This is a genomic window from Candidatus Omnitrophota bacterium (assembly GCA_028716565.1).
Lineage (GTDB): Bacteria > Omnitrophota > Gorgyraeia > Pluralincolimonadales > Pluralincolimonadaceae > Pluralincolimonas.
On sequence record JAQUPL010000003.1, the window covers coordinates 1 to 57,671 of the forward strand.

Consider the following 57,671-nt stretch of genomic DNA (forward strand, 5'->3'; position numbering starts at 1 on the left):
TTCCCCACGGGAGCAACACCCCATTTTTTGACAAGAAGTGTTGCGACGGGCCCGTGGTGCAGTCTGGTCTAGCACGTCAGATTGTCGATCTGAAGACCGCGAGTTCAAATCTCGTCGGGCCCGCCATAACTTGCGCCCCGTAACTATGTTGCGGGGCTTTTTCTTTTTCCCACCTTTAGCGAATATTAGCCAATTTTAGTACCGGATAGGCACGGTTTGGGCACAAGGCGAGTAGGGTGCCGCGGGTCTTAATTACCCACAATTAGGCCACATTGACCTAATTTTCACTCCACATCAGCCAGAGGAATTACGCTTGAAAACTGACAGCGCGGGTGGTAGACTCAACCTAGGGCAGTACAAAAACCTACAAAAATCGAATTCGTATATTATATGTTAGCTGAATAACAACATGACAAATGAAATTATTTTTTTCACTCAAATAGCCTCAATCGCCTCTTTTATTATAGCGTTATTTATTCTATATCGCATCTTAGTTAGCCAAAAAGATGCCACAATCGAACTACTAAAAGAAAAAAACACTTTCCTTAAAGATAAGATTGCCTTAATTCAAGAAACTGCACCCGATGCATTAGCAGAAACCCTATCCAATCGTATTCACCTTTTGCAGGAAGAATTAGACCGTCTATCGAAGGATCAAGTAAACAATAAAGAGATTATTCAGAAGAAAGAAAAAGAGCTTCAAAATACTCAAGAAGATTTTAAGAAGTTAAAAGAACAACTCGAAGAAATTCAAAATATGGCAAGTGAATACTTTTGCCCTCATTGTAAAGCACCCATGGTATCTCGAGCATATCACGATGAAGTCACTGAATACGGAGATGTAGATCATGAATTTATTGATTTTGAGTGCGGTTATACAATTATAGATGGAAAAGAAGAGCGCCCTTGTAAATATAAGAAAAATAGCTAACATTTCACTCCAGCGAACTGCGCCAGCCATCCTTCATCAAGGGCTAGCCACTGAGTTCAAACGTTAGAGAAAAGAATTATGGGAAAAATTTCAGGAACAATAATCATTACTCTTGTAATCATACTATGCTTGGATCGGACAATATTTGACAAGCAAAGCTTATACATCGCTATAGGCGGAACACTCATAGGTTTTTTGGGTGCTTTTTTAATATACCAAATAGGCATTATGTTTGATAAAAAAGAAACGCAAAAATTACAAGGGAAGAATACAAAATATATATACCAACTTTATAAGATGGAACTAGAAATGAATAAAAAGCACATAAATGACTTAATCGAGAAAAGGTGGGTGCCTTTTTATAAATTAAAAACAATAACCAGGGACAAATTATGGGGTGAAATAGCTGATTATTCAAAAGATATAGAGTTAATGAAAAAATTAAACTATACCTATGGAGAATTCGAACTTATAAATAATAAAATAGACCTTATGATTACGGCGCGCATGGCGAATATTGAAAAATCAAAGGTAGATAAATCAAATGAATTAGAAAATGAAAAGTTAAAACAATTAGATGGAGTTATCGGCTTGGGGAAAAACGTACTTCCTGACATTGATAAGTGTTTAGGCATCTTGAATAGGGCCATAGAAAATCAAACCGAATAAAATTTAGCAGTATCATGTTGAAAAGTTTTTGAAAGGCAAAATCGGATATGGAAAACGATAGAAATTATAAAGGTGCGTTACGCCTTGATTGGATAAATAAGAGCCTTTCGCTCTATTACGAGATTGACGAAAAAGAAGGGAAAGGTGTTCGGCCAGTTTGGGTGGCAAGAAATGACATCCGCGTTGCCGAACCACGCATTTTAAAGTTTCAAAAACACTACGGTGATGTAAAGAGCGAGAATGTGCTTATAAAAGGCGATAACCTTTTAGTCCTTCGGAGTTTAGTTGAAATGTTTAAGGGCCGGCCGGACAAAGAAAAAGTGAAGTGTATTTATATTGATCCGCCATTTAATACCGGCAACGCTTTTAAGTATTATGATGATAACCTTCGACATTCTGAATGGTTAACAATGATGAGGGACCGTTTATATCTTTTGCGCAAGTTGATGAAAAAAGACGGGGTCATCTTCGTAAATATCGACAACGACGAATTGCATTATCTTAAAGTTATAATGGATGAAATTTTCGGTAGAGAAAATTACATCACGACGGTTGCAATGAAAGCAAAGGCCCCATCCGGCGTAGCGACTGGAAGCATGATTTTTGACGTCTCTCAATACCTACTTTGTTATCGTGGACCGCAGAAGCCAAAAGTTTATAAAAATAAAATCATTAAAGAAATTATTGATGAATCATCAAAAACAGCTGAACAGTATAGCTTACTTTTTGTAGATGAAGGGAAACAAGGAAAAGTCGTTAATGAATTGAAAACTAAAAGTGGGAATGTAATAAAAATAAAAAAACATACGAATTATAAAATTAAAAGAATTTCTAATGGAGAAAAGAACGTTGCCTGCTACTTAAAGAATTTTGATAAAATCTTCAGGACAGCAACTCTCTCCGGTGGGATCGAAAAACAGATAAAAAAACTCATACCTGACAGTGGCCTCTATTCATACATTCATGTGCCGAACAAAGGAAAGTATGCTGATATTCCAACAAAGTATTATGTTTATAATAAAGAAGGTGTTTTATTTTTGAAAGAGGTTGCCGAAATTGCTGAAATTGAAGACGAGAAAGGCGATTTAGCAAAAGTTCCAGCAAAACTAGAGTTAGTCAGTAATATATTTACAGATGATTTGTGGCAAGGTATTTCGGGAGAAGGCGATGTTGAGTTTCAGCAAAACAAAAAACCAGAGAAATTGATTCAGCGTTTATTAGAGTTAGTAACGTGTAAGGATGATTTAGTATTAGATATTTTTGCCGGCTCTGGAACAACCGCAGCGGTAGCGCATAAACTTGGCCGGCGCTGGATAACTGTAGAAATTGGCAGACAAGCAGAAGAGTTAATCATTCCTCGTCTTTTAAGAGTTGTTAATGGAAAAGATCAGACTGGGATTAGCAAAGATATAAATTGGAAAGGCCAAGGTGGTTTTAAGTACTATCAGCTCGGGGAAAGTGTAATACACGAACATGACATGAACTGGGCTCTGAAGTCAGGGGAAATGGCGGAAGCTATCTTTTTGCATTTTCAATATAGACCCGTGAAAGCAGATTGGCTGAAAAATGAAAATATGCATCTAGGCAAACATCAATCGGCCCGTTATAACTTTGCCCTTGCCTTTGCTTCAAGTAAAATTGAGACATTAACGGAAGATTTATACGAAACAATTGTTATTGAGTTGGCTAAGGAGAAATTCAAGCATTTAACAATTTTTACCAATGTTGCAGTTTCTGTGCCTCCGGCGTCGCTTGACGAGCGTATTTTGATAAAGAAAATACCGGCAGCAATTTTGAGAGAATACAATTTGCTATGAAAACTAAATCGCAAACATTTTATGACTTAGTAAGTCAGGATCAGCAATACAAAATCGCTATTGGTTCGCCGTCGCCAAAAACAATTGAAAATTACGATAAAATACAGCACTTGCTCAAGTTCGCCCTACGTCCTTATCAAATAGAAGCATTGAGCGCATTTCAGCTTTTTTGGAAAAATGGCTTTGACAGCCGGAGCTTAAAACAAAAGACTCTTCAACAAGAGAAAAATAATGAAGGCAAACTTGTAGAATGGCATAAAGTTGGCTTTGAAATGGCAACCGGATCCGGCAAAACGCTTCTTATGGGCGCAATAATTTTGGATTTGTATCACAAAGGATTTAAGGATTTTCTCATTTTGACCCCAAACACAATTTTATTTGATAAGACGATCGAAAACTTTACCCCTCGCGCGGTGAAAAGTATTTTTGGGGACGGCTGGAATTTAACCTACAACTTAGTAAGTGGCAATTCATATCGGGACAAAACCTGCAACTACGAGGAAGATCGCGACATTTCATTCTATGTGTTTAATATGCAGAAGTTTTATGACAAAACCGCTTCGTCAGGGCAAAAGGATGGCGAAGATACAATGAAAGGCACTCCGTATGTGCGCCGTCCGCTTGAGGATTCGTTGTGGCGTGATAAGAGTGGAAATCATACCATTTCGTTTGTAGAATTTTTGCGCGAACGCCGGCCGGTTATTATTTCCGACGAAGCACATCACTATCAACAAAAGCAAACTACAGAAGCCATTTTTGAGTTTTTGCCGGGGATAGTGCTTGAATTTACCGCAACATCGCTTGAAAAAGGTGGAAGCGAAAGTTTTGGGCAAGATAATCTCTACAAGTATCCAATGCAGAGATACATCAATGAGAGATACGGCAAGAGAATTTTTGCCGTCGGTTGCGGAACAGGCGACGATAAAACGCCGGATATAGTAACTGATAGTGATAAGCAAAAGTTGGTGTGGGGCATGTTAATACACTTGCTTAAATACGAGGCGCTTTCGGCTGTAAATGCTCCAGTGAAAAAAGCAATGTTGCTTACCAGGGCGAGATCAATCAAGCATGCGGATGCAATTGATATTTATCTCCGAAACTGGCCGGCTTCAACAGGAAACGAGATCGAAGATGTATTAGAGCAAGTTAACAGAGAAGGAACGGATATCGCTAAAATTGTTAGACAATATATGCCCAAGAAAAAAACGGAGCTAATTGAAAAATTAACGCGAATAGCAAAATCAGTTTTTACCATTCATAGCGAAAACAAAAGCCAAGAAGAGGTTTTGGCAGATTACCAGTCGCTTGATGACAACGAAACGGAGATTGTTAATCAAGTTCGCATATTTACTGAAGGTGTTGATTATGACAATTTTTATACGATTGTAGTTTTGGGCGATACTGTTCAAAAAGTTGGACTTGTAGCAGCTCAACTTATCGGTCGCGGGTTGCGGCTTTATAAAGAAAAGCGAGAATTTGATGTTTTAGGACATGATTTGAAAGAGCAGAGCGAAATTTTACATGTGATTTGTGAACGTGGTCATCGGTTCGACCAGATCGTTAATGAAATAAGGCAGAATCTTCAGTTGTCAACATTAACCATAGAAATACCAACTGAGGAGGAAGACCGAGAAAACAAAGTTAATCGAAAGATTATCGATGACTACGAAATCCCAATTTTACAAATCAAGCCAATCGCTACTGGAAAAAGTTTTGAGGACGCATTAAAAGATAAATCACTCAGCATTGCGGCGTTTATAGACGAAGTGTGTGTAGTTTTAAAGGGCGAAAAAGTTTTGAAGCCAGAAGTTTTGGCGATGGTAGATTATGCCGAGATTACAGCAGATGAAATTACATTGCAAGGAGACAAACCGAAGACAACTCGACGAACAATAGCTTTAGCAAAAACTGATATTGCGCATTGGGCATTAGATTTTATTGAGCAAACGGGATCATTTATAGGAAATAATTCTTTTAACACGGCAAAGAAACTGATCGAAGCAATAACCAACTCTGGAATACAGGTTGATACCGCTTACGGTATTGATTATAAGCGTGCACTCAAGGCATTAAAGAAAAGCATTATTTGGTTTTATGGAAAAAAATCATTCGAAATTATGTTCAAAGGTCAATTCAATTTCCAGAAGAAGAACGTGAAGAATATTTTTATGGACGAGATAATTACAGTGCGTAAACGAGATGGATTAACGATGAATTTAATTCCATCTCATCAGCCGATGTCTTCACACCTGCAACAAAAAGGAATTATCGTTGAAGGGTATAAATATTCTGTTAGGCCATATGTAAAGTTTGATTCTCCACCAGAAAAATGGGTTGCTGATGCACTCGAACATCTTTGTGAGTTGGATAAAAAGAAAAAAAGCTTTTGGGTCAGAAATGAACCAAAGACTGAATACTCCGTTGAAGTAAAGCCAGCTCCATTTTATCCCGATTTTCTTGCGTTTATTGGCGGAAAATGGATTATCGTTGACGTAAAAGGTAAACATCTTGCAGAAGGAAAACAGATTGACGATCGTAAGAAGGCCCTAAAGCTTTTGGACAAAAAAGGCGGTATTAAAACTTTTTTCCTTGTTGATAACGTTATGGAAAATAAAGGCTTCAAAGCAGTCGAAATTGCGACTGTTAATGATTTTGAAGGATTTGATGAATTGCGGCATGAAGAACTTAGCATTGAGGAATTTATCAAAAAGATGTGAGGAAGAGAGGAAAAACAAAGAAATGACTTTAAACAAAAGGAATGATTATGGTGATTATCAGTTCGGCCAAGCTGATAAAGGCAATTCTCTGACAAAAGCAACGGATTTCGTCAAAGAAATCGTAAAGGATGCATCTCCTTTTTTGGATGCCTGCGAATATTATAATTCTGAAAAAAAACTAGGTAAAGCTCCTGCGGTTGAATTGCCAGGCGGCAAACTTGTTATCGCCCCAGATGTTATTTGCCGAACAAAAAAGGGAAATATTTTTTGGATTGAAGCAAAAGATAAATCTCAAAGATTCTACAAACCCGACACAGGAGCTGATCTTTTTCAAGTGTATGGTTGGTATAAGGTTTGGTCTAAGTTAAATCAGCCAGTATTTATAGTTTTTAAAGACCCTGATTTTGATTCATGTTTGCCAAGAAAAACTGTAGATCGAAAATTGGTCGAGACCTTTAAAAAGCGCTGGGAATTGTTTAAAGGGAGACCTTATGGTGGCTGGTTAAACACATTACTTGTACTCCAAGAACAATATCCTCAGATTTTCGCTGAAAGATCAAGAGATATTCCCATGTTTATTTTCTATTTCCTCGTTTATTTAATGCAAGGCAATATTACTTGGGAGAAAATAATTAACGATTTAGACAGCGACACTATTGGTGACATCCAAAAGGAAATTAGCGCTTATTTTGAGGGAAGATTGATAAATGAAAATGAAATTGAAGCGAAAATAAAAGAACTTTTTTCTTAAAATGTACGTTCAAAACAAAGCGAATAACACCCCTTATCAAAGTCTTTTCATAAGAGCTTTTTTCTCTCATTTAAAATATAGGGTAAATGCCGGCACGCATGGCACTGAGAAAAACAAGAAACGTGTCTATGGATAAGTATGTTACCAGCAAGACGGGCGTTAAGGTTTATAGGGATTATCGCGATCAGGTAACGATAGATAAAGACAACCCACTTCTTAAGACTAAAGCAAGCCTACCGAGAGAAACCTATAACAGAGGAATCATAAAAGGACTATCCAGATTCGGTAGTGAGAATAGTGAAGACATCAAGACTTGGAATGTATTTAGATCGCTACAATTGAATAAAAACATGAAAAAGTATTATGGATTGATAGGCTTGCAGGATGATTGTGAGAGAATGCTATTCTGGGGGATGGATGCTGATACCTGCAAATTCGACAAAGACTTAAAATCGGTTCTTGATAAAATAGAACCGCCTACATTATGGACCGTGCAACAGACAGAGCCAGATGTTGTGATTATAGGAAAGAATTCAGTTGTATTTAATGAGTCAAAGCTAGGCAAGCCCGAGGCTAATATCGATGCGTGGAACCGCAAAGATGAGTTTTCAGATAAGCATAAGCTTTATAGAAAGAATGCCGAAAAATACTTTAAGAAAAGTTTTATAAATGACTTCGATTTACAGGGTAGGAGGTTTTATCAATTGGTCCGTAATTACATAATAGGCTCAAGTTTTGCTGAAAAATTAAATAAAAAGTTTTATTTAACGACTTTGGTTAGCAAAGACAATAAGGCGATAAGTGGCCTATCCCACAAGGCAGAATTTGATCTGTTTTGCTCAAACTTGCAAGGTAGCTCTACTTGCTATTTATTGACTTGGGACCAATTGGATAGTTAGTTCGGGAAAACTTAGAGCGATCCAAGAGATGCCAGCGCGTAATAAATATTCTGCGTGGACGTGAGGAAGAAGTGAGGAAATCTCCAAACAATAGCAGATACTTGAGGATAGATACTCGACCATTTTGGCGTACTGTCATTGTCTATACAGAAAAGGAAAAGAAAGAGATTCAGGCATATTTCCCAAAGGAAAAGCAAAAGGTTGCTCTGAAGGAAACTGCAGAGCATGTTTCTACATTGGTTAGATGGTTGAGCCCGGATATAACCCTAAAAAATATTAAACGTAAGGAAAGCGTCCAGCAGTTGCAGGCATTACATGATCATCTGCAGTCTTTAGAAAATACATTGCAAGCTTATTTACAGCAAGGCTCACATCAAAATACAATTAAGCTTAAGCAGCAATTTTATAGTTTTATTCATCCGGAATACCCCCAGATAACATTGCAGACATTAAACGATTTAATTTTGTATCTTAAATTAGCATGTAAAGAAGTTATGAAAAATCCCGGAAAACCTGGATGGAAAGATCAGAGCTATCATGAAGCCGTTGAGAACTTAGCTGCCGTTTGGAAGAACCATACCAATAAGGAGCCCAAGCTCCAAAATAAGTGCTATAAAGTTGACGAATATCAAAATAGTCAAAAGACGTGCGGGCCGTTTCTGGACTATCTCAATATCTCCATTAAATCCGCTATTTGTCATGCCAATAAACAGCGTAGAAAAAAAATCTCCCTAAATGTAAGTCTTGCCAATGTCGCCAGAGATGTCATTCGTTGCCGGAAAAAATCTATGGCGGAAATCTCTTCAAAATAGCCCAAAAATCTCCATAAGCGTTATTAACGTCTTCACGCTATACTCTGCCTTATAAAGAAGAGGTAACGAAAATGAAGACGTTAATATCAATCTCCGAAATCCAAATCATTCCAGTTAAACCAAATAACGGTCTCATAGCATTTGCCTCCTGCGTAGTAAATAATCAATTCTACATAGGCAATATTGCAATCTACACTTCTTTATCAAGTCAAGCCGGTTATAGGCTAGTCTATCCCACCAAAGTTTTACCTAACGGAAAGGCCTTAAGCTGTATTTATCCTATTAACAAGATTGTAGGTAGCGCCGTACAGGAGGCTATTATAAATAAATATGAAGACTTGATGAAAAAGGTGGTGGGAAAGAATGAAGCGATTAACGCCGGCTTGTAGATCGTTTTTGTACTATTTAATGAATCAATATACTTACTTCAGTAAAAATGGGAAGTTGGCGGGAGATGGGTCATTTTTTAAAGCAGACTCTGAAGCGGCAGGGTATTTGGGTGTATGCCCAAGAACAATCAAAAGGTGCAGAGGTCACTTAAAGGAGATAGGTAAAATAAAAGCCGCAGAGGGTAAATGGAGTGGTAATGCCACACGATATTGGCTATTAGAAAAGGATGACAAAATGTCACCCTTTCAGTCAGGCATAAAGGACGACAAATTGTCCGCAAAGGTTGACAAATTGTCCAATAAAGGGTGTCAAAATGTTACCCCAAATAAAGAAAAGAAAGAGATAAATCAAGAGACATTAAATGATCTTCAAATACAAGAAATGCACAATGCATTTCAAGAAACTATCAAAAAATCTTTCTCCAAATAAAGGAGGTTCGTCAAAATGAAATCATTAACGCCGATAAAGGCGATTAGAGCCAAATGCCTTATCTGCTCAGCGCAGCAACCATCAGAGGTCCGTAACTGCGTGATATTAGACTGCCCTTTATTTCACTACAGGTTTGGCAAGAACCCAAATAGGGGTGGCATAGGGGGCCAAACTTCAATTCCTGTACAGGAAAACAGTAGCTGAGTAGGGGTTATTGGCCGGAAGCCAGCAGAAGCATATCTGGCTAACCCTAAAAGTATCAATTTGAATATACGTGCGTGAGTGCGTAAAAAATGAGGGAAATAGGCAATATAAAAAAGGTAACAAGGTAATGAAGGTAATGTATATAAAAAGGTAAGAAAGTAATGTGAAATAAGGTAAAAAGGTTCGAAAGGTTCGGTAAATGCACCTAAAAAGCAGGAAACCCAAGCTTAAATGGCAGGGAATGGAAGCATAGGTTATATGGAAAAACGATTTTTAGGCATGGAAGAAGCTTCTGAATACTTAGGCTTAACCAAGGGGACTCTCTATGGCTGGGTTTGCCACAAGAAGATCCCTTACTTAAAAATAGGCCGACTGGTAAAGTTTGATCTGCGCGAGATAGAGGCCTGGCTTAAAGACAGGAGGGTAAAAAGTGTCGAATTATAGCTTGACTTCCCCCTCACTTCAGGGTAGTCTTGTGACTGACGGCTATACTATAACACATTGAAATACAATAGGTTATATCAAAAATATGGCGATAAGAGAACGCGACGGTAAATACTTTATAGACTATTACGCCAATGGACACAGGGTTCGCGAGGCCATAAGCGGCAGCAGGGCTCTTGCCGAAAAAGTCTTACGCAAGAGACAGAGCGCGATTGATGAGAACAGATACTTGGATATCAAGCGCAGCGAAAAGATCAGATTTGAGGATTTCCTCGAAGACTACCTTGAGCACCATTCGAAGCTAAATAACCGCTCCTGGAAACGCGCCGAGATACCAAACATGAAGCGCCTTAAGGCGTACTTTTCAGGGCGCCTTTTGCAGGAAATCACCCCTCTCGATGTCGAGAAGTTTAAGGCCAAAACTTTAACCGAGGTCAGCCCCGCCACAACCAATCGTTGCCTCGCGCTTCTTAAGTCCATGTTTAATAAGGCGACCATCTGGGGAAAGCTTAACGGCCCGAACCCGGTTAAGGGGATAAAGCTATTCAGAGAAGAGAGCCGGCTTCGTTTTCTTGAGAAAGAAGAGATCGCCACGCTCCTTAAGTATTGCAACGGATACTTATATCCAGTCGTTACCGTTGCTTTGCATACCGGAATGCGAAAGTCAGAGATCCTAAACCTTAAATGGCATGATGTCGATTTTAGCCGCGATAACATATATTTAAGCCAGACTAAGAACGGGGAGAAAAGAGAGGTTTCCATGAACTCCCTGGTGAGGTCAACGCTTATCAAAGTAAGGAAGCATCCGAGCAGCCCTTATATTTTTGTAAACGCAAAGGGAAAACCCTATACTGATATACGAAAATCATTCCACGCAGCCCTGCATAAGGCCGGCATAAGAGACTTTAGGTTCCACGACCTAAGGCATACCTTTGCCTCGCAATTGGCGATGGCAGGGGTGGACCTGAACTCCATCAGGGAGCTTATGGGGCATAAGTCAATCAAGATGACGCTACGCTACAGCCACCTATCGTCCGGCCATAAAAAACGAGCCGTTGAGGCATTAAACAACCAGATAGGCACGATTTGGGCACAAGAGCCGGTTAACAAGACAGAGGAAACGGCCACACCGTCACAATTGTTGACAAATTCGGGGGTTATGGTAATATGAAAATGGCGGACGACGAAAGCACGTCAGATTGTCGATCTGAAGACCGCGAGTTCAAATCTCGTCGGGCCCGCCATGTTTTACCAGAAGGTCTTGAAAATGGATAAAATACACAAATAGGAATCAAACCAAGGCGTTAGGAAACTAACGCCTTTTTTGTTTGAAAGGAAACCAAGGTGAAAACATTTCCGGGGCTAGAATAAGGAGGGGAAATGGAATATGTAATAATTTTAATTACGTTAATACTAGCAATTGTCGGAATTTGGTTTAAAAATGAATCTTCTGGGAATGTAAACTTTATAATTATTTTATTACTCGTCACGTCTACTCTGTTGAGTATTTATCTTAAGTATTCAGATACCAAAAAGTATATTTATCAAAAAGATAGCGGCAGATTAACGTTTCGGATAAGGAATAATATATCTTATCCAACGTTTTCCATAGGTTCGGCAAAACTTGTTAAAACTGGTAATGATTTCGTGCTTTTTAATATATTAGGGGACGATTTGGATGTAAAAATAGAAAAATCATACCTTTTCTGGAAATTATTTCCTCGTAGTCAGTATAAACTCAATCTTACGTTAAGAAACGAGAAAAACGAAATATTGGCAAAGGTTAAAGATAATGTTTGGCAAAGGAATCCGATTTTAACGTTAGATAAAAATTTTACTAAAGATGCATTAGAGATTTTAGATAAAGAAGGGAATGTTATATTGCGCGTTAGAATTTTGGGTGATGTTTTAGATTTTTCAGGTAGGTTTTATAGCGATACAGGTGACGGTATCGCGTTATGTGAAAGCGTAGAGCCGAAGGGAGGGCTTATGGAAATAAAGCATAATGGCGAAAAGCTAGAAGCGAGAATTAAACCTATTTTCAAATACCCCTCTGCGGAGTATCCGGGAGTCTTAGAAAAGCATTAAAATAGCATATATCGAAAATAGAAATTAGAGTGAAATATACGCAATTAGTGACGGACCAAAAGAGAAAATATAATATAAAATATGGATCACGTAACTCTTCTCGGCCTCCTCGCCGCCGCATGCACGACGATCGCGTTCTTCCCGCAGGCGTATAAGGTCTACAAGACACAGCATACGCGAGACCTGTCGATGCCGATGTATGTCCTCTTTTCTATAGGCATACTGTTGTGGCTTATTTATGGTATTATGATAAATAATCTGCCGATAATATTTGCCAATGCAGTGACTATAGTTTCGTGCGTATATATCCTGGCGATGATGGCCAAAAACAGGGGGGGCAAGGCGTGAAACGCTTCGCGATAGCGGTAGTCCTGCTTTACGGCGTTATCTTATTCGTCCTGACCGTGCCGGTCTTCCTCGCGGCTTTTTATCCCGAGCTTACCTATGATAATGCGATAGAGGTAATTGCATCCTTGAGGTATTGGGTGTTGTTCGCGGTAATGCTCATCTGCCAGGCGGCGTTATTGGGCATACCCATCGAGACGGGGAGCAATCGCCCTATAAGGAAACGCTCAATAATCTATTCCGTCATCGCGATAAGTTTTGTAATGACCGGGCTGGCCGTCGGCATTTTTGCCGCCATCACCGAAACCGTGATAAAAGGCCCGGAGGGGTACTCCTGGCTTATCCTCGGCTTAAACTTTTCCGAGGCCAAAGAGTGGCTGGCCAAACCGCCGGTCCAGATATATATAATCTCGTTTATCGCCGTATGGTTTCTCTGGGGCGCGGTCTTTTACAGGTGGAGCAAGAAATACGATCCCAGGAATTTCGTGGAACGGAAATGCAGGCTTATGTTCAAGGGGAGCGTCCTCGAACTGCTCGTCGCGGTCCCGACGCACATCATCGCCAGGAGCAGGGATTATTGCTGCGCCGGATTTTCGACTTTCATAGGGATAGCGCTGGGGATCTCGGTAATGCTCCTTTCCTTCGGCCCGGGCGTCTACTTCCTGTTCCTCGACAGGTGGAAGAAACTGCACCCTCAGGTGCATCCCCAAGGGGAGAAATAAATAAGCGATATGGACGCTAGATCCTTCGAGGCCCTTGTCGTCGCGGCCGTCGAGAGCCTGCCCGAAGAAATAAAACAGAAACTCGAGAATGTCGGCGTCGTCATCGAGGATGAGCCAACTGCGGAGCACAAAAAGGCCGGTGGTTCAAACGAAGACGGTTACCTGATGGGGCTCTACCAGGGAGTGCCGCTCTCCAAACGGATGCATTATTACGGCAATGTCCTTCCCGACAAGATAACGATATTCAAAAATAACATCGAGCGCGTCTGCCGCACGGATGACGACATAAAAGAGGCGGTCAGGCGCACGGTGATCCACGAGTTCGCGCATCATTTCGGCATCTCGGACGAGCATATGAAGAATTCCGGCACTTATTGATGGTAGCGCAGAAGCGCTGCCATTGACTATCTATTTCTATGGTGGTAAACTTCTTTTTATCCCGGAAGGAGAATAATGAAAAAGAAGATATCGATATATGGTTTTATCCTTGCTTTTATTCTCACGTCCGCCGCCCAAGCCGCCGAGAGCGACAACTCCCTGGATATCATCCTGAAACTCCAGGACAAAATAGACAGCGCCTTTATTAAAATGGATTCCGGCGCGGCTTTTGCCGCAAGGGAGATCCAGAAGACCGGCGCCTCGGGTAATGAGGGGCGGAAGATCATCGCCGACCTCGCCAGGTCGAGCCCTTACGCGGTTGATTGCTCGTACATCGACGCCAAGGGGATAATGGCCATAGTCGAGCCGGAAGAATATAAAAGCTGCGAAGGTTCGGATGTCAGCGGCCAGGAACAGGTAATTCGTATTCAAAGGACCCGCCGGCCGGTCATGAGCGACGCCTTTAAATGCGTCGAGGGTTTTTACGCGTCGGACATAGAGCAGCCGGTATTTTCGGCGAGGGGGGATTTCGCCGGGTCTGTCAGCCTGCTTTTCAAGCCGGAAGACCTGCTTTCGGCTGTGATAAAGTCGGTGACGAATGACCCGTCCCTGTATATATGGGTGATGCAGAAGGACGGGCGCATTCTTTATGATCCGGACCCGGATCAGATAGGGAGGATGTTATTCAGCGATCCTCTTTATGAGCCGTTCCCGGATACGGTAGCGTTCGGCAGGAAGATCGCCGCGGACAGGACAGGTTCGGGCTCGTACAATTTTTACGACCTGGGGACCACTAAACCCGTAAAAAAGAATGCAGTCTGGACTACCATTGCCCTGCACGGCACCGAGTGGCGGCTGGTCGTGGCGACGAAAGAGTTCTCGGCGAACGATAAACAGGATGCGGTCATAAAGAACGCCACGCAGCAGGCGGTCAGCATGCTCCAGGCCGTATATGACAGGGCGCAGAAGGATAACATGACGCTTGACCAGGCGAAAGAGGCGGGCGCCAACCTGTTGAGGTCCCTGCGCTACGGCGACGACGGCAAGGGATATTTCTGGGCGGATACTGTCGCGGGCGTAAACGTCGTCCTCTACGGTGACAAGAAAGTGGAGGGCAAGAACCGCCTTGACGCGAACATAAACGGCGTTAATTATATCCGGGAGATAATTACCCGCGGCAAACAGCCGGGCGGCGGTTATACCGATTACTGGTTCCCGAAGCCGGGCTCGTCCGAACCTTCGAAGAAGAGGGGATACAGCCTTCTCTTCAGGCCTTTCGGGTGGGTCGTCGGCACGGGCTATTATCCGGACTGAGACCATGAAAAAATACATTTATCTTTTGGCTTTGGCGATAGTTTTAGCGCCGTTCACGGCCGCCGCCGGCGGCATAGGGACACTCATGCAGGTCGGGAAGAGCATGGACGATATACAGCGCGATTATGACAAAGAGACCGCTGTTTACGGCCGGGTAAAAGAAGCTGTCGCCAAAGGCGCGATAAAGAAGGGCGTGAAGCAGGCCGCGGTCTTGAAATACGGAGAGCCGGTGGCTATCGTGACCGAGACGGCGAGCAAGAGGCAGATATGGGTCTACAGGCCCGGCACGACAGACCTCTTGAATAAGCCGAAAATACGCCTCTTCTTCGACGATAGCGGCGCGCTCGACCAGATAACCGTCATAGAATAGGGGAAGAGGGAATGACAAAGATAATCATTACGCTTTTGATAGCGGTCCTGGGGACCGTCGCAGCCGCGCCCTGCTATTGCCAGCAGGAGCAGGGAGAGCTTCGCAAAGTCAAGGCCGTCGACGGGACGATCTTCGACCTGGACTGGGCCGGGTCAAAGATGGTCGTAAAATGGCTGGACGGTCAGGATAACAGCTACCGCGAGCTGGTCCTTGCCGTGCCCGATAATGCGGTCATAAGGAAGGGCGCGGAAGAGATAGATTTTTCAGAGCTGCAGATAGATGACGCCGTCACCGTCAGGTATTACGAGAATCCCGACGGGACAGGCACGCTCATAAGCCTCGAAGACACCACACCGTCACCGTAAAAGTGGAGGCCAAATGTTAAACGTTAAAAGGGGTTCCGCCCTCATATTGATCGCCGCGTTCCTCCTCTCCGGGTGCGCAGTAGACCGTTCCATGGAATCGAAGAAATTAATCGAGAAGGACAACGGCAAGCTGGTCGAGCTCACGACAGGGAACACCCTCATAATCGAGCTTCCCGGGAACCCGACAACGGGTTATATGTGGGAGATCGTGTCGGTAAATACTTCCGTGCTTAAACAGGTCGAGAGCGCCACGAAATTCAAGGCCGATACGAAACTGACAGGCTCTCCGGGAAAGGTCACGCTGCGCTTTAAGGCGGCAGGACCGGGGAAGACAATGCTCAAGCTTGTCTGTCACCGGTCGTGGGAGAAGAAGATCGCGCCGTTAAAGACCTTTCAGGTTGACGTCGTGGTCAACTGACGTTTGCGATAAAATAGATTTTGACGCATGGCCGATTATAACGTAAATTTATCGAAGGAACACGCCCTTAAAGAGAAGATGGGGCGGCTCGGGGTGCGCGAGAGCGACATCGTCGAGTCGTTCATCCGTTCGAGCGGTCCGGGCGGGCAGAATGTCAATAAGGTCTCGACCGCCGTCTATCTCAAGCATATACCCACGGGCATAGAGGTCAAATGCGGGCAGGAGCGTTCCCAGGCGCTGAACCGTTTCCTCGCGCGCAGGATATTGGTAAATAAGATAGAAACCATGGCGCTTGGCAGGGCCTCCGAGGAGAGGAGGAAGATAGAAAAGATAAGGAGGCAGAAGCGCAAGAGGTCGAGGCGGGCGAAGGAGAAGATGCTCGCCGCGAAGAAGATACATTCGGAGAAGAAGGGTTTCCGCAGAAAACCGGAGGGAGACTATGAATAAAAAAGTTTTTTTCGTGTTGGCCTTTATCGCGGCATTCGCGCTCATATTGCCGCGGGCCGACGCGATAGCGTGGAAATATAACCTGCAGGACGCGCTGAAGGCCGCCAAGAGCCAGGGCAAGCCGGTCATGATAGATTTTTATACGGACTGGTGCGGCTGGTGCAAGAAGCTCGACAGCGACACGTATTCCGACCCGAAGGTCAACGCAGCGTCCGCTAAATTCATCTGTGTCAAGATAAACGCCGATAAGGAAAAGGACCTGACGAACAAATACGGCGTCTCGGGATTCCCGACGATAATCTTCCTGGACAGCAACGGCAAAGTCCTCCAGAAGATACCCGGGTTCCTCCCCCCTGCCGGGTTCCTGCAGAACATGAAGAAGATACTTTCGACGACGCCGAAACCTATGGCAAAAATTGACGAGAAACCTCCCGTTGAAGCGGGAGGTTTCGCCGTCATAGACGACCGGGCCGGAAAGAGGGACAAGGGCGGAAAACTCCTGCCGCCTAAGACGGTGGGCCAGGAATTCGTCTATAACGGCTATATAGAATCGGGCAAAGGCGGCATTATAGGCCAGATAAACTACAAGGGAGGCACCTATTTCGTAAAAAAAGGCGACATTTTCGCGCGATTCCAGGTGATCTCGATAGACAAAGGGAGCGTGGTCCTCGCGTCGGATAACGGCGAAATAACCCTTGAATCCAAAAAACCATACGGCAAGACAGGATTTATAAGCGATATCTCCAACGCGATAACCCAGCCCGTCGAGACGAGGTCGATGATAGACAGGGTCGAGATCGAGGAGTCTTTTCCGGCGCTAGCCTCAGGCAAAGCCAGGGCGATGATCTTATCCTTAACATTTGCCATCATACTTATTTTTTATATTTATTATGCCCTGTGCCTGCAGTTTATCGCCGCGAAGACAAAGACCCTGAACGGATGGATGGCGTGGGTGCCGGTCCTGAATATCTTCCTTGTCCTCAATATAGCATGGATAAAATACAGGTTCCTGGTCATCCCGGTCATTACGTTCTTCGCGTTTATCCTCATTTCGGCTTTCGTAGCGATGTTCAATCCTCTCGTCGGACTGGCATTTACCGCCGCCATAGTCCTTAACTCGCTCTATTTTGTCATCTTGATGGCGTATGTGTGGTATAAAGTCGCGATAGCGCGCGGGAAATCGCCGGGCCTGGCTGCGGTCCTGACGATCCTGATGTTCATCTCGCCGCTGAACCTGATCGCGCTGGGATACCTGGCTTTTTCAAAATAAGCATTTTCGGAAAGAGATAAGCGATGTTCTGGAAAAGGTTCTTTATAGTAATAGGCCTGCTGGTCATCCTGGCGTTCGTCGCCCAGTTGTTGGCCGCGCCGTATGTCAAAGGCCTGATAATCAAGGGCCTGAAGGAGTCGCTGGGAGTTGACGCGACCATAGGCGATTGCGCGGTGAGCGTCCTTCAAAGGAAGGTGATCCTTGACGATGTAACGGTCCTTAACCCGGAGAAGAAGGACGATTACATCCTGAAGGCGAAAGAGATAAGCGTGGATTTTTATCTCCTGCCGAGCCTGTTCAATAAATATATCCTGAATAACATAGTGCTAACGAACCCGGAGGCGATACTTTACCTCGATGAGTCCGGCAAGCTGAAAGTCCCGCAGTTCAAAAAGAAAGACGGCGCGAAGAAGGGCGGCGAGCTGCTGTTCAAGAGATTCGCAGTCGAGAACGGGAATTTCAAGTTCATAGACCAGAAAGTCTCTAAGCCGGCCACGATAACCGGGTTCTCTTCGATAAACTGCGAGATCGTGAATTCCGTATCCTTGTCCGGCAGGACGATAATAACGGGCGTGAACGCGAAAGGCAATATAGAAGGCCAGGGGAAGTTCTCGGTCGACGGAAAAGGTAAATTTATCGAAAAGCCGATGAGTTTCGACGGCAATATAAAGATAGAGAACCTCCCGATAACGAAGTTCTCGGTCTATTGGGGCGGCCTCCTGCCGGTCAAGGTCAACAAGGGGAACCTCTTCCTTGATACCAAGGCGGCATGCGACAAGGGGAACCTCGATGTCAAAAACCGGGTCAGTATCAAGGACCTCGTACTCGAGCCTATAGGCGATCCGAACCAGACGGTCCTCTTCGAGCTCAAGACCGAGGACGTGATAACTTTCCTGAAGGACGAAAACAATACCGTAAACTTCAGCTTCGATATAAGCGGCGACCTGGCCAAGCCCGACTTTAAATGGGGCGCGGAGATGGGCAAGGCCCTGCGTAATGCCATGCTCAAGGCCTTTACCGACGGCGTCGGGCGTTTATTTATATCCACGATCAAGGATGCGGTCGAGAACCCTGCGAAGGCCGGGGAGAAGATCGGGAACATGATAGGCGGCGATACGGGCGAGACGGTCAAGAAAATAGGCGACAAGATCAACAAACAGCTCGACAAGATAATGGGAAAATAGGGTTGACTTGCCCTTTTTAAAATTATATAATATCGAAACCTTCTCGTTAAATCCGTAACCTATGCCGAGGTAGCTCAGATGGTAGAGCGCGGGACTGAAAATCCCGGCGTGAGCGGTTCAATTCCGCTCCTCGGCACCATTTCACGATATAAATAAAAGGAGGAAGCAGTCATGGCAGTAAAAAAGGCCGGGACAAAGAAAGTCACGTTTAAGCTCATCGCCCCTTATGCCAGCAGTGTCAGCGTTGCGGGAGATTTCAATAATTGGGATGTCAACGCCATCCCGATGAAGAAGGATTGGAAGGACGACTGGACAGCCGGAACGACCCTGAAGCCGGGACGTTACGAATACAAATTCTACGTCGACGGTTCATGGCAGAACGACCCGAGCTGCGACACCTGCGTCCCCAACCAGTACGGCAGCACGAATTGCGTGATCGAGGTAAAGTAATACACAAGGTTTTAGTTTTTGTAGTTTCTCTTCCTCCTGGGAAGGGGGCTCTGTAAAGGGGGAAACGATGCTTCCCCCTTTACGACAAATTTGCCCGGTTTTTAGGGCGAGACAAATTTGTTGCTGGCGTAGCTCAGTTGGTAGAGCAGCGGTTTCGTAAATCGCGGGTCGGAGGTTCAATTCCTCTCGCCAGCTCCATTCTTAAACCCCGGAACATTATTTGGCGAGATTCAGGGAAGTCCTAAGCGAGCGTAATTTTTTCCTCCTCTGGGTGGGCCAGATAATCTCGCAATTCGGAGACAGGCTCAACCAGATGGCCCTGATAGCGATAGTCTACAGCAGGGCTCCCGGTTCCCCGTTCGAGCTCGCCAAATTCTTCTCATTCACTATAATACCCTCCTTTTTCGTGAGTCCGATAGCCGGCGCGTTCATAGACAGGTGGGACAGGAAGAGGACGATGATCGGCTGCGATATCCTGCGCGGCCTGATAGTGCTTGTGATACCGGTCGCGTTCCTGGGCCTCACGCCCACATTCCCGATATACACCGCAGTGTTCCTTATCTTCGCGGTGAGCTGTTTCTTCCTTCCGGCAAGGCTCGCCATTATCCCGGATCTTGTCTCGAAAGAAAAACTGCTCGTAGCGAATTCTCTTTTTACGGTCACTTCGATGATAGGCGCGATATTCTGGTTTGTCATCGGTGGGCTCCTGGTGGAATTTTTGAAGGTAAAAGGCGGGTTATACCTTAACTCGTTCGTCTACCTGATGTCGGCGGCGGCGATCGTTTTTATTACCGGCCACAGGCGGCAACAGAAGAAGGCGGAGGGATCGGTCGATATAGAAAAGATAATAGAGACGTCGATCGTCCGGGAGATAAAGGACGGGGCAAAATACCTGGCCGCACACAGCGAGGCGAGGTTCGCGTTCCGCATGCTCTTCGTCCTCATGGCCGGCGCGGGCGCGGCGTATGCCGTGGTGATAGTCTTCATCCAGGACGCGATGGGGTCGATGACCCGCGACTTAAGCCTCCTGGGATTCTTCCTCGGCGCGGGATTTTTTATCGGATCGGTCGCCTATGGGAAGCTTGGTCACCGTTTCTCAAAGGCTAAATCGATATTCGCCTGCCTCATATTGTGCGGCATATCGATATGCGCTTTTACGGCCGTCCTTAAGGGGACAAGGTCGTTTTTGGGGGCGTCTGTCGTGGCAATGATATTAGGCATTGCCATGGCGCCTATCGGGATATCGACGAACACCCTCATACACGAGATGGTTGACGAGAAGATGCGCGGAAGGATATTCAGCTCACTAGGCATCGCGATGAACCTGGCGTTCCTCATATTCATGCTTGGTGCCGCGAAACTCGCCGAACGCGTCGACAGCGGCTGGATACTTTACGGGGTAAGCGTTTTTTATGTAATATCGGGAATACTCGGGTTCATAGACCTGCGTCTCTTTAAGGAGAAAGGCACCGATGCCTGATCACGACCTGATAATCATAGGCGGAGGGCCTGCCGGCCTGACCGCCGGGATATATGCCTCGCGCGCGCGGCTCAAGACGCTTCTCCTGGAAAAGGCGATGCCCGGCGGGCAGATATTGACCTCGCCGCTGCTTGAGAATTATCCCGGATTCCCGGAAGGCGTCTCAGGAATGCAGATAATAGAGGAGATCGTAAAGCAGGGCGAGCGCTTCGGGCTCACGGTAAAGATAGAGCCGGTCGTTTCCATGGAGGATAAAGGCAAAGGCGCGAAGACAGCCAGGACCGATAAGGATACGCATAAGGCGCCGGCCGTAATATTCGCGATGGGCGCGAGTTACGCCAAACTTGCGTTGCCTGGGGAGGACAGGCTGGGAGGCCGCGGCGTCTCTTATTGCGCGACGTGCGACGGGCCGTTGTTCAAAAATAAAGAAGTGGTCGTCGTCGGCGGAGGGGATACCGCGATAGAAGAGGCGCTCTTCCTGACGAATTTCTGCGCGAAGGTCAGCGTAGTCCACAGGAGGAATGAGCTGCGCGCGGCGAAGATACTCCAGGAGCGCGCGTTCGCGAACAAGAAGATAAATTTCGTATGGGATTCGGTCGTCGCTGAAATATCAGGCGACCAGAGGGTAGAAGGAGTGAAGGTCAAGAACGTAAAGACCGGAGGGGAGAAGGCGATAGCGGCCCACGGCGTATTCATCGCGGTCGGCTTTAAGCCCCACACGGAATTAGCGAAAGGGCTTGTCGAGACGGACGAGAAAGGGTATATTATTACAGGGGACGACATGTCGGCTTCGCGCGAAGGGTTCTTCGCTGCCGGTGACTGCCGTAAAAAACTCCTTTATCAATTCGTAACGGCCTGCGGTGACGGCGCCACCGCCGCCTTCGCCGCGCAGAAATATATTGAACAATTACGGTGAGAGTACTTAATTCGGAAAAGGAGGGCAAGATGAAGAGATCGATCGCGGTAATGTTGATGGTGCTGTTCGTTTCCGGCGTGTGCTTCGGCGCGAGCCCGGAGAAGAAAGCGAAGATCGCCGCCAAAAACTGGCTCGAATCCGTTGACCAGAAAAATTACGCAAAGAGTTATGACGATGCCGCCGAGTTCTTCAAGGTGATGGTAAAGAAAGACGAGTGGATAAACACGCTTACCAACCTGAGGAGCATGCTCGGGCCCGTGGAATCGAGGGAGCTCATAAGTGAGAAATATCAGGAGAAGATGCCGGGCGCGCCGGACGGAGAATATGTCATCATCGTCTATAAGACAGATTTCAGGAAGAAATCCGACGCCCGGGAAGTGGTAGTGCCCATGCTGGACAAAGACGGCAAATGGCGCGTCTCGGGGTACCACATCCAATAAAGGCAGGTTAAAAACAGGAGGGACAACATGGCTGAGGGCATACTGCAGTTGAAAGACGACAATTTTGACAAGGAGATAACACAGGCGAAGGGAGTGGCGCTCGTGGATTTCTGGGCGTCGTGGTGCATGCCTTGCAAGATGGTAGCGCCGGTGGTCGAGGCGATAGCCAAAGATTACGCGGGAAAAGTAAAGGTCGCCAAGGTCGAGGTGGACGAGGCCGGTGAGACGGCATCCCGCTTTAACGTGATGAATATTCCCACCCTTATAATATTCAAGGACGGCAAAGAGGCGGGTCGCGTCATAGGTGTCACGCCAAAGGAAGAGCTGGCTAGAAAACTGGACGCGCTGCTTAAATGAACCCAAAGACCAGGGGGAAACCGGGATGAACTTCGCTGTCTTTTGCTCCGGACACGGAACGAACCTGCAGGCGGTAATTGACGCCTCGAAGAAGAGGCGCATCAGCGCGAAACTCGCGCTTGTCGTCTGCGATAATCCCGGGGCTTATGCGGTAAAGCGCGCCGGGAGAGCCGGCATACCGGTCGCCGTATTTGACCCGAAAGGTTTCGCCTCGGAAAAAGAGCTAGAGGCCGCGGTCGTCCGGGAACTCAACAGCAAAAAGATAAAACTTATCGCGCTCGCCGGGTATATGCGGATATTGAGCGATAGTTTCGTGAAGAGATACAGGAACAGGATATTGAACATCCACCCGGCGCTACTTCCGGCATTTAAAGGTGGACAAGCGATAAAAGATGCGATAAAATATGGCGTCAAAGTTACGGGAGCGACCGTCCATTTCGTGACCGAAGAGGTCGACGCGGGACCGATAGTCCTGCAGGCGGCATGCCCCGTAAAAAATAACGATAGCGAAAAAACGCTTCTAGCTCGTGTCCACAAACTGGAACACAAGATCTACCCCGAAGCGATCGAGTTGTTCGCGAGGGGGAAGCTGAAGGCGGCAGGCAGGAGAGTAATAGTAAAGTAGATGTCGATAAAGTTTGGCACATCCGGTTGGCGTGCCGTAATAGCCGACGGATTCACGTTCTCGAACGTAAGAAAAGCAGCGCAGGCGATAGCAGGCTACGTAAAGGCGCACCACCCTTCCAGGAAGGCCCCGCCCGTCGTAATAATCGGCCACGATACCCGCTTCGATTCAAGGGAATTCGCGTCTGCCGCGGCCAAGGTCCTTTGCGCGAACGGCGTGAAGGTCCTCCTTACCGAACGCGACACCCCCACGCCGGTGATCTCTTTCCAGGTTGTCCATAAGGAAGCCGACGGCGCCATAAACATAACAGCGAGCCATAACCCGCCCGAATATAACGGCCTCAAATTTTCGCCCTCGCACGGCGGCCCGGCCGAGCCGGAAGTCACGAAAGAGATAGAGAAGCGCGCCGCCAAAATCAAAGGCGAGGTAGAAGAGCCGTTGCCCTCGGAACTTAAATGCCGCATAGAAGAATTTGACCCCCGCCGGGCGTATTTCGCGCGGATAAAAGACCTTGTCGACCTCTCCGCGATAAAGAAAGCCCGCCTTAAAGCGGTCGTTGACGTGATGCACGGGACCGGCCGCGGATACCTGGACCGCATATTAACGGAGAACGGGTGCAAAGTCATATTATTGAACGACAATCTCGACCCGCTCTTCGGCGGACACCCGCCGGAGCCGGCGAAGGATAATATAGGGAAGATGCTCCGCGAAGTGAAGAGGCACAAGGCCGACCTCGGCCTCGGCCTCGACGGCGACGCGGACAGGTTCGGGATAGTGGACGAGAACGGCAGGTTCTATACGCCGGACGAAGTAATATCGTTGTTATTCAAGCATTTGATCGATACGCGGCCGCGCCTCCCGAAGGTCGCGCGCACGCATTCGACGACGCGGCTCGTCGACAGGATAGCGGCCCGGTACGGCATCGAGGTCGTAGAGACGCCTATCGGTTTCAAATATATAGGCGAGGTATTAATGACCGGAGAATGCATAATAGGCGGCGAGGAGTCCGGCGGATTGTCGATAGCCAACCACGTCCCGGAGAAAGACGGGATACTCGCGTGCCTGCTGGTCGCCGAGATGGTGGCGGTCAGGGGCAAGAAGCTGAGCGCCATATTAAATGAGATATACCGCGAGTTCGGCAGGTCGTATCCGGGGAAATTGAACGTCAGGCTTACCGACGACCAGAAGGCGAGGCTCCTCCATATGCTCAAGAGCCGCCCGCCGAAAGAGATAGCCGGAACGAAAGTCGCGAAACTGGACACGATGGACGGTTACAAATTTACCCTGGCCGACTCGAGCTGGGTCCTGGTCCGTCCGTCGGGCACCGAGCCGCTCATCAGGTTCCATTTCGAGGCGATGACCGCCGCGAAAGAGAAGAAATTAATAAAATATTGCGAAGACCTGATACACGCGATAAAGACACAGGTAAACGGGGTCCATCCTCCGGAAGAGGATTGAGCGAAGCGAAACCCCGCACGGAGTGCGGGGCTAACCGCGGGATTGAGCGCGGGGTTGACATCCGTCGACGGATGTCTTAAACTATAGGACATGGTAAAGATGAAAAAACCGGTGATTTCTAAAGTAAAAGCCCGCGAGATACTCGATTCGCGCGGCAACCCCACAGTCGAAGTAGACGTATTATTGAGCGACGGCACATTGGGCCGCGCCGCGGTCCCGTCAGGCGCGTCCACGGGCGAACATGAGGCCCTGGAACTGCGCGACGGTGACAAGGCGCGCTACGGCGGAAAAGGCACGCTCAAAGCGGTTGCCAACGTAGACGGTATCATTGCCCCGAAGGTCAAGGGCATGGACCCGTTCAAGCAGAAAGAGCTCGATAAGTTCATGATAGCCCTCGACGGCACCCCGACGAAATCAAAATTAGGCGCGAACGCGATACTTGGCGTCTCTTTGGCGGCGGCAAGGGCGGCGGCGAACTCAAAAGGCCTTCCTTTATACAGGTATTTAGGCGGCACTAAAGCCGTGACACTGCCCGTACCATTAATGAATATAATCAACGGCGGCCTCCACGCGGACAACAGCCTCGACCTGCAGGAGTTCATGATCGCGCCCATCGGCGCGGCAAATTTCCACGAAGCCCTGCGCATGGGCGCCGAGACGTTCCATGCTTTAAAATCGATACTCAAGAAACGCGGCGACAGCACGGCCGTCGGCGATGAAGGCGGATTTGCGCCGAACCTCAAGTCCAACGAGGAAGCGCTCGAATTAATAGTCCAGGCGATAACCGCGGCCGGATACAAACCCGGTAAAGATATCTCTATAGCCCTCGACCCGGCGTCATCCTCGTTCTATAAGAACGGGGAATACGTATTTAAGGCCGAAGGCGCGAAAACCGCGGAAGATATGATCGATATGTACGCCGGCTGGATAGAAAAATATCCCATCGTTTCGATCGAAGACGGCCTCGCCGAGAACGACTGGGCCGGTTGGAAGAAGATGACGAAAGAGCTCGGCGGCAAGATCCAGCTCATCGGCGACGACCTCTTCGTCACGAACGTAAAATTCCTCAAAAAAGGCATCGAAGAAGGCTGCGCCAACTCGATACTTATCAAGGTCAACCAGATCGGCTCGCTTTCCGAGACGCTGGACACGATATCCCTTGCTTTAAAGAACGGCTATACCGCAGTGATCTCGCACCGTTCGGGTGAGACCGAGGACACGACGATAGCCGATCTGGCTGTTGCGACTAACGTCGGACAGATAAAGACCGGGTCGCTTTGCAGGAGCGAAAGGATCGCCAAATACAACCAGCTCCTTCGCATCGAGGAAGAGCTCGGCAAGAAGGCGGTCTACGGGGGACGCACTTGGAGAAAAAGAGGCTAGGCTGGAAGATAGGCATAGCGGCGGCGGTATTGTTCGCGATATTCCTGCCGGGCATATCGAGATACACACAGCTTAAGGCGCGCCAGGCGAGGTTGGACAGCGGCATAGAGAAACTGAGGGTAGGAGAGGTGGACCTGCGAAAGGAGCAGGACAAGCTTCAGAACGACCCCACTTACATAGAGAAGGTAGCACGGGACAAGCTGCAGGTCGCCAATAAGGGCGAAACAATAGTAAGGACAAAGAAGAAGGATGGAAAGTAGCGCCACCCAGGAAGTAAAGATCGACGATGTAGTTGATGCCGAGGTCATGAAGATAGCCGAGTTCGGCGCCTTCGTGAAATTCGGGAACAAGAAGGGCCTGATCCATATTTCGCAGGTCTCCGATTCCTATGTGAAGAAAGTCGAGGACCATCTTAAGGTGGGCGACAAGGTCAAGGCGAAGATAATAAAAGTTTCGCCTGACGGCAAGATAGACCTCACCTTAAAGAGCGGCAAGGAACAGGCGTCGCGCCAGCCAAGGGGCCAGTTCCCCTCAGGCGGGCGCCCGCAGAGGGAACACGGAGGAAGGCGCGGCGGCCGCCCGGATTCGGGCTTCCGCGAGAACATGTCCTCCTCTCCCGAAGGGAAGTCCTTCAAGGCCTCGCCTTTTGAGGATAAGCTGAAGAATTTCCTTGTGGATAGCGGCGAGCTCCAGACCGACATCAAAAAACACGTCGAAGAGAAACAAGGCCGGTAATTCCCGTCTGATTTACCCCTTGCTATTAAGCAAAGGGTCTGCTATACTCTTTTACACAAGATTGGTGAATAGAAATTCGCTATTTTGATAACACTTCCGATTAGGAAAAGGGATCAGTAAAGGGAAAAACTACGTTTTTCCCTTTACAGGAGACTCGTATAAAGTTTGACATATCTGACGAGTCGACTATCGCGGGGTGGAGCAGCCTGGTAGCTCGCAAGGCTCATAACCTTGAGGTCAGAGGTTCAAATCCTCTCCCCGCTACCAAATATATAAAGGCGTTAACTTTACGTTAGCGCCTTTTTTATTATTTAGGCCAAAAAAGTGGTAAAATAGCGGTAGTTTATGGCAGGGGGCATTTTTACTAAAAGGGGAAAGACATGAGAGGCTTGAAGGTACTGATAGGCGCAGCAATGATAGCGTGTTGTTTGAGCAATGCAGGGCGGTGCGAAGATTTAAACAGCAGAAAGATGAATCCAATAATATCAGATTTAATTATCCGGTCGGTAGCCGGCAAGCTCCGTATTCCGGAAGAGAAATTCACGGTAGCCGATATCTCGTACGTCAAGTCCGGGGGCAACAATTATGCGGGTAATGCGAATGTTACCATGGCGGGCGCAGGAACGAAGACCACCTTCCGGGTATCTTATTCCATGATATCCGATAATAGGACAGTTGCCCTGGTGTTAGACAATCCAACGTCGGCCATTCAGGCTGCTATCTCAAATGAAACGGATAAGGGATATCGCCTTCCCAGCGACAACAGCCGGTCATCCGGAAGCGCCAAGCCGATCACTGCGCAATACGGCGATTTTAAATGGGGAATGCCTAAAGCAGAGGCCCGCGAATTAGCGCTATCCCAGGGCAAAGAAAACGTGAGTGTATATGCGGCAAATGACCCCGAAGGGAACATTTTTCAATTCGACGACGTTCTTCTTGATAAGCGCGTCATAGTAAAACTTTATTTTACCCCAAACAGCGAAAAGCTTTTCAAGGTGTCAATAAAGGGTTTAGATGCTTTCCACGGCGATGCCCTGATCTCATCCCTGAATAAAAAGCACGGTAAATACGCGGCATCGATGCCGGATGAAAGATATTATTGGGGCAGCAGCAAGGAAGGAGACAGGATCGAATTATCAAAAGGAGAAGGCCTGTTACTTTATAGCAACGCGGAAGGCCTGGCGCTTGCAGAAAAAGAGAAACAATAAGTTAATCGGCGAATTTCCCCAAGAACTTGTATGAGAATTATTTTGACACCACAAGCCATTTGTGGTATAAATAATCGTAGCACAAGCCTTCATTAAACTAGAAATCCTCAAATAAGAAGAACAAATTATGTCCGAAGGACTCTCCTTTACGGGTTTTACACCTTTGGAGGGAAGATGATCGAAAGATACACCCTGCCCAGGATGGGTAAGATCTGGGAAGACCAGAACCGTTTCCAGCGGATGCTCGACGTGGAGCTAATGGCCTGCGAGGCGTTCGCGAGGAAGAAACTTATACCAAATTCCGCATTATCCGAGATCAAAAGGCGCGCCCGCTTCGACGTAGACCGCATCAAAGAGATCGAAAAAGAGACCAAGCACGACGTGATCGCTTTCATAAAGAGCATCTCCGAGAACGTCGGGCCGGACGCCAAATATATCCACATGGGCCTCACCTCAAGCGATGTCCTCGATACGGGGCTCTCGCTCCAGATGAGGGACGCGGCAGATATCCTTATCGACGACCTCAAGAGGTTCCTCATAGCGTTAGAGAGAAAAGCCAAAAAATACAAGAACACCCCGTGCGTCGGCAGGACACACGGGGTGCACGCCGAGCCGATGACGTTCGGCCTGAAATTCGCGCTTATTTACGCCGAGATACAGCGTGATATCGCCAGGATGGAAGCCGCGCGCAAGGGGATAAACGTGGGCAAATTATCCGGCGCGGTCGGGACATTCGCCAACGTCGACCCGTGGGTGGAGGAATACGTCTGCAAACGGCTGAAGCTTGAGCCCGCGCCGATATCGACGCAGGTCATCCAGCGCGACAGGCACGCGCAGTTCCTGACGACTATAGCCATAATAGGCGGCACGCTCGAGAAATTCGCGACAGAGATAAGGGCGCTCCAGAGGACCGAGATCCTCGAAGCGGAGGAGCCGTTTACCGAAGGGCAGAAGGGCTCATCGGCGATGCCGCACAAGAGGAATCCTGTGATATGCGAACGCATAGCAGGCCTCGCGAGGGTCCTGCGCGGGAACTCGCTGGCGGCGATGGAGAATATTTCGTTGTGGCACGAGAGGGACATATCGCACTCGTCTGTGGAGCGCGTCATAATCCCGGATTCGTGCATCCTCCTGGATTATATGCTGAACCTCGCCACGGATGTGGCGATGCATATGGCTGTCTATCCGGAACGGATGATAGAGAACCTCGAGAGGACGAAGGGCCTGGTATTCTCGCAGAGGGTGCTTTTGGCGCTCATAGGCAAGGGGCTCACGAGGAATGAGGCGTATGACATGGTCCAGAAATGCGCGATGCGCGTCTGGAAGGAGAACATCGGGTTCAGTGCGATATTAACGGACGATATCGACGTCACGAAATACCTGACGCACGAGGAGGTGGAAGCCTGCTTCGACCCGGGCTATTACACCAAGAACGTCGACAGGATATACAAACGGTTGGGGCTATGACTGAAAAAGTAAAAGAAGAAGTTTTGCTTACCACCGAGAACATCCCGCTTAAATTCTTCAAACGCGGGAAGGTCCGCGATATCTACGAGCTTGACGGCAAATTGCTTATCGTCGCGACCGACAGGATATCATGTTTCGACGTGGTATTGTCCGAAGGCATCCCTTATAAAGGGAAGGTCCTGACACAGATATCCAAGTTCTGGTTTGATTACCTGAAAGAACAGAGCGAGAACCACGCGGTGACGTTCGACATGGAATCGCTGCGCGATAAACTCGGCGATTCGACGGATATATTAAAGGACCGCTCGATGCTGGTGAAGAGGACCCGGCCGCTTCCGATAGAATGCGTGGTCAGGGGATACCTCTCAGGTTCGGGGTGGAGGGAATACAAGGAGACCGGCGAGATATGCTGCATCAAACTGCCGAAGGGCCTCAAGGAATCCGACCAGCTGCCCGAGCCGATATTTACCCCCTCGACCAAGGAGGATATCGGCCACGACCTGAACATCACCGAGTTCGGCGCGAGGAAGAAGCTCGGCGACAGGCTTTATGAGCTCGTAAAGGGCAAGGCGATAGCGATATACAAGAAGGCCGCGGAATACGCGGATTCGAAAGGGATAATAATCGCCGACACGAAGTTCGAGTTCGGCGTTACCGAAGAGGGCAAGACGATACTTATCGATGAGGTCCTGACGCCGGATTCGTCGAGGTTCTGGCCAAAAGAGAAATACAAGCCGGGCGGGCCGCAGGCGAGTTTCGATAAGCAGTTCGTGCGGGATTATCTTGAAAGTTTAAATTGGCCCAAGGCCCCGCCGGCCCCTCACCTGCCCGAGGATATCATCAAAAAGACCAGCAAGAAGTATCTGGAGGCCTTAAGGAAATTAACCGATAAGGAGCTCTAAGTGCTGTGGCGCGTTGAAGTATGCGATAGGAACAACGGCTTCGACTCCGGCGTCAAGAGGGATATAGAGGACCTGGGAATAAAAGGCGTCGAAACGGTCGAGGTCGCGCAGGTATATATAATCGAAGGCAATGTTTCCCGGTCCGGGATAAAGAGGATCGCAGGGGAATTGCTTACCGACCCTGTTACCCAGGTTTATTCATTCAGGTCGAGCCCCATAACCGGCAGGAATGACCGGGCGAAGAATAAGGCCGTCGTCGAGGTGGCCTATAACGCCGGGGTGATGGACCCGGTCGAGGAGAGCGTGAGGAAAGGCATCCTCGATCTCGGCGTAAAAGGCGTCGAGTCGGTAAAGACAGCAAAAAAATATATCATTAACGGGAATGTGTCCGGGAGCCGGCTTAAGACGATAAGCGAAAAGCTCCTTTTCAATAAGGTCATCCAGCATATCGTCACCGGTCCGGATTCCTATAACTTTAAAAACCCTCCGCAATACCATTTTAAATTTACAACGGTAGGCCTCTCGGGCTCTTCTGATAAAGGTCTCGAGAATATAAGCAAGAAAGGCCAATTATTCCTGGATCTCACCGAGATGCGCAGGATAAAGGAGTATTTTACCGTCCTCGGGCGCGAGCCGGCCGATGTCGAGCTTGAGACGCTCGCGCAGACGTGGTCCGAGCATTGCGGCCACAAGACATTCCGAGGCCTGATAGATTACGAGTCCGGCGGAAAAAGGCGCTTCATAAACAACCTCCTTAAAGAGACGATAATGAAAGCGACCGCCGAGCTCAAGAAGCCGTGGTGCGTCTCGGTATTCAAGGATAATTCCGGGGTCATAAGATTTAACAATAGATATAACGTCTGCTTCAAGGCCGAGACGCATAACCATCCGTCGGCGATAGAACCGTACGGCGGCGCGAATACGGGCTTGGGCGGCGTCATACGCGACCCGCTCGGCACCGGCCTAGGCGCGAAGCCGATCTTAAATACCGACGTATTCTGCTTCGGCGAGCCTGATTACGCTTTTAACCGCCTGCCGAAGGGCGTCCTTCACCCTAAGAGAGTGATGAAGGGCGTGGTCGCCGGCGTGCGCGATTACGGCAACAAGATGGGCATACCGACGGTCAACGGCGCGGTGCTCTTTGACAACAGGTACCTCGGCAATCCCCTGGTCTATTGCGGGAATGTCGGCATTATGCCGAAAGAAAAGTCTTTTAAAGAGGTTGAGAGCGGGGACATGGTCGTCCTCGTGGGAGGGAAGACCGGCCGCGACGGTATACACGGCGCGACATTCTCGTCCGGGGAATTGACCTCGGAGTCGGAGCAGGTCTCAGCGCAGGCGGTCCAGATCGGAAATCCCATCGAGGAAAAAAAGATGGCCGATTGTATCCTGAAGGCGCGCGACCTGGGCCTGTATGACGCGATAACAGATTGCGGCGGCGGCGGGCTGTCGAGCGCGGTAGGCGAGATGGGCGAGAAGACCGGCGTCAGGATCGACCTCGACAGGATACCGCTCAAATACGAGGGGCTGACCTATACCGAGATATGGATATCAGAGGCGCAGGAGAGGATGGTCCTCTCGGTGCCGAAGAACAAAGTAAAAAGACTGCTCGAGGTCTTCGAAAGAGAGGATGTCGAGGCGACGGTGATCGGCGAGTTTACCCGCACGAAAAAACTGGAACTTTTTTATAAAAGGAACAAGGTCTGCGACCTCGATATGAAATTCCTGCACGACGGCCTGCCGAAGACCGTAAGGAAGGCGAGATGGAACAGGCCGAAGCGCGCCGAGCCGCGGTTCGCGTGCCCGAAGGACCTGACCCCGTCGCTCTTAAGGATATTATCCGACTGGAACGTCTGCAGCAAGGAATGGATAATAAGGCAATATGACCACGAGGTCCAGGCCGGCTCGGTCATAAAACCGCTTGTCGGCGTAAATAACGACGGGCCGTCCGACGCCGCGGTAGCCAGGCCTATATTAGATTCGGATAAAGGCGTGATAATATCGAACGGGATAAATCCGAGGTACGGAGAGATCGATCCGTACTGGATGGCGGCGTCGAATATCGACGAGGCGCTGAGGCAGATAATTGCGGTAGGCGGCGACCTGAAAGAGGTGGCGCTCCTGGATAATTTCTGCTGGGGAGACACTGACCAGCCGTCGCAATTGGGCAGCCTCGTGAGGGCGGCCCAGGGTTGTTATGACATGTCGAAAGGTTTCCAGGCGCCTTTTATCTCGGGCAAAGACAGCCTTCATAATGAATATATCGTCGGCAAAAAACGCGTGTCGATCCCCGGGACCCTGCTCATTTCGGCTATCAGCGTGGCGGATAACGTAAAGAAATGCATCACCATGGATTTCAAGGAAGCGGGCGACCTGATATATGTAGTCGGGATGACATATGACGAGCTCGGCGGTTCATATTATTATAAGGCCCGCGGGGTCCTCGGAAATTCCGTGCCGACCGTCAACGCGAAACGCAGCCGCGCGCTGATGGAGAGGTTGAGTCGCGCGATAAGAGCCGGCCTCGTGAACGCCTGCCACGATTGCTCGGAGGGCGGCATAGGGGTGGCGGCGGCCGAGATGGCGTTTGCCGGAGGGTTCGGCGCCGAGATAAAACTGGAAAAAGCGCCTTTCAAGGTAAAATACGGCGCGCGAGGGAAGAAGCGCGACGACATCATATTATTTTCGGAGTCGAATACCCGTTTCATCGTCGGCGTCAGCCCGGAAAAAAAGAAGAGGTTCGAGAAGGCGATGAGGGCCGCGGCTATCGGGCTCATAGGCGGTGTCCTCGAGGAGAAATATTTTACGGTCTACGGCGCCGAAGGGGATATCGTCGTCAGGACTGACCGAAAAGAACTGAAGGAGGCCTGGCAGAGGCCGTTAAGATGGTAGCGATAAAGAGAAGGCCGAAGGTCATAGTCCTCCGCGCGGCCGGGACGAATTGCGATGAGGAGACGGCTTTCGCGTTCGAACACGCCGGCGCGAGATCCGAAGCCGTTCATATAAACCAGCTTGTCAGCGGAGAGAAGAAGCTGCGCGACTACCATATCATGGCCGTGCCGGGCGGGTTCACTTACGGCGACGACGTCGGTTCGGGAAAGATACTCGCGAACGAATTAAAATACAAATTGGCCGGGGACCTCGGGAAATTCGTGGGCGCCGGAAAACTTATAATCGGTATATGCAATGGTTTCCAGGTCCTCGTAAAGGCGGGCCTTCTGCCGGGAAAGGGAGTAAACGGCGAGCAGCTGGAAGCGACGCTTACGACTAACGACACGGCGCGCTATGAGGACAGGTGGGTCTATCTTAAGGCCGCCAAGGGGCTGAACATCGGATTCCGGAACAAGTGCGTTTGGACCGGTGGCATCGAACGCATGATATATGTGCCCGCCGCGCACGGCGAAGGAAAATTCATCCCGAAGGACGACGAGGTCCTGGGGAAATTATGGGCGAACGGGCAGGTTGTTTTCAGGTATGCCGACCCGTACGGCAAGCTCGCCGGGTTCCCTTGGAACCCCAACGGGTCGGTCGATGACATAGCCGGCGTGTGCGACATCACCGGCAGGATATTCGGGCTTATGCCGCATCCGGAGAGGCATCTATTCGCTTCCCAGCACCCGCGCTGGACGCGCGGCGAGGCGCAGAGGGAAGGGGATGGGGTGAGTATTTTCAGGAACGGGGTAAAAAATGTCTAGAGGTGAAAATGGGCGATAAGATCAAACACCACTGCGGACTGTTCGGCGTCTACGGGCACAAGGACGCGGCGCGGCTTACATATCTCGGACTGTATGCGCTACAGCACCGCGGGGAGGAGTCCGCAGGTATAGCGTCTTTCGACGGCGAAACGCATTTACACAAAGGGATGGGCCTGGTCCCGGAAGTCTTCAACGAAGGGATCCTGGCCGGCCTGAAAGGCGACATCGCGATAGGCCATGTCAGGTATTCGACCACCGGGTCGACGACGCTGAAGAACGCGCAGCCGGTCGTGGTTGATTATTCCCGCGGCACAGTGGCTGTCGGACACAACGGCAACCTCGTCAACGGCGCGCGCCTGCGCGACGAGCTCGAGGCCCGCGGCTCGATATTCCAGACGACTCTCGATTCGGAGATAATAATACACCTGTTAGCGCGGCCAGAGCACAAAAATTTCGAGGAAGGGCTTGTCTATACTCTCAAGCAGCTGAAAGGCGCCTTCTCGCTCGTAATGATGAAAGAGGATATGCTCGTCGGGGTCCGCGACCCGCATGGCTGGAGGCCGCTCTGCCTCGGGAAACTCGGCGACGCATACGTATTGGCCAGCGAGACGACGGCACTCGACCTTATCGAGGCGGAATTCGTCCGCGAGATCGAGCCGGGAGAGGTCTTGTATATCACGAAGAAAGGCCTGCGCTCGACCAAGCCGTTCGGCGAGAGCAAGAAGGTATCGCATTGCATATTCGAGCATGTTTATTTCGCGAGGCCGGATTCTTTCATCTTCGGCGAGTCGGTCCACCTGGTACGGCAGAGGCTCGGCCACAGGCTCGCGCAGGAGCATCCGGTAGAGGCGGACCTCATCATCCCGGTGCCGGACTCGGGCACGCCGGCCGCGCTCGGCCTTTCGCACGAGTCGGGGATACCGCTAGAGATGGGCATAATAAGGAACCATTACATAGGCAGGACGTTCATCCAGCCGCTGCAGCATATACGCGATTTCAGCGTAAAGATAAAATTGAACCCGATAAAGGCGCTCCTGAAGGACAAGAAGGTGATCGTCGTCGACGATTCGATCGTCCGCGGGACGACCTCGCGCGCGAGGATCAAGAAACTTTATGACGCGGGCGCGAAAGAGGTCCATATGAGGATATCGTGCCCGCCGATAAAACACCCGTGTTTTTACGGGATAGATTTCCCGACCAAGAAGGAGCTGATAGCGGCGACGCATACGATAGAAGAGATAAGGAAGTTCCTGGGAGTCACCACGCTCGGCTATCTTTCGGTCGAGGGGTTATTGAGCTGCGTCTCATGCCCGGACAATTACTGCACCGCGTGTTATACCGGGGACTATCCGGTGCCGTTCGGCGGAGAGGCAAATAAATTCGCGACAGAACATAAAGGGTATTGATATGGGCCTTACGTATAAAAAAGCGGGCGTCGATATCCGCAAGGCGAGCCGTTTCGTCGAGGCGATAAAAAAGCACACGAAAGCGACGGCGCGCAAAGGCGCGGACTGCAGGCTCGGCGGGTTCGGCGGGCTCTTCGATCTCAGGGCGGCGGGGTATAAAGACCCCGTACTCGTCTCGTCTACCGACGGCGTAGGCACGAAACTGAAGATCGCCTTCCTGGCGGGCAAGCATGATACCGTCGGCATTGATATGGTCGCGATGAACGTCAATGACATCCTAACCTCGGGCGCCGAGCCGCTCTTCTTCCTTGATTATATCGCTACCGGAAAGATAGATAAAAAAGTACTGACCGATGTCATGAAGGGCATCGCCGAGGGATGCAGGCAGGCGGGTTGCGCGCTGATAGGCGGCGAGACCGCGGAGATGCCGGCGTTCTATAAAGAAGGGGAATATGACCTCGCCGGATTTTGCGTCGGGGCGGTCGAGAGGAAAGGGATAGTCGACAGTTCGAAGATGAAAGCCGGCGATATCGCAATAGGGCTCGCCTCGAACGGCCTGCATTCAAATGGGTATTCATTGGTCAGGAAAGTATTTTCACAGGCCGAGCAGAAGGCCCTTTCAAAAGAGCTGCTCCGTCCGACGAGGATATATGTCAAGCCCATATTGGAACTGAAGAAAAAGGCGGAGATAAAAGGCATCGCGCATATAACCGGCGGCGCCTATTTCGAGAAATTGCCGCGCATCGTCCCTAAGGACAAGACCCTGGTCATCGAGAAAGGCTCATGGGTAGTCCCGGAGATATTCAGGAGGATACAGCGGAAGGGGAAGATAGACGAGATAGAGATGTTCCGCACCTTCAATATGGGACTGGGGCTTATAATAGTTATAGGGCCCCAGGATTGCGGCGAGGCCAGGAAGGTCTTCGCAAAATGGAAGATAGATTCGTGGATAGTCGGCTCGGTCGATAAAGGGAAGGCAGAGTCCCGCGCGAAACGAGGAGGCAAAGTAAGGATAATATGCGGGTTTTAGTGGTCGGTTCGGGCGGGAGGGAGCACGCGCTCGCCTGGAAGATAAGGCAGTCGCCGTTGGTCGACAAAGTATTCTGCGCGCCGGGGAACGGCGGGATATCGCAGATCGCCGAATGCGTCGACATAAAAGCCGATGACATAGCCGCCCTGACAGCTTTCGCCTCTAGGAATAAGATGGACCTTACCGTCGTAGGGCCTGAGGCGCCGCTCTCTGGCGGTATAGTGGATAAATTCTGCGCGAACGGCCTCAGGGTATTTGGTCCGTCAAAGGAGGCTGCGCGGCTCGAGTCGAGCAAGGTCTTCATGAAAGAGCTCGCGAAAAAATACGGCATCCCGACCGCGAAATTCGAGGTTTTCACCGACAGCGATGCCGCGAAAAAATACATAAAAGGATTTAAGGGCAGGTTTGTCGTGAAAGCGGACGGGCTCGCCGCAGGAAAAGGCGTAGTCGTTTGTTCTGAAAAAGACGAAGGAATCGCCGCGGTGGAGGCGATGATGGAGCGTAAGATATTCAAGGACGCGGGCAAAAAAGTGGTGATCGAGGAATGCCTCGAAGGCGAAGAGGCGTCTATTATAGTCGTCACTGACGGGAAAGATGCCGTCCCTCTCGCCTCGGCGCAGGACCACAAGAGGATATTTGACGGGGACAAAGGCCCGAATACCGGCGGTATGGGCGCGTATTCGCCCGCGCCTGTCGTCCCGGAAGCGACAATGGATGCGGTGATGAAAGATATAATCAAGCCGGCGATAGAAGGGTTGCGCAAAGAGGGAATAAAATATACCGGCGCCCTGTACGCGGGGCTGATGATAGACGGCTCCGGGCCGAAACTGCTCGAGTTCAACTGCAGGTTCGGAGATCCCGAGACCCAGGCGATACTTCCCCGCCTAAAAAGCGATTTCGTCGAATTGGTCGAGGCCTCGGTGGACGATGAGATAGATATTGCCTTGCTCGAGTGGGACGCGAGGCCGTGCGTCTCGGTGGTGCTCTCTTCGGGCGGGTATCCGGGGGAATATAAGACGGGTTTCGAGATCGAGGGGCTGGACGCCTTGGAAAAAATGAAAGATGTCCACATCTTCCATGCCGGCACGAAGATGGCCGACGGGAAGATCGTGACCGCGGGCGGCCGGGTCCTTAGCGTGACGGCGCTCGGCCCGGACATAAAAGAGGCGATAGAAAGATGTTATAACGCCGTAAATTTCATAGAGTTCGAGGGGATGCATTTCAGAAGGGATATAGGCTACAGGGCGCTAAACAGGAGATAAAAGAAAATGACGAACCCGAGGATCGCGGTCATATTAGGTTCAGATTCAGACCTTCCGGCGATGGAAGAGGGGCTTAAGGTATTGAAGGATTTTAAAGTGGCTTTTGAGCTTAAGATAATGTCCGCCCACAGGAGCCCGGACCTGGTGCATGATTTTGCGAGGTCGGCGGAGAAGAAAGGCATAAAGGTCGTAATAGCCGCCGCCGGCGGAGCCGCGCACCTGGCCGGCGTCATCGCGTCCCTCACTAGACTGCCGGTCGTTGGCGTCCCGATGGAGACGAGCAGCCTTAACGGGATGGATTCCCTCTTCTCGACGGTGCAGATGCCTTACGGCGTCCCGGTCGCGACGATGGCGATAGGAAAATCAGGCGCGAGGAACGCTTCTATATTTGCGCTGCAGATCCTGGCCCTAAGCGACAAGAAGATCGCCGGGGAGCTCAACGCCTTCAAGAGAAGGCTTGAGGCCGACGTAATAGCGAAGAATAAAAAACTGAAAATATGACGGAAGTCCTGCGCGTCAACGCTTCGAAGCCCGAAGCGGCGAAGATAAAGAAGGCGGCCGCGGAGCTTAAAAAGGGAGGGTTGGTAGTTTTCCCGACCGAGACTGTATACGGCCTCGGCGCGAGCCTCCTTGATAAGAGGGCGGTAGAGAAGATATACGAAATAAAGAAACGCCCGAAGAACAAGCCTCTTACGGTGCACGTAGCCGATACGGCCTCGGTCAGGAAGATAGCCGGAAAGATACCGGCCGGCGCGGAAAGATTGATAAAAAAGTATTGGCCGGGCCCGTTGACGATAATATTGAGGGACAGCCGCGGGAAAAAAACCGGTTTCAGGATGCCGGACAACAAGATCGCCTTCTGCCTGATAAAAAAAGCGGGCGTCCCGGTCGTCGCGCCCAGCGCGAACATATCGGGCAATAAACCGCCGACGAGCGCCGCGGAAGTATTACGCGACCTCGACGGTAAGGTCGATATCGTCATTGACGGCGGCAAGACGGCGATCGGCATCGAGTCTACGGTCGTAGACATGACCGGCCGCAGTCCCAAGGTATTGCGCGAAGGCGCGATACCGAAAGCGGAGATCGAGCGGATATGATAAAATCCGTATTGATGGTATGCACCGGAAATTCATGCCGCAGCGTCATGGCCGAGGGGCTTTTTAAAAAATGGCTCAAAGACCACGGCTGCGGCGATGTCAGGGTCGCCTCGGCCGGGATAGCGACGATCCCCGGGATGATGGCAAGCTCGAACGCGATAGACGTGATGAAGAGGGAGCATGTGGACGTATCGTACCACCGGGCGCAGGCCGTCTCCGGCCGCTTGATAGGGGAATACGACCTGATCCTGTGCATGGAGCCGGTGCACGTGGCGACGGTTACCGGGCTTTTGCCCGAAGCCGAGGGCAAGACGCACCTGCTTTTGGATTACGCCTATAGCGGCGACAGCGAGAAACCCAAAAACCTCAGGGTCGTCGACCCGATCGGAAAACCGAAAGAGGTCTATGAATCGGTCCTTATGACTTTAAAAGACGCGATAGAAAGGATAGGGAAGAAGATATGCGGATAGCTATCGGCGCCGACCACGGCGGATTCGATCTCAAAAACAAGGTCATAAAATACCTCAAGTCTAAAGGCTACGAGCTAAAAGATTTCGGTTGCTATACGCCGGAATCGTGCGATTATCCCAAATACGGGTTTCTTGTCTCGGAAGCGGTCGGGAAGAAGAAATTCCCGCGCGGGATATTAATATGCAAGAGCGGGATAGGCATGTCGATAGTTGCCAACAAGGCCCGCGGCGTGAGAGCCGCCCTCGTCTACAATATCGAGGACGCGCGCTCCTCCCGCGAGCACAATGACGCGAATGTCATAGTCTTCGGCTCGAGATCGATGAACAGTTATAAAGTGAAGAAGATATTGGACGTGTGGCTTTCGACGAGGAGGCTCGGCGGGAGGCACTTAAGGAGGGTAAAGCAGATATCCGACCTGGAGGAGAGTCAATGAAGAATCTCAAGAGAGTGGATCCCGAAATCTACGAGGCCATAATAAACGAGACGCGCCGCGAGGAGGAGAACATAGAGCTCATCGCGAGCGAGAATTTCGTAAGCCGCGCCGTCCTTGAGGCGCAGGGCTCGGTCCTTACGAACAAATACGCCGAGGGCTATCCGGCCGCGCGGTGGTATGGCGGCTGTGAGCATATAGACGTCGCGGAAAAACTTGCCATCGAGCGCGCGAAGGAATTGTTCAAGGCCGAACACGCCAACGTCCAGCCGCACTGCGGTTCGTCGGCGAACATGGCCGTATATTTTTCGGCGCTTAACATGGGCGATACGGTCATGGCCCTCGACCTCGCTTGCGGAGGCCATCTCACCCACGGCCACAAGGCGAATTTCTCCGGCAAGTATTTCAACATCGTCCCTTACATGGTCGACCGCAAGACCGAGATGCTCGACTACGACCAGATAGAAAAGACCGCCGTAGAGTGCAAACCGAAGATGATACTCGCCGGCGCCTCGAATTATTCCCGGGCGATAGATTTCAAGAAGTTCCGCCAGATATGCGACAAATTGGGCGCGTTTCTCATGGTCGATATGGCACATTTCGCCGGTCTTGTCGCGGCAGGCATACATCCTGACCCGGTCCCTTACGCCGAATTCGTGACTACCACGACGCACAAGACCCTGCGCGGCCCGCGCGGGGGCATGATCTTATGCAAGAAGGAATTCGCCAGGAAAATAGACTCGATGGTATTTCCCGGCATCCAGGGCGGGCCGTTGATGCATGTCATCGCGGCGAAAGCGGTCTCGTTTAAAGAGGCGTTGAAGCCTGAATTCAAGGACTACCAGGACCAGATATTGAAAAATGCGCGCGCGCTGGCGTCCGCGTTCCAGAAACGCGGTTACAGGATCGTATCCGGCGGGACAGACAACCACTTATTCTCGCTGGACCTCAACAGTAAAGGCCTGAACGGCAAGGATGCGCAAGAGGCCCTGGATAAAGCCGGCATAACCGTGAACAAGAACACGATACCTTACGACCCGAACCCTCCGGCGAAACCGAGCGGGGTGAGGATAGGCGTTCCGGCTGCCACTACGCGCGGCATGAAAGAGAAAGAGATGGAGGAGATAGCCGGGCTCATCGATGAGATTTTAAGCAATATCACCGATGCGGCCGCGGCAGGCCGCGTAAGGGAAAAAGTGCACGCGATGGTAAAGAGATTCCCCTTGTATCGCGACCTTCTGGACGAGGAATAGACAATGGCTAAAAAAAATGCGATAAGAAGGAAACGGCCGGACTGGGACGAATATTTCATCGGCATAGCGAAGCTTATCTCGGAGCGTTCCACATGCCTGAGGCGCGCGGTCGGCGCCTTGATCGTAAAGAATAAAAGGATACTTACCACCGGCTATAACGGGACGCCGAGCGGCATTACGCACTGCGAAATTACGGGCTGCCTCAGGGACAAGCTCAAGGTCCCGTCGGGCGAGAGGCATGAGCTCTGCCGCGGCCTGCATGCGGAACAGAACGCCATAATCCAGGCGGCGCTCCACGGGGTCGATATACACGGCGGGGCTCTCTATTGCACGAACCAGCCGTGCTCTATCTGCGCGAAGATGCTGATAAACGCCGGCATAAAAGAGATAATAATGGAATCGGGATATCCGGACGAGATGGCGAAGAAATTTTTTGAAGAGGCAGGCGTGGAGATAAGGATGGCTAAGGCGGGGAAGAAGAGATGAACCCCATTATTTGGGATAAAAAGAAAGAAGGTGTGGGGTGAAATGCCCATTTTGCGGTAACGTAGAAGATAAAGTGATAGATTCGCGCATCTCGGCCGAAGGCGACTCTATCAGGCGCAGGCGCGAGTGCCTCAAATGCCAGAAGAGGTTCACGACATACGAGCGGCTCGAGGAACATCCCATGATGGTGATAAAGAAGGACGGGAGGCGCGAACCATTCGACCGCAAGAAGCTCCTCTCCGGGATACTCAAGGCCTGCGAGAAACGCCCCGTCCCCATGGATAAGGCCGAGGGGATGGTAGACGAAGTCGAGAGGATCATCCAGCGCAACTACGAAAAGGAGGTCTCCTCTACGGCGATAGGCGAATTCGTCATGAAACAGCTCCACGACCTCGACGAGGTCGCCTACGTCAGGTTCGCTTCGGTCTACCGCCAGTTCAAGGATATAAACCAGTTTATGAAGGAGCTCTCGGGCTTGCTCAAGGAAGGGCAGAAGCCCGATGAGAAGAACAGGTATTGAAAGAAGCGCTTTACTGGGAAAAGGCGGACGGCGCGGTCCATTGCCTGCTTTGCCCCCACGATTGCAAGATCGTAAACGGCATCACCGGGGTCTGCGGCGTACGGCAGAATATCGACGGTAAGCTCTATACCCTCGTCTACGGCGAGACGACCTCAGTATCGCTTGATCCCATCGAGAAGAAGCCCCTCTACCATTACCATCCCGGCGAATTCATATTCTCACTCGGGACCAAAGGCTGCAACTTCAAATGCCCGTTCTGCCAGAATTGGGCGATATCGCAGGACCTCGATGTGCCGACCCGGAATATAACTTCGCAATGGGTGATAGATAAGGCCAGGGAATGCAAATCGTTCGGCATCGCCTATACCTATAACGAGCCGTTCATATGGTATGAGTTCGTCCTCGAGACCGCGAAACTCGCGAAAAAAGAAGGCCTCGAGAACGTCCTGGTGACGAATGGTTTTGTAAATCCGGGGCCGTTGGAGGAGATGCTCCCGTTCATCGGCGCGATGAACATAGACCTCAAGTCCATCGACGACGAATTCTACAGGAAATACTGCAAGGGCAGCCTCGGGCCCGTCCTGCACACGATAAAGAGGTCGGCCGAGGCGTGCCATGTGGAACTGACCAACCTGGTCATACCCGGGCTGAACGATTCCGAAGAGAACTTCAACCGTCTCGTGGATTGGATATACGATAATGTCGGCGCGGATGTGCCGCTGCATTTTTCGAGGTATTTCCCTTGCTACAAGCTCGACCGGCCCATCACCTCGAAGGAGACACTCGAGAAGGCTTATAAGATAGCAAAAAAGAAACTAAGGAACGTCTACGTCGGGAATGTTTAACGCCGCACCGGATAACTTCCTTGACAATACAACCGGTATTTTGGTATCCTGATTGCACCTCGATACAAAGCCGTATCGGAAGTTTTCTGCAACAGAGCAGCGAAGCAAACCTAGAGACAAAGACGTCTTCAGCCACTTTCTACTGCGTTGGGGGACGCATTTATTTTCTAAAAAAAGGAGCCAGCTAAATGCCAGCAAAGAAGATCGAAGATTTTATGTCAAAAGTCATGGAGAGGGATCCCGCGCAGCCCGAATTCCACCAGGCGGTGCAGGAAGTCGCGGAATCGGTATGGGATTATATCGATGACAATCCCAGGTACAGGGAAGAGAAGATACTTGAAAGGATGGTCGAACCCGAGCGGGTCTTTATGTTCAGGGTCCCCTGGGCCGACGACAAGGGCAACATCCAGATAAACCGCGGTTTTCGTATACAGATGAACAGCGCGATAGGCCCGTATAAAGGCGGCCTTCGTTTCCATCCCAGCGTAAACCTGAGCATACTGAAGTTCCTCGCTTTCGAACAGGTATTCAAGAACGCGCTTACTACGCTTCCCATGGGCGGCGGAAAAGGCGGTTCGGATTTCGACCCGAAGGGAAAATCCGATGCTGAGGTGATGAGGTTCTGCCAGAGTTTTATGACAGAGCTCGAGAGGCATATCGGCCCGGATACGGACGTGCCGGCCGGTGATATAGGCGTCGGTGGCCGCGAGATAGGGTTTTTGTTCGGCCAGTACAAGAGATTGCGCAACGAATTTTCCGGCGTGCTGACAGGCAAGGGCCTGAGATGGGGCGGAAGCCTCGTAAGGCCGGAAGCGACCGGTTACGGCTGCGTATATTTCGTCGAAGAGATGATGAAAACGAAAGGCCAGAGCCTTAAGGGCAAGACCTGCGCGGTATCCGGTTCCGGCAACGTCGCCCAGTATACCGTCGAGAAGCTCATCGAGCTGGGGGCGAAAGTAGTCACGCTCTCGGATTCGAACGGCTTCATATACGACGAGGGCGGCCTCGACAAGAAAGAATTAAGCTGTGTCCTCGACCTCAAGAACGTCCGCCGCGGAAGGATCAAGGAATGCGCGAAAGAGTTCAAGTGCAAGTATTTCGATAACCAGCGCCCGTGGGGCATCAAGTGCGATATCGCTTTCCCGAGCGCAACCCAGAACGAGATATCCGGCGAAGACGCGAAGATGCTGGTAAAGAACGGCTGCGTAGCCATAGGCGAAGGCGCCAACATGCCTACGACGCCCGAGGGCATCAAGGTTTTCCAGAAGGCGAAGGTTCTTTACGCGCCCGGAAAGGCCTCAAATGCCGGCGGCGTCGCTACCTCAGGCCTCGAGATGTCCCAGAACAGCATGAGACTCTCGTGGTCGCGCGAAGAGGTCGATGACAAACTGCACGATATAATGATCGCCATACACGAACAGTGCGTCAGGTACGGCAAGGAAGGCAGTTACATAAACTATGTCAAGGGCGCTAACATAGCCGGCTTTGTGAAGGTGGCCGACGCTATGATAGACCAGGGCCTGGTTTAACTGCTGTAGATAGATCGGACAAGGGCGTCCCTAAAGGGCGCCCTTGTTTTTTTAGGAGAAGATATGGTCAGCACCGGCTTTAAGGGCCTGGACAAGGTAATAACGGGATTAAGGATCGGCGATAATGTCGTCTGGCAGATCGACGATATCAGGAATTATCAGGATTTCCTCGGCCCGTTCGTCAAGAAGGCCCTCGAAGAGAAGAAGGAAGTCGTCTATATAAGGTTCGCGGACCATAAGCCCCTGCTCGAGGCGGGCAAGGGCGTGAAGATATTTAAGCTTAACGCCCACGAAGGATTTGAATCGTTCTCGACCCAGCTTAACAGCATCATAAAAGAGCGCGGGGAAGGCGTCTATTACGTATTCGATTGCCTCTCCGACCTGCTCTCCGCGTGGGCGAACGACCTCATGATAGGGAATTTTTTCAAGATAACGTGCCCGTATCTCTACGAGCTCAATACCATAGCCTACTTTTCGATACTGCGCAACAGGCATTCCTTCAAGACTGTCGCCCGCATCCGCGAGATAACGCAGCTCCTCATAGACGTCTACGAATACGAGGGCAGGTATTATGTCCATCCGCTGAAGGTCTGGAACAGGTATTCGCCGACGATGTTCCTGCCGCACCTGATGAGCAAGGACCGTTTCGTGCCGATAGCGAACAGCGTCGATACGGCGCGCCTCTTCTCGAATATCCTTAAGAAAGGCGCGAAGAACACCCGCAGGATACTCGATTACTGGGACCGCCTCTTCATGAAAGTGGAGGACCTTGCCTCAAAGGCGGGTTCGCAGGACGAGAAGAAGGGGATGGTAAAGCAGCTCTGCAGGATAATGATAGCGCGCGAGGAGAAACTCCTTTCGTTAGTCGAGGAGTATTACTCCCTCGAGGACCTGCTCGGCATCAAATCAAAGATGATAGGTACGGGTTTCATCGGGGGCAAGGCCGTCGGCATGCTGCTCGCGAGGAATATGCTCCTCAAGGAGCGCTCCCTGGGCATGGAGAAATATTTCGAGCCGCACGATTCTTTCTATGTGGGTTCCGACGTCTTCTACACTTATATAGTCGAGAACGGATGGTGGAAACTCAGGATGGAGCAGAAGACGAAGGAGGGATATTTTTCCGTAGCCGAGGCGCTCCGCGAAAAGATGCTGGGAGGGATCTTCCCGGAAGAGATAAAGGAGCAGTTCCGGCAGATGGTAGAATATTTCGGGCAGTCGCCCATAATCGTGCGTTCCAGCAGCCTGCTGGAAGACAGTTTCGGTAACGCCTTCGCAGGAAAATACGAGAGCATATTCCTGGTGAACCAGGGTTCGCCGGAAGAAAGGTACAATAAGTTCACGGAGGCGGTAAGGCGCATCTACGCGAGCGCGATGAACAAGGACGCCCTGGCATACCGCCTGCAGCGCGGACTCGACCAAGCCGATGAACAGATGGCCCTGCTGGTCCAGAGGGTCTCGGGCGCGTACCATTCAGATTATTTCTTCCCGGATATCGCGGGAGTGGGGATATCGTATAACACGTTCGTCTGGAACAAGGACATGGACCCCAAGGCCGGGATGCTAAGGATAGTGGCGGGCCTGGGGACGCGAGCCGTCAACCGCGTAGAGGGCGACTATCCCAGGATAGCGGCGCTCGATATGCCCCTGGTCAAACCGCTGGCTGGCGCAAAAGATATGCAGAGGTTCTCCCAGCACGACCTCGACGTGCTGAACATCAAAGAGAACAGGCTCGAGGCCGTGCCGCTAAGGCAACTGTTGGCCGATAAGGTGGAGATCAACCTTGAGTATACCGGCGCGAGGGATTACGAGGCGGCCCGCCGGATGGAAGAGGCGGGGAAGGCCGCCGAAGATCACTGGATATTGACCTTCGACAAGCTTTTCTCCGGCACGTCATTCGGCGATATAATGCAAAAGATGCTTAAACTACTCGAGAAGCGTTACGGATACCCGCTCGATATCGAGTTCACCGTGAATTTCAAGAAAGACGGGACATTCCAGATAAACCTCCTGCAATGCCGTCCCCTGCAGACGAAAGGCCTCGGTAAAAAGGTGGAGTTCCCGGAGAATATCAAGAAGGAAGACATTATCTTCCGCTCAAAAGGTTCTTTCCTGGGAGGGAATATATCCCAGCCCATAAAGAGGATGATATTTATCGATCCCCAAAAGTACAGCGCGCTGCCGCTTTCTTCCAAGTATGATATCGCCCGTGCAGTGGGCGGGCTCAATAAACTCATCACTGACAGGGAAGCGTTGCCGTGTTTCCTCATGGGGCCGGGCAGATGGGGCACGACTACTCCCTCGCTCGGCGTCCCGGTCTCTTTTTCCGAGATAAATAATATGGCCGTCCTGGGCGAACTTGCGTTTGCCGGGGCCAATTGCGCCCCCGAGCTCTCATTCGGCACGCACTTCTTCCAGGACTTAGTGGAGACCAATATATTCTACGTCGCGCTCTTTCCGGAAAGCGGGCAGACATTCTTCAACCGGGGACTGATAGATTCGTACCGGAACTTATTCCGGGAATTGGCGCCTTCATACGGGAAATATGAAGATGTGATAAGGGTCTGCGACCCTCCAAAGGGGCGGATACGCCTTGTCGCAGATATCGTTTCCCAGGATATCCTGATGTTCTCCCGATAAGGGTCGACAAACCCGTTTTTTAGTAGTAAAATAGCCGTTAAGACGGTCTCCGATGAAGATAAATATACCTTACGGAAAAAAGCAGGTCGGTGTTTCCATCCACGAGAAGAACCTTCTGGGTATCCTTCATCCCAATAGGTCGCACAGCAAGAAATCCGAATCCCGCATAATAAAAGAAGCGATACTCCACCCCATGGGTTGCTGCCGGCTCAGGGACCTCGTCTCGCCCAAAGAGACGATCGCCATAGTCGTGCCGGACCTCGCAAGGGTATGTCCCCGCAAGCTTATAATTCCCATATTGCTGGATGAGTTGAAAAAGGGCGGGATAAGGGATAAGGATGTGACGATCTTCATGGCGGTCGGGATGCTCACGCCCCCGACAAGGCCGGAGATCGAAGAAGCTTTCGGGAAAAAGATTGTCAAGCGGATAAAAATAAAGATCCACGACCCCTCGGACAGCTCAAACCTGACCAATCTCGGATATGTCGCCAACGGCGTCCCTGTAATAGTCAACAAGCAGATGCTCTATAACGACCATGTCATCTCTATCGGTGTCATCGAGCCGCACCTGCACGCCGGTTTCTCGGGTGGGCCGGAGACGCTGAGCATAGGCATGGCCGGCGAAGAGACGATAAAGTTCACCCATTCTCCGAAATTCATCGATAAACCGGGCGCGAAACCCGGAGTCATCAAGGATAACCCCTTCCACCGCTGGATCATGGAATTCGCCTGCATAGCCAAACTGAAATTCATAATAAACGTCGTGAATGACGACCTGGGGCGCACGATATTCGCGGCCGCGGGCGAACCACAGCTGGCTTTTTACAGGGGAATAGAACACGCGATGCTCCATTACAGGGTGAAGGTGGATGAACCGGCCGACATAATCATCTGCGGAGTGGGCTGGCCCAAAGATGTCAACCTCTACCAGGCATCACGCGCCCTGACTTACCTGACCAACACGCAGAAACCCATCGTCAAAAAGGGCGGGCTTATACTCATCTCCGCGCGATGCGAAGACGGCATAGGTAAAGGGCTGGGCGAACGCAGGTTCTATGACGCTATGGTAAAGGCGAAGAGCCCCGCCGGGATCGTAAAGAAGATGAAGAACAAGACTTGTCTTGCCGGAGAACAGAGGGCGTATGCCGTGGCAAAGTCCCTTCTTTTTGCCGATTGCGCTTTCGTCGGGACAAAATTCCCCGATAGGGCAAAAAAGATGAAGATGTTGTCTTTTGAGGATATGGATGAGGCGTTGGAATACGCTTTTGCCACCCGCGGAAAGGACGCGAAGGTCTATGTTGTCCCGCACGCGCTCGTAACTCTGCCAGTATCGCGATGACCTTATTGGAAAAAGAACTTAGAAAGATCATCAAAGGTGATGTCCTTTTTGATGATTTGACCCGCCATATCTATTCCTTCGGCGCGTCGATTTATAAGATCAGACCGAAAGGCATCGTCATCCCTAAGGACAAGGACGATGTCGCCGCGCTGGTCAAATACGCTTTCCGGAACAATATCCCCCTTACTGCCCGCGGCGCGTGCACAAGCCTCGCCGGCCAGGCGGTAGGCAACGGCATAATAATCGATTTCACCAAATACATGAATAAGGCCATCGACTATAAAGGCGGCGACACGGCCACTGTCCAGCCCGGAATCGTCTACGGCGAGTTGAACAAATTATTGGCCAGGTACGGGAAATTCTTCCCGCCCGACCCTTCGAGCGGGGATTACTGCACGATAGGCGGGATGATCGCCGATAATTCGGGCGGGCCGCATTCGGTGAAATACGGCACTACCGCGGATTGGGTCCTTGAACTCGAGGCCGTCCTCGCGAATGGTGACAGGGTTATCCTGTCGCCGCGCGTTAAGATAAAAGATATCTCGATACCGCTCGCGGAATTACTAAAAAATAGCGAGGAAGTCATAAAGAGATCCGTTCCCAGGGTCATGAGGAGCTCTAGCGGATACAATGTCTACGATATCCTTAAAGGCGATTGGGTAGACCTGGTGAAATTGATGGCCGGCTCCGAGGGCACTCTGGCGATCATAACCGAGGCGAAACTGAGATTGGCGCCCCTGGTCGGGATGCGCGCATCGCTCCTGTTATTCCTGAAAGACCTGCAGTCGATAGCGGATATCGTCGCCGAGCTTCGCGGCCTTTCGGCTTCGGCGATAGAGTTCATGGACGAGACTTTCATCAAACTCGCCGTCGAAGCGGAGCCGAAACTCAGGGACCTTCTCCAGAATGGGGCGAAGGGGGTATTGCTCGTCGAGCTGGAAGAGAACAGCACGCCGTCCCTCGACGGGAAGATAGACGCCGTAAAAGGCCGGCTCCTTAAGGAGAGGAAACTTATATCGGGGATGAGTGTTGCCAGGGACGCGGACGAGCAAGACCGCCTTTGGGGGGTCCGGCGCGCGGCAGTCCCGATCACCAACAGGATAAAAGGGAAGAAGCGCCCGGTCCCGTTCATCGAGGATGCGATAGTCCCTCCGGAGAACCTGGACGATTTTATAATAGGCGCTTACGCGATATTTGAAAAATACGGCGTCGAAGCATGCGTCTACGGGCATGCAGGGGACGGCAATATGCACATACGCCCGCTCCTCGATATGAGGGATAAGGAGGATCTCGCCAAGATCGACGGGATCGCCGACGATTTTTACAGGATGGTCATCTCGCTCGGCGGTTCGACCACCGCCGAACACGGCGACGGCATATTGAGGGTCCCGTATCTCAAGAAGCAGTTCGGCCCGCTTTACGATATCTTCGTCCGGATAAAGGATATCTTCGACCCGAAAGGCATTTTAAATCCCGGAAAGAAGATAGGCAAGGACGGGACGATCACTCACGACTTGATCTACGACGCCGGCATAAAATATGTCGATACGAAGACCGTGTTTGATTCGGAGAAGATAAGGGAGGAGATCGGGAAGTGCCATGCCTGCGGCCTTTGCAGGAACGTATGCCCGGTGAATATCAGCCTGCCGCAGGAACTCGCTTCGCCGCGCGCCAAGGCCGCGATACTTAAGGCCGTAATTACCGGCGAGTTGGATAAAAGGCTGCTCAGGGACAAGACCATCAAAGGCGTTCTTGACCTGTGCATCAATTGCAAGTCCTGCCGCGTAGAATGCCCTACCGGCGCGGACGTCTCCGAGCTTTGCGCCCTGGCTAAAGAGATATACGTAAGGGAATGGGGCGTGCCGTTCTCCCAGTCTGTCCTGGAAAATATGAGGTTCCTCGGTTCGGCCTCGGCCGAATTAACGGTCCTCGCCGATATTTTCATGTGTTCAACGTTCGGCAGGCGCCTCATGCAGTCCTCCCTCGGCCTGGACGAGAGGCGTCTCCTGCCCAAGCCCTGCGTCCCGCCGTTCGAGAAAAGAAGATTGAGCGGGAAGAGCGGCAGGAGGAGGGTCGCGTATTTTTATGGCTGCTATGTGAATTTTTTTAACGCGGACGGCGAAGGCGCGGCCGCGCTTAAGGTATTCGAGAAGAATAATATAGAGGTCGTCATTCCTCGCCAGAGATGCTGCGGCATCCCGAGCATATCATCCGGCAACACCGACGCCGTCAGGAAAGACATCTCCTATAACCTAAAATACCTTAACGAGGCAGTGAAGTCGGGCTGCGATATCGTGACAGGGTGCCCAAGCTGCGGGCTCGCCCTTAAAGAGGATTATCCGAGGATACTCTCTACGCCCACGGCGCTGCTTGTCTCGCAGAAGACATTCGATATCCACGAATATCTCTGGATCCTGTTCAACGAAGGCGAGATGAACACTGATTTTAAGCCATCGGGCAAGAGCGTCGTATTCCATGCCCCCTGCCACCTCAAGGCCCAGGAGATCGGCGATCTGCAGCAATGCCTGGTCGAACTGGTCCCGGGAGTGTCGATAAAGAAGATCACGGATTCATGCTGCGGCATGGGCGGGACGTTCGGGCTCAAAAAGGAGAATTACGATCTCTCGCTTGCCATCGGGGAAAGGCTGTTCAGGGAGCTAAAGGAAGCGAACGCCGACTATATCCTGACAGGCTGCGGAGCGTGCAAGTCCCAGATATCGCAAACCACCTTAACGAAGGTCATCCATCCTATCGAATTCCTCGCCGACCACTACTAGGGGACGCTTCACTTTCTTAACTGTTTGAGAATTATCTCCGCGGCGCGCCTGCTCGCGCCGGGCCCGCCCAATCCCGCTTTTACCGCGGCAAGCCGTACCTTCATCGCTCCCATCTTTTCCAGGGAGGAGAAGAGAGAGGAGACTTCTGAGGATATCTTAGATGGCGTCGCGTCAAATTGTACCAATTCCGGCACTATCTTTTCGCCGGCGATAATATTCACGAGGCCTATATTCGGGACCTTGACAAGTAGTTTCCCGACGAGCCACGTAAGAAGAGAGACCTTATATATTATCAGCATCGGCTTCTCGAGTATCATCGTTTCGACCGTCGCGGTCCCGGAGGCGACCAGGACCAGTTCCGCGGCGTTTATGCAGTCATACGGATGACCTTCCGCGACCGCGGGCTTAAGCGGCGACTTCTTTAATATCTTTTCGTATGCGGAGGCCTTTATTTCCGGAGGCTTGGCAAGTATGAACTGTGTATCCCCGAACCTGTCCTTTATCCGTTTGGCGGCTTTGAGCATTATAGGGAGATTTCTTTCGATCTCGGTGAGGCGCGATCCGGGCAAGAGGGCTATCGTTTTGAAGGCCGGTTCAAGGCCGTATTTCTTCAGGAACTCTTCCCTGCCGAAGGAGGGCTTAACCACGTCGAGCAGGGGATGCCCCACGAATTCCACATCTACGCCTTCCTTCGAGTAAAAATCCTTCTCGAATTTCAGGATGACTATCATCTTGCCGACGTATTTTTTTACGATATTCACGCGTCCCTTGCGCCATGCCCATATCTGAGGGCTGATGTAATATATGACGGGGATGCCGCGTTTCTTTGCCTCTTTCGCGAACCGCAGGTTGAATTCCGGATAATCGATAAGGATGACTGCGTCAGGTTTTTCGGAATCGAGCTTTCCCGCGAGAAGGTTGAATGCGTCCTTGAATTTTTTGAGGCTGGATAATATCTCGAGGAGCCCGATAACTGAGAGGTCTTTTATGTCCTGGAACGACCGGAGGCCGGCCTTGATCATCTTCTCGCCGCCCATGCCGACCAATTTTACGTCCGGTTCGAGTTCTTTTAACGCGAGAACGAGGCTTGAGCCGTGCAGGTCGCCCGAAGCCTCGCCCGCTATTATCATTATCTTTTTAGGCATTATTCTTCAGGTTTTCCCTTATTGCGTCCTCTATCTGCAGCGCGAATTTAAGCGCGTCGCGCCCTTCCTCGCCGGAAACGAGCGGCCGCTCGCCGGTCCTCACGCAGTTTATGAAGGCCTCGAGCTCTTTTTTTAGCGGCTCTTCTTTTTTGATGTTTATAAGTTTTCCGGTGATCCTGTTGTTGACCTTCCTATAGAGCACCGCTTCCTGCTTGATGTAATCGAGCGATACATAGCAGTCGTCCTTAAAGAGGCGTATCTTGCGCATTTCGGATTTCGTGACGCGGCTCGCGGTCAGGTTCGCGACAGCGCCGTTCTTGAACCTTATCCTGACGTTCGCGAGGTCCTCGTGGTCGGTCAGGATATTTACGCCGACCGCGTCTATCGATGAGATCTCGGACTTCACGAGCCCGAGGATGATATCTATGTCATGGATCATCAGGTCGAGGACTACGCCGACGTCGAGCGCGCGTTTCTTGAAAGGGCCGAGCCTGTGGCATTCGATGAACCTGACGTTGCCCGGTATCTCGTCGAGGGCGCGGACCGCGGCGTTGAACCTTTCGATGTGCCCGACCTGGATGATAAGCTTGCGCTCCCTTGCGATATTCAACAGGTCATCGGCCTCGCCGACGAATTTTGTCACCGGTTTCTCTATGAGGACGGATATGCCGTTTAAGAGGCAATCTTTGGCTACGTGATAGTGGAGTTCGGTAGGGACGACCACAGAGGCGCAGTTTACCACGCCGAACATCTGCTTATAATCGGTGAAAGCGGTAGCTCTGTATTTTCTTGCGAGTTTTTTGGCGCGCCTGATATCAATGTCGCATATTCCGGCGAGCTCGACGCCCTCCATGCCCGCGTATATGCGCGCGTGGTGCTGACCCAGATGCCCTACACCTATAACCCCGACCTTTATCTTGTCCATTTTTCGCCTTTCAAGCTATTTTATAGGATAAAAAGTGTGTTTGCAAGGGCAATTTCGCCTTTACAGCCCCCGTCGCCGTATGGTAAGATTTAATATAATGAAACTCTACCTTCGTTTGCTTAAATTCGTAAAACCCTATATTGCTAAGCTGGTTGCGGCAAATTTTTGCATGCTGTTGAATAGTGTCGTCTTTGGGTTCGCGACCACCGCGGCTATATTTCCTATCATAAACCCAATCTTGCGAAACGCCCCGATGACAGTACCGGAAAAATTACCGCAATTTCTTAGGGATTTTATAAATTATGCTAATGCCGTCCCGCGGCTCGACCTTTTTATGTATGTAATCATCGGCATGGTCATGGCCTTCTTCTTCAGAGGGATGTTCAACTTTCTCCAGGGATATCTCATGACCGATGTCAGCACAAGGGTGCTTACCGACATGAGAAGGGCGATATACGACAAACTTCTGCAATTCTCCCTCGATTTTTACAACAAGTCCCATACGGGCGCGCTCGTATCACGCATAACCTACGATACCAGTGTAATACAAAATTCCGTGACGGAAGGGCTTACGAACCTTGTTTATCAGAGTTCACAAGTTATAGTTTACATATTTATAGTATTCTTTACGCGGGCGATGTACGACATCAGCTGGTTGCTGGTTATGCTCAGTTTCGTGGTGTTGCCGATAGTGATGTTGCCGATAGTGCAGATAGGCAAGAAATTAAGGAAGATCTCCAGGCAGACGCAGGAGCAGATGGGGGACGTCACCACGACTCTCGTCGAGACCATAGGCGGCATGCGCATCGTGAAGGCCTTCTCCATGGAACCCTCAGAAAAAAATAAGTTTTCCAACCAGAACAACGGCCTGTATAAGATGTTCATGAGGTCGGCGAAGAGGGAAAAGATACTCGACTGGGTCACCGAATTTACTGCTGTTGGCTGGGTTTGTTTGATATTGTGGCTGGGAGGAAGGGATTTTATCGCAAAGGGTGCGGATCCCGCGGGTTTCATCGTCTTCATCTTCGCGATATTCATGCTTGCCAGGCCGCTCAGCGCGCTAGGGAAGGTAAATTCCATCAACCAGAAAGCCCTCGGCGCGGCCGAGAGGATATTCGATCTCCTAGATATGGAGATGACGGTCCGCGAGAAGCCCGGCGCCGCCAAAATGGATGACTTTTGCGACACTATCGTATTCGAAAAAATCAATTTCTCGTATGAAAAAGAGGCCGTGCTCAAAGGCATAGATCTCACGGTGAAGCGGGGCGAGATCCTCGCCATAGTAGGACCCAGCGGCAGCGGAAAATCCACCCTGGTGAACCTCATCCCCAGGTTTTACGATCCGAATAACGGCCGTATCCTTATTGATAACAATGACATAAAAGAAGTGACCTTTGACTCGCTGCGCGGCCAGGTAGGCATTGTCACGCAGGAGACGATACTCTTCCACGATACGATAAAGACGAATATTGCCTATGGGAACCAGGCCGCTTCAGGCGAGGAGATAATAAATGCGGCAAAAATCGCCAACGCCCATGATTTCATATCAAAACTTCCCAAGGGCTATGACACGATAGTCGGCGAGAGAGGTTACCGTCTTTCCGGAGGCGAGCGCCAGAGGATAGCAATAGCCCGCGCCGTGCTCAAGGATGAACCTATTTTGATACTGGACGAGGCGACTTCCCAGTTAGACATGGAATCCGAGAAGCTGGTGCAGGACGCCCTGGAGAAGCTCATAAGGGGCAGGACCGTCTTTGTGATCGCCCACAGGCTCTCAACCGTCAAATTTGCCACCAAGATCATCGTCCTGGACAAGGGCAGGATAGTCGAGACAGGAACTCACGAGGAATTAGTCCGCAAGAATGGCCTCTATAAACGTCTCTATGACCTCCAGTTCTTAGAAGAAAAAGGCTTGAATTAACCCCTCGGTTGTGCTAAAATTACCCGATTATCGAGCCCCTGACATAATTAAGGGCGAGATCCTTGACCGCAGTCAAGGACGAGAAGTTTAAAGCAAATAAACATAAGGAGGAGGTTTCGTTGGCAGCTACGCAGACTATAAAACAGTTACTTGAAGCGGGAGTCCACTTCGGCCACCAGAAGAAACGTTGGAACCCCAAGATGAAGAAATTCATCTTTGGAGAGAAGAACGGCATCTACATCATCGACCTGGAGAAGACCGAGAAGGCGTTGGAGAAAGCGCTCGGCTATTTGAGGGACATAGCCTCGAAAGGCGATATAGTCCTCTTCGTGGGGACGAAGAAACAGGCGAAGGACGTCATGAAGGAGGAGGCCCTGCGCAGCGGCATGTTTTACGTGACCGAGCGCTGGCTGGGCGGCATGCTCACTAACTTTGCGACGCTCAAAAAATCGATAAAAAGGCATAAAGATATCACCCGGATGAAGGAAGACGGCACCATGGAGAAGCTTTCCAAGAAAGAAGTGGCAAGGCTTACCAGGGAACAGGCGAAACTCAACCGCGTCCTCGAAGGCGTGCTTGATATGGGCAAGGTCCCGGCCGCCATTTTCATAGTCGACTCGAAGAAAGAGGAGATCGCCGTCGCCGAAGCGAATAAACTGGGCCTGGCGGTAGTCGGGCTCATAGATACCAATTGCGACCCGGACAAGATAGATTACCCGATACCCGGCAACGACGACGCCATCCGCTCGATAAAGCTTATTTCGGGCATGGTCTCTGACGCGATAATGCAGGGAAGGAAGGCCTACCTCGACGGAAAAGCCGCCGAAGAAGCGAGGGCCGCCGCCGAAGCCGGCGAAGAGGAGAAGGTTGAAGTGGACGAAGAAGCGGTCGAGGACCTGAGCAAGAAGGTCCTTAAGGGAAAGAAGGCCGCCCCGGAAGAACCGGCAGCGAAGAAAACCAAAAAGACAACAAAGGTCTAAATAGATGACAGCCACAGCGAAGATCAAAACTGAAGACGTAAAGAAATTAAGGGAAACCACCGGCGCCGGGGTCATGGATTGCAAGGAAGCGCTGGCCAAGTCCGGCGGCGATTTCAATAAAGCTATGGCCATTTTGAAGGAGAAGGGATTAAAGATAGCAGAGAAAAAGGCCGCGCGCACAGCCAAGGCCGGGCTCATATCCTCGTACGTCCATCACGACTCGAGGATAGGCGTCCTGGTAGAGATCAACTGTGAGACGGATTTCGTGGCGAGGACCGATGATTTCCAGAAGTTGTGCCGGGACCTCTCGCTCCAGGTAGCGTCGGCAAGCCCGAAATACCTCAAGAAGGAAGACGCGCCGAAAGATTTAAGCGAAGAGGAGTTAAAACAGGCCTGTCTTTTCGAGCAGGCGTTCATAAAGGACCCGGCGCTTACGATCAAGGATTACGTGACGCAAATCATAGCCAAGACCGGCGAGAATATAGTAGTCAGGAGATTCATAAGGTACCAATTAGGAGAATAAGGCGATGGTCAATACGGTCAAGCCGCTGTTCAAGAGGGTGCTCCTGAAGATAAGCGGGGAGGCGTTAAGCGGCGACCGCGGTTACGGTATCGACCCTAAGGCCTGTTCTAATATCGCCGAGCGGATAAAGGAAGTAAGGGAGCTGGGAATAGAAGTAGCCGTAGTCATCGGCGGCGGAAACATCATCCGCGGCGAGAAATTCGCGGCAAAAGGGATGGATCGCTCGACCGCCGACTACATGGGGATGCTCGCGACTGTCATAAATAGCATGGCGCTGCAGGATTCCCTTGAAAAGATAGGTTGTTTTACCAGGGTCCAGACTGCCATACAGATGGAGCAGATCGCCGAACCGTATATCAGGCGCAGGGCGATCCGCCATCTCGAAAAAGGCCGCGTGGTAATATTCGCCGGCGGCACCGGGAACCCTTATTTTACCACCGATACCGCGGCCGTGCTCAGGGCCGTGGAGGTCTGCGCAGATGTCATACTTAAGGCGACGAAAGTGGACGGCATATATTCGGCCGACCCTGTCGTCGACAAACACGCCAAGAAATACGACAAACTGAAATATATAGAGGTCATAAATAAGGGGCTTAAGGTCATGGACACGACCGCGATAAGCCTCTGCATGGATAACCGCCTGCCGATCGTCGTATTCAATTTAAACGTCAAAGGCAATATCAAACGCGCCTGCCTCGGTGAAAAAGTAGGCACGACCGTCTCATAAGAAGAAGGAGAGGGCGAGATGGACTTCGAAGGACATACTATAAAAGAGATACTGATCGATACGGAAACGAGGATGAAAAAGAGCGGGGAAGTGCTCTCGCACGAGTTTTCCACGGTCCGCACAGGCCGCGCGACGCCGGCGCTTGTCGACGGCATAAGGGTAGATTATTTCGGCACGCCGACGCCCTTAAAATCGCTCGCGGCGATATCGACGCCGGACGCGAAACTCATAGTGATCCAGCCGTGGGACGCGACGGTCTGCGGCGATATAGAGAAGGCCATATTAAAA

Annotated in this window: 59 protein-coding genes and 5 tRNA genes (1 of these 64 running past the window's edge); 62 read left to right on the forward strand and 2 right to left on the reverse strand. The window is 50.5% G+C overall.

Annotation, left to right across the window (positions count from 1 at the left end):
- The first annotated feature begins 47 nt into the window (after positions 1-47).
- The 57 genes from PHO67_04485 (at position 48) to PHO67_04765 (ending at position 51,162) form a co-directional block, all read left to right on the forward strand.
- A tRNA-Asp gene (locus PHO67_04485) sits at positions 48-126 on the forward strand.
- Positions 127-409: 283 nt separating this feature from the next.
- A complete protein-coding gene (locus PHO67_04490) occupies positions 410-931 on the forward strand; it encodes a DUF3972 domain-containing protein (GenBank protein MDD5546401.1) in 522 nt (173 codons plus the stop codon).
- 78 nt (positions 932-1,009) lie between these two features.
- Entirely contained in the window at positions 1,010-1,600 is a 591-nt protein-coding gene (locus PHO67_04495; GenBank protein MDD5546402.1) for a hypothetical protein, read from the forward strand.
- A gap of 47 nt (positions 1,601-1,647) precedes the next feature.
- Positions 1,648-3,417 (forward strand): site-specific DNA-methyltransferase, encoded by a 1,770-nt coding sequence (locus tag PHO67_04500; GenBank protein ID MDD5546403.1) that lies wholly within the window; start codon positions 1,648-1,650, stop codon positions 3,415-3,417.
- Positions 3,414-6,134 carry a DEAD/DEAH box helicase family protein gene (locus tag PHO67_04505; protein MDD5546404.1) on the forward strand — a complete coding sequence of 907 codons (2,721 nt, stop codon included), beginning with the start codon at positions 3,414-3,416 and terminating at the stop codon, positions 6,132-6,134. The genes PHO67_04500 and PHO67_04505 overlap by 4 nt, the downstream gene beginning before the upstream one ends.
- Entirely contained in the window at positions 6,094-6,885 is a 792-nt protein-coding gene (locus PHO67_04510; GenBank protein ID MDD5546405.1) for a hypothetical protein, read from the forward strand. The genes PHO67_04505 and PHO67_04510 overlap by 41 nt, the downstream gene beginning before the upstream one ends.
- 98 nt (positions 6,886-6,983) lie before the next feature.
- Positions 6,984-7,784 carry a hypothetical protein gene (locus tag PHO67_04515; protein MDD5546406.1) on the forward strand — a complete coding sequence of 267 codons (801 nt, stop codon included), beginning with the start codon at positions 6,984-6,986 and terminating at the stop codon, positions 7,782-7,784.
- 101 nt (positions 7,785-7,885) lie between these two features.
- Positions 7,886-8,596 (forward strand): hypothetical protein, encoded by a 711-nt coding sequence (locus PHO67_04520; GenBank protein ID MDD5546407.1) that lies wholly within the window; start codon positions 7,886-7,888, stop codon positions 8,594-8,596.
- Positions 8,597-8,667: 71 nt separating this feature from the next.
- Complete coding sequence (locus tag PHO67_04525; protein ID MDD5546408.1) at positions 8,668-8,985, forward strand: septation protein SpoVG family protein; 318 nt, start codon at positions 8,668-8,670, stop codon at positions 8,983-8,985.
- Positions 8,960-9,415, forward strand: a complete 456-nt coding sequence (locus PHO67_04530) for a hypothetical protein (GenBank protein ID MDD5546409.1) — start codon at positions 8,960-8,962, stop codon at positions 9,413-9,415. Before PHO67_04525 ends, PHO67_04530 begins: the two co-directional genes overlap by 26 nt.
- Before the next feature lie 435 nt (positions 9,416-9,850).
- On the forward strand, positions 9,851-10,063 hold the full coding sequence (locus PHO67_04535; GenBank protein ID MDD5546410.1) for a helix-turn-helix domain-containing protein: 213 nt from the start codon (positions 9,851-9,853) through the stop codon (positions 10,061-10,063).
- Between the two features lie 85 nt (positions 10,064-10,148).
- Complete coding sequence (locus tag PHO67_04540) at positions 10,149-11,234, forward strand: site-specific integrase (GenBank protein MDD5546411.1); 1,086 nt, start codon at positions 10,149-10,151, stop codon at positions 11,232-11,234.
- Positions 11,216-11,307, forward strand: a tRNA-Asp gene (locus PHO67_04545). The genes PHO67_04540 and PHO67_04545 overlap by 19 nt, the downstream gene beginning before the upstream one ends.
- Before the next feature lie 136 nt (positions 11,308-11,443).
- Entirely contained in the window at positions 11,444-12,151 is a 708-nt protein-coding gene (locus PHO67_04550) for a hypothetical protein (GenBank protein ID MDD5546412.1), read from the forward strand.
- 81 nt (positions 12,152-12,232) lie between these two features.
- Complete coding sequence (locus PHO67_04555; protein MDD5546413.1) at positions 12,233-12,499, forward strand: SemiSWEET transporter; 267 nt, start codon at positions 12,233-12,235, stop codon at positions 12,497-12,499.
- Positions 12,496-13,218, forward strand: a complete 723-nt coding sequence (locus PHO67_04560) for a hypothetical protein (GenBank protein ID MDD5546414.1) — start codon at positions 12,496-12,498, stop codon at positions 13,216-13,218. The genes PHO67_04555 and PHO67_04560 overlap by 4 nt, the downstream gene beginning before the upstream one ends.
- Before the next feature lie 9 nt (positions 13,219-13,227).
- The gene (locus PHO67_04565) at positions 13,228-13,596 is read left to right on the forward strand and encodes a metallopeptidase family protein (protein MDD5546415.1); all 369 of its coding nucleotides are present in this window, start codon (positions 13,228-13,230) and stop codon (positions 13,594-13,596) included.
- A 75-nt stretch (positions 13,597-13,671) separates the two neighbouring features.
- Complete coding sequence (locus tag PHO67_04570) at positions 13,672-14,910, forward strand: cache domain-containing protein (GenBank protein MDD5546416.1); 1,239 nt, start codon at positions 13,672-13,674, stop codon at positions 14,908-14,910.
- Between the two features lie 4 nt (positions 14,911-14,914).
- Complete coding sequence (locus tag PHO67_04575; GenBank protein ID MDD5546417.1) at positions 14,915-15,280, forward strand: hypothetical protein; 366 nt, start codon at positions 14,915-14,917, stop codon at positions 15,278-15,280.
- Between the two features lie 11 nt (positions 15,281-15,291).
- Positions 15,292-15,645, forward strand: a complete 354-nt coding sequence (locus tag PHO67_04580) for a hypothetical protein (protein MDD5546418.1) — start codon at positions 15,292-15,294, stop codon at positions 15,643-15,645.
- A 13-nt stretch (positions 15,646-15,658) separates the two neighbouring features.
- Entirely contained in the window at positions 15,659-16,063 is a 405-nt protein-coding gene (locus PHO67_04585; GenBank protein MDD5546419.1) for a protease inhibitor I42 family protein, read from the forward strand.
- Between the two features lie 27 nt (positions 16,064-16,090).
- Entirely contained in the window at positions 16,091-16,510 is a 420-nt protein-coding gene (locus PHO67_04590) for a peptide chain release factor-like protein (protein ID MDD5546420.1), read from the forward strand.
- The gene (locus PHO67_04595) at positions 16,503-17,780 is read left to right on the forward strand and encodes a thioredoxin family protein (protein MDD5546421.1); all 1,278 of its coding nucleotides are present in this window, start codon (positions 16,503-16,505) and stop codon (positions 17,778-17,780) included. Before PHO67_04590 ends, PHO67_04595 begins: the two co-directional genes overlap by 8 nt.
- 23 nt (positions 17,781-17,803) lie before the next feature.
- Positions 17,804-18,964 (forward strand): DUF748 domain-containing protein, encoded by a 1,161-nt coding sequence (locus tag PHO67_04600; protein MDD5546422.1) that lies wholly within the window; start codon positions 17,804-17,806, stop codon positions 18,962-18,964.
- 63 nt (positions 18,965-19,027) lie between these two features.
- Positions 19,028-19,103 (forward strand) — tRNA-Phe (locus PHO67_04605).
- 32 nt (positions 19,104-19,135) lie between these two features.
- Complete coding sequence (locus PHO67_04610) at positions 19,136-19,414, forward strand: isoamylase early set domain-containing protein (GenBank protein ID MDD5546423.1); 279 nt, start codon at positions 19,136-19,138, stop codon at positions 19,412-19,414.
- Between the two features lie 122 nt (positions 19,415-19,536).
- Positions 19,537-19,612: transfer RNA gene (locus PHO67_04615), tRNA-Thr, on the forward strand.
- Between the two features lie 22 nt (positions 19,613-19,634).
- The gene (locus PHO67_04620) at positions 19,635-20,894 is read left to right on the forward strand and encodes an MFS transporter (protein ID MDD5546424.1); all 1,260 of its coding nucleotides are present in this window, start codon (positions 19,635-19,637) and stop codon (positions 20,892-20,894) included.
- A complete protein-coding gene (gene trxB, locus PHO67_04625; GenBank protein MDD5546425.1) occupies positions 20,887-21,810 on the forward strand; it encodes a thioredoxin-disulfide reductase in 924 nt (307 codons plus the stop codon). Before PHO67_04620 ends, trxB begins: the two co-directional genes overlap by 8 nt.
- Positions 21,811-21,839: 29 nt before the next feature.
- Positions 21,840-22,250 carry a DUF4019 domain-containing protein gene (locus PHO67_04630; protein ID MDD5546426.1) on the forward strand — a complete coding sequence of 137 codons (411 nt, stop codon included), beginning with the start codon at positions 21,840-21,842 and terminating at the stop codon, positions 22,248-22,250.
- Between the two features lie 27 nt (positions 22,251-22,277).
- Positions 22,278-22,607, forward strand: a complete 330-nt coding sequence (gene trxA / locus PHO67_04635; GenBank protein ID MDD5546427.1) for a thioredoxin — start codon at positions 22,278-22,280, stop codon at positions 22,605-22,607.
- A gap of 25 nt (positions 22,608-22,632) precedes the next feature.
- Positions 22,633-23,232 (forward strand): phosphoribosylglycinamide formyltransferase, encoded by a 600-nt coding sequence (gene purN, locus PHO67_04640; protein ID MDD5546428.1) that lies wholly within the window; start codon positions 22,633-22,635, stop codon positions 23,230-23,232.
- A complete protein-coding gene (locus PHO67_04645) occupies positions 23,233-24,690 on the forward strand; it encodes a phosphoglucomutase/phosphomannomutase family protein (GenBank protein MDD5546429.1) in 1,458 nt (485 codons plus the stop codon).
- Between the two features lie 99 nt (positions 24,691-24,789).
- Positions 24,790-26,073, forward strand: coding sequence for a phosphopyruvate hydratase (gene eno / locus PHO67_04650; GenBank protein ID MDD5546430.1), 1,284 nt, complete (start codon positions 24,790-24,792; stop codon positions 26,071-26,073).
- Positions 26,055-26,333, forward strand: coding sequence for a septum formation initiator family protein (locus PHO67_04655; protein ID MDD5546431.1), 279 nt, complete (start codon positions 26,055-26,057; stop codon positions 26,331-26,333). The genes eno and PHO67_04655 overlap by 19 nt, the downstream gene beginning before the upstream one ends.
- Positions 26,323-26,808, forward strand: coding sequence for a S1 RNA-binding domain-containing protein (locus tag PHO67_04660; protein ID MDD5546432.1), 486 nt, complete (start codon positions 26,323-26,325; stop codon positions 26,806-26,808). The genes PHO67_04655 and PHO67_04660 overlap by 11 nt, the downstream gene beginning before the upstream one ends.
- Positions 26,809-26,998: 190 nt before the next feature.
- A tRNA-Met gene (locus PHO67_04665) sits at positions 26,999-27,075 on the forward strand.
- A 203-nt stretch (positions 27,076-27,278) separates the two neighbouring features.
- A complete protein-coding gene (locus PHO67_04670) occupies positions 27,279-28,016 on the forward strand; it encodes a hypothetical protein (GenBank protein ID MDD5546433.1) in 738 nt (245 codons plus the stop codon).
- A 174-nt stretch (positions 28,017-28,190) separates the two neighbouring features.
- Positions 28,191-29,483, forward strand: a complete 1,293-nt coding sequence (gene purB, locus PHO67_04675; GenBank protein ID MDD5546434.1) for an adenylosuccinate lyase — start codon at positions 28,191-28,193, stop codon at positions 29,481-29,483.
- The gene (locus tag PHO67_04680) at positions 29,480-30,385 is read left to right on the forward strand and encodes a phosphoribosylaminoimidazolesuccinocarboxamide synthase (protein ID MDD5546435.1); all 906 of its coding nucleotides are present in this window, start codon (positions 29,480-29,482) and stop codon (positions 30,383-30,385) included. The genes purB and PHO67_04680 overlap by 4 nt, the downstream gene beginning before the upstream one ends.
- Positions 30,386-33,277, forward strand: a complete 2,892-nt coding sequence (purL, locus tag PHO67_04685) for a phosphoribosylformylglycinamidine synthase subunit PurL (protein ID MDD5546436.1) — start codon at positions 30,386-30,388, stop codon at positions 33,275-33,277. It begins immediately after the preceding gene.
- Positions 33,271-34,080, forward strand: a complete 810-nt coding sequence (purQ, locus tag PHO67_04690; protein ID MDD5546437.1) for a phosphoribosylformylglycinamidine synthase I — start codon at positions 33,271-33,273, stop codon at positions 34,078-34,080. The genes purL and purQ overlap by 7 nt, the downstream gene beginning before the upstream one ends.
- Positions 34,081-34,088: 8 nt before the next feature.
- Positions 34,089-35,486: an amidophosphoribosyltransferase gene (gene purF, locus PHO67_04695; GenBank protein MDD5546438.1), complete on the forward strand. Its 1,398-nt coding sequence runs from the start codon at positions 34,089-34,091 to the stop codon at positions 35,484-35,486.
- Position 35,487: 1 nt separating this feature from the next.
- Complete coding sequence (purM, locus tag PHO67_04700; GenBank protein ID MDD5546439.1) at positions 35,488-36,516, forward strand: phosphoribosylformylglycinamidine cyclo-ligase; 1,029 nt, start codon at positions 35,488-35,490, stop codon at positions 36,514-36,516.
- Positions 36,504-37,778, forward strand: a complete 1,275-nt coding sequence (gene purD, locus PHO67_04705) for a phosphoribosylamine--glycine ligase (GenBank protein MDD5546440.1) — start codon at positions 36,504-36,506, stop codon at positions 37,776-37,778. Before purM ends, purD begins: the two co-directional genes overlap by 13 nt.
- A 6-nt stretch (positions 37,779-37,784) precedes the next feature.
- Entirely contained in the window at positions 37,785-38,279 is a 495-nt protein-coding gene (gene purE, locus PHO67_04710) for a 5-(carboxyamino)imidazole ribonucleotide mutase (GenBank protein MDD5546441.1), read from the forward strand.
- Positions 38,276-38,875 (forward strand): L-threonylcarbamoyladenylate synthase, encoded by a 600-nt coding sequence (locus PHO67_04715; protein MDD5546442.1) that lies wholly within the window; start codon positions 38,276-38,278, stop codon positions 38,873-38,875. Before purE ends, PHO67_04715 begins: the two co-directional genes overlap by 4 nt.
- Positions 38,872-39,345, forward strand: a complete 474-nt coding sequence (locus tag PHO67_04720) for a low molecular weight protein arginine phosphatase (GenBank protein ID MDD5546443.1) — start codon at positions 38,872-38,874, stop codon at positions 39,343-39,345. Before PHO67_04715 ends, PHO67_04720 begins: the two co-directional genes overlap by 4 nt.
- Positions 39,336-39,779 carry a ribose 5-phosphate isomerase B gene (rpiB, locus tag PHO67_04725; GenBank protein MDD5546444.1) on the forward strand — a complete coding sequence of 148 codons (444 nt, stop codon included), beginning with the start codon at positions 39,336-39,338 and terminating at the stop codon, positions 39,777-39,779. The genes PHO67_04720 and rpiB overlap by 10 nt, the downstream gene beginning before the upstream one ends.
- The gene (locus PHO67_04730) at positions 39,776-41,029 is read left to right on the forward strand and encodes a serine hydroxymethyltransferase (protein MDD5546445.1); all 1,254 of its coding nucleotides are present in this window, start codon (positions 39,776-39,778) and stop codon (positions 41,027-41,029) included. Before rpiB ends, PHO67_04730 begins: the two co-directional genes overlap by 4 nt.
- A 3-nt stretch (positions 41,030-41,032) precedes the next feature.
- Positions 41,033-41,515 (forward strand): cytidine/deoxycytidylate deaminase family protein, encoded by a 483-nt coding sequence (locus PHO67_04735; protein MDD5546446.1) that lies wholly within the window; start codon positions 41,033-41,035, stop codon positions 41,513-41,515.
- 37 nt (positions 41,516-41,552) lie between these two features.
- The gene (nrdR, locus tag PHO67_04740) at positions 41,553-42,035 is read left to right on the forward strand and encodes a transcriptional regulator NrdR (protein MDD5546447.1); all 483 of its coding nucleotides are present in this window, start codon (positions 41,553-41,555) and stop codon (positions 42,033-42,035) included.
- The gene (gene amrS, locus PHO67_04745; GenBank protein ID MDD5546448.1) at positions 42,032-42,880 is read left to right on the forward strand and encodes an AmmeMemoRadiSam system radical SAM enzyme; all 849 of its coding nucleotides are present in this window, start codon (positions 42,032-42,034) and stop codon (positions 42,878-42,880) included. Before nrdR ends, amrS begins: the two co-directional genes overlap by 4 nt.
- Positions 42,881-43,068: 188 nt before the next feature.
- Entirely contained in the window at positions 43,069-44,409 is a 1,341-nt protein-coding gene (gdhA, locus tag PHO67_04750) for an NADP-specific glutamate dehydrogenase (GenBank protein MDD5546449.1), read from the forward strand.
- Between the two features lie 63 nt (positions 44,410-44,472).
- On the forward strand, positions 44,473-47,046 hold the full coding sequence (locus PHO67_04755; protein ID MDD5546450.1) for a PEP/pyruvate-binding domain-containing protein: 2,574 nt from the start codon (positions 44,473-44,475) through the stop codon (positions 47,044-47,046).
- A 52-nt stretch (positions 47,047-47,098) separates the two neighbouring features.
- Positions 47,099-48,385, forward strand: a complete 1,287-nt coding sequence (gene larA, locus PHO67_04760; GenBank protein MDD5546451.1) for a nickel-dependent lactate racemase — start codon at positions 47,099-47,101, stop codon at positions 48,383-48,385.
- Positions 48,382-51,162: an anaerobic glycerol-3-phosphate dehydrogenase subunit C gene (locus PHO67_04765; GenBank protein MDD5546452.1), complete on the forward strand. Its 2,781-nt coding sequence runs from the start codon at positions 48,382-48,384 to the stop codon at positions 51,160-51,162. Before larA ends, PHO67_04765 begins: the two co-directional genes overlap by 4 nt.
- Positions 51,163-51,170: 8 nt before the next feature.
- Here PHO67_04765 and lpxB read toward each other — a convergent pair whose 3' ends face one another.
- Together lpxB and PHO67_04775 are read right to left on the reverse strand one after the other, a co-directional pair.
- The gene (gene lpxB / locus PHO67_04770; protein ID MDD5546453.1) at positions 51,171-52,307 is read right to left on the reverse strand and encodes a lipid-A-disaccharide synthase; all 1,137 of its coding nucleotides are present in this window, start codon (positions 52,305-52,307) and stop codon (positions 51,171-51,173) included.
- Positions 52,300-53,232: a Gfo/Idh/MocA family oxidoreductase gene (locus PHO67_04775; protein ID MDD5546454.1), complete on the reverse strand. Its 933-nt coding sequence runs from the start codon at positions 53,230-53,232 to the stop codon at positions 52,300-52,302. Before PHO67_04775 ends, lpxB begins: the two co-directional genes overlap by 8 nt.
- Positions 53,233-53,329: 97 nt before the next feature.
- On the opposite strand from PHO67_04775, the gene PHO67_04780 reads away from it, so the two are divergent.
- The 5 genes from PHO67_04780 to frr all read left to right on the forward strand — a co-directional run.
- Positions 53,330-55,153, forward strand: a complete 1,824-nt coding sequence (locus tag PHO67_04780; GenBank protein ID MDD5546455.1) for an ABC transporter ATP-binding protein — start codon at positions 53,330-53,332, stop codon at positions 55,151-55,153.
- A gap of 119 nt (positions 55,154-55,272) precedes the next feature.
- Positions 55,273-56,133 (forward strand): 30S ribosomal protein S2, encoded by an 861-nt coding sequence (rpsB, locus tag PHO67_04785; GenBank protein MDD5546456.1) that lies wholly within the window; start codon positions 55,273-55,275, stop codon positions 56,131-56,133.
- A 4-nt stretch (positions 56,134-56,137) separates the two neighbouring features.
- Positions 56,138-56,656, forward strand: coding sequence for a translation elongation factor Ts (gene tsf, locus PHO67_04790; protein MDD5546457.1), 519 nt, complete (start codon positions 56,138-56,140; stop codon positions 56,654-56,656).
- Positions 56,657-56,660: 4 nt separating this feature from the next.
- Entirely contained in the window at positions 56,661-57,383 is a 723-nt protein-coding gene (gene pyrH / locus PHO67_04795; protein MDD5546458.1) for a UMP kinase, read from the forward strand.
- Between the two features lie 18 nt (positions 57,384-57,401).
- Positions 57,402-57,671: the 5' end (the start) of a ribosome recycling factor gene (gene frr / locus PHO67_04800; GenBank protein ID MDD5546459.1), read on the forward strand. The gene runs 306 nt beyond the window's last position; the window shows 270 of its 576 coding nt (coding positions 1-270); the start codon lies at positions 57,402-57,404; the stop codon falls past the right edge of the window.

What these genes read in the sequence shown, in the direction of transcription:
- PHO67_04735 (MDD5546446.1), top strand. Translation starts at nt 41,033, where the DNA reads ATGGCTAAAAAAAATGCGATAAGAAGGAAACGGCCGGACTGGGACGAA.
- PHO67_04585 (MDD5546419.1), top strand. Translation starts at nt 15,659, where the DNA reads ATGTTAAACGTTAAAAGGGGTTCCGCCCTCATATTGATCGCCGCGTTC.
- PHO67_04510 (MDD5546405.1), top strand. Translation starts at nt 6,094, where the DNA reads ATGAAGAACTTAGCATTGAGGAATTTATCAAAAAGATGTGAGGAAGAG.
- rpiB (MDD5546444.1), top strand. Translation starts at nt 39,336, where the DNA reads ATGCGGATAGCTATCGGCGCCGACCACGGCGGATTCGATCTCAAAAAC.
- lpxB (MDD5546453.1), bottom strand. Translation starts at nt 52,307, where the DNA reads ATGCCTAAAAAGATAATGATAATAGCGGGCGAGGCTTCGGGCGACCTG.
- PHO67_04535 (MDD5546410.1), top strand. Translation starts at nt 9,851, where the DNA reads ATGGCAGGGAATGGAAGCATAGGTTATATGGAAAAACGATTTTTAGGC.
- PHO67_04595 (MDD5546421.1), top strand. Translation starts at nt 16,503, where the DNA reads ATGAATAAAAAAGTTTTTTTCGTGTTGGCCTTTATCGCGGCATTCGCG.
- PHO67_04540 (MDD5546411.1), top strand. Translation starts at nt 10,149, where the DNA reads ATGGCGATAAGAGAACGCGACGGTAAATACTTTATAGACTATTACGCC.
- PHO67_04720 (MDD5546443.1), top strand. Translation starts at nt 38,872, where the DNA reads ATGATAAAATCCGTATTGATGGTATGCACCGGAAATTCATGCCGCAGC.
- PHO67_04515 (MDD5546406.1), top strand. Translation starts at nt 6,984, where the DNA reads ATGGCACTGAGAAAAACAAGAAACGTGTCTATGGATAAGTATGTTACC.
- PHO67_04680 (MDD5546435.1), top strand. Translation starts at nt 29,480, where the DNA reads ATGACTGAAAAAGTAAAAGAAGAAGTTTTGCTTACCACCGAGAACATC.
- PHO67_04505 (MDD5546404.1), top strand. Translation starts at nt 3,414, where the DNA reads ATGAAAACTAAATCGCAAACATTTTATGACTTAGTAAGTCAGGATCAG.
- trxA (MDD5546427.1), top strand. Translation starts at nt 22,278, where the DNA reads ATGGCTGAGGGCATACTGCAGTTGAAAGACGACAATTTTGACAAGGAG.
- gdhA (MDD5546449.1), top strand. Translation starts at nt 43,069, where the DNA reads ATGCCAGCAAAGAAGATCGAAGATTTTATGTCAAAAGTCATGGAGAGG.
- tsf (MDD5546457.1), top strand. Translation starts at nt 56,138, where the DNA reads ATGACAGCCACAGCGAAGATCAAAACTGAAGACGTAAAGAAATTAAGG.
- PHO67_04495 (MDD5546402.1), top strand. Translation starts at nt 1,010, where the DNA reads ATGGGAAAAATTTCAGGAACAATAATCATTACTCTTGTAATCATACTA.
- PHO67_04660 (MDD5546432.1), top strand. Translation starts at nt 26,323, where the DNA reads ATGGAAAGTAGCGCCACCCAGGAAGTAAAGATCGACGATGTAGTTGAT.
- PHO67_04570 (MDD5546416.1), top strand. Translation starts at nt 13,672, where the DNA reads ATGAAAAAGAAGATATCGATATATGGTTTTATCCTTGCTTTTATTCTC.
- PHO67_04670 (MDD5546433.1), top strand. Translation starts at nt 27,279, where the DNA reads ATGAATCCAATAATATCAGATTTAATTATCCGGTCGGTAGCCGGCAAG.
- trxB (MDD5546425.1), top strand. Translation starts at nt 20,887, where the DNA reads ATGCCTGATCACGACCTGATAATCATAGGCGGAGGGCCTGCCGGCCTG.
- purQ (MDD5546437.1), top strand. Translation starts at nt 33,271, where the DNA reads ATGGTAGCGATAAAGAGAAGGCCGAAGGTCATAGTCCTCCGCGCGGCC.
- PHO67_04610 (MDD5546423.1), top strand. Translation starts at nt 19,136, where the DNA reads ATGGCAGTAAAAAAGGCCGGGACAAAGAAAGTCACGTTTAAGCTCATC.
- PHO67_04600 (MDD5546422.1), top strand. Translation starts at nt 17,804, where the DNA reads ATGTTCTGGAAAAGGTTCTTTATAGTAATAGGCCTGCTGGTCATCCTG.
- pyrH (MDD5546458.1), top strand. Translation starts at nt 56,661, where the DNA reads ATGGTCAATACGGTCAAGCCGCTGTTCAAGAGGGTGCTCCTGAAGATA.
- PHO67_04525 (MDD5546408.1), top strand. Translation starts at nt 8,668, where the DNA reads ATGAAGACGTTAATATCAATCTCCGAAATCCAAATCATTCCAGTTAAA.
- PHO67_04715 (MDD5546442.1), top strand. Translation starts at nt 38,276, where the DNA reads ATGACGGAAGTCCTGCGCGTCAACGCTTCGAAGCCCGAAGCGGCGAAG.
- PHO67_04500 (MDD5546403.1), top strand. Translation starts at nt 1,648, where the DNA reads ATGGAAAACGATAGAAATTATAAAGGTGCGTTACGCCTTGATTGGATA.
- PHO67_04780 (MDD5546455.1), top strand. Translation starts at nt 53,330, where the DNA reads ATGAAACTCTACCTTCGTTTGCTTAAATTCGTAAAACCCTATATTGCT.
- PHO67_04565 (MDD5546415.1), top strand. Translation starts at nt 13,228, where the DNA reads ATGGACGCTAGATCCTTCGAGGCCCTTGTCGTCGCGGCCGTCGAGAGC.
- PHO67_04490 (MDD5546401.1), top strand. Translation starts at nt 410, where the DNA reads ATGACAAATGAAATTATTTTTTTCACTCAAATAGCCTCAATCGCCTCT.
- PHO67_04730 (MDD5546445.1), top strand. Translation starts at nt 39,776, where the DNA reads ATGAAGAATCTCAAGAGAGTGGATCCCGAAATCTACGAGGCCATAATA.
- PHO67_04645 (MDD5546429.1), top strand. Translation starts at nt 23,233, where the DNA reads ATGTCGATAAAGTTTGGCACATCCGGTTGGCGTGCCGTAATAGCCGAC.
- PHO67_04580 (MDD5546418.1), top strand. Translation starts at nt 15,292, where the DNA reads ATGACAAAGATAATCATTACGCTTTTGATAGCGGTCCTGGGGACCGTC.
- purF (MDD5546438.1), top strand. Translation starts at nt 34,089, where the DNA reads ATGGGCGATAAGATCAAACACCACTGCGGACTGTTCGGCGTCTACGGG.
- PHO67_04590 (MDD5546420.1), top strand. Translation starts at nt 16,091, where the DNA reads ATGGCCGATTATAACGTAAATTTATCGAAGGAACACGCCCTTAAAGAG.
- purD (MDD5546440.1), top strand. Translation starts at nt 36,504, where the DNA reads ATGCGGGTTTTAGTGGTCGGTTCGGGCGGGAGGGAGCACGCGCTCGCC.
- PHO67_04550 (MDD5546412.1), top strand. Translation starts at nt 11,444, where the DNA reads ATGGAATATGTAATAATTTTAATTACGTTAATACTAGCAATTGTCGGA.
- PHO67_04555 (MDD5546413.1), top strand. Translation starts at nt 12,233, where the DNA reads ATGGATCACGTAACTCTTCTCGGCCTCCTCGCCGCCGCATGCACGACG.
- PHO67_04755 (MDD5546450.1), top strand. Translation starts at nt 44,473, where the DNA reads ATGGTCAGCACCGGCTTTAAGGGCCTGGACAAGGTAATAACGGGATTA.
- purE (MDD5546441.1), top strand. Translation starts at nt 37,785, where the DNA reads ATGACGAACCCGAGGATCGCGGTCATATTAGGTTCAGATTCAGACCTT.
- purN (MDD5546428.1), top strand. Translation starts at nt 22,633, where the DNA reads ATGAACTTCGCTGTCTTTTGCTCCGGACACGGAACGAACCTGCAGGCG.
- eno (MDD5546430.1), top strand. Translation starts at nt 24,790, where the DNA reads ATGAAAAAACCGGTGATTTCTAAAGTAAAAGCCCGCGAGATACTCGAT.
- PHO67_04775 (MDD5546454.1), bottom strand. Translation starts at nt 53,232, where the DNA reads ATGGACAAGATAAAGGTCGGGGTTATAGGTGTAGGGCATCTGGGTCAG.
- PHO67_04575 (MDD5546417.1), top strand. Translation starts at nt 14,915, where the DNA reads ATGAAAAAATACATTTATCTTTTGGCTTTGGCGATAGTTTTAGCGCCG.
- purM (MDD5546439.1), top strand. Translation starts at nt 35,488, where the DNA reads ATGGGCCTTACGTATAAAAAAGCGGGCGTCGATATCCGCAAGGCGAGC.
- PHO67_04630 (MDD5546426.1), top strand. Translation starts at nt 21,840, where the DNA reads ATGAAGAGATCGATCGCGGTAATGTTGATGGTGCTGTTCGTTTCCGGC.
- PHO67_04765 (MDD5546452.1), top strand. Translation starts at nt 48,382, where the DNA reads ATGACCTTATTGGAAAAAGAACTTAGAAAGATCATCAAAGGTGATGTC.
- purB (MDD5546434.1), top strand. Translation starts at nt 28,191, where the DNA reads ATGATCGAAAGATACACCCTGCCCAGGATGGGTAAGATCTGGGAAGAC.
- larA (MDD5546451.1), top strand. Translation starts at nt 47,099, where the DNA reads ATGAAGATAAATATACCTTACGGAAAAAAGCAGGTCGGTGTTTCCATC.
- PHO67_04530 (MDD5546409.1), top strand. Translation starts at nt 8,960, where the DNA reads ATGAAGCGATTAACGCCGGCTTGTAGATCGTTTTTGTACTATTTAATG.